This window comes from Clostridium sp. AF12-41 (assembly GCF_003461685.1).
Taxonomy (GTDB): Bacteria; Bacillota; Clostridia; order Lachnospirales; family Lachnospiraceae; genus Otoolea; species Otoolea fessa.
The window spans coordinates 403,701-461,371 of the sequence record NZ_QTXO01000001.1 but is presented as its reverse complement, the minus strand read 5'-3'; the positions used below and the strand labels follow the sequence as shown (position 1 = coordinate 461,371).

Here is a 57,671-nt window from a genome sequence, read left to right as displayed (position 1 = left end):
TTTCTACGGCACCGTCGACGCCTACGACACTGCTGTTGATGCAGAGGTTATAGCTCTTGGAGCTGCCCCAGCGTTTGCTGGAATAATAGTTATAATAACCAGAACGCTGCTTATCGGTCTTGATCATCACATCTTTTGCCTTATCGCGAGTAATATTGTGACGTTTCATCAATTCCTGAATCTTCACTTCCTCATCTGCACAGATGAAAACAGACACTACGTTCGGATAATCTGCCAGCGCATAGTCCGCACACCGTCCTACAATGACACAGGATTCTTCATCTGCCAGTTTCTTGATCGTGTCAAACTGTGCCAGGAAAATCTTGTGGTTGATCGGCATATCCATATAAGCCGATGTATTATAACCCATCGAATAGGTGTCCATTACCAGTGAATATAAGAAGCTGTTGGTTGGTTTCTCATCATGCGTCTTAAAAAGCTCTTCACAGAGACCGCTGTTCTTCGCTGCCAGTGCAAGAAGCTCTTTATCATAGCACTTGATTCCCAATGATTCCGCCAGTTTTCGTCCAATCGCTCTTCCGGAGCTGCCGCATTCGCGACCGATTGTAATTACTAAATTTCTTTTCATGTCTCCCTCAACTCCTTTCAAGTTCTGCCATTATTATAACACAAGCTATCTGAAAAGTCATCATTTTTTCGGAATAAAAGGTATTTCTTAGCGACACAGAAATAAACTATCTGAAAAGAATGTGTATACGAATCAGAACGATCTTACTATTCACGTTACTTTTACTTTCCAGCTTTTTTCCGCAGCTTCTCCAGCAGTTCTTCAAAATACGCTGGCAGCGGCGCAGAAAACTCCACATACTCTCCGGTCCGCGGATGGATAAAGCCTAAGACTCCCGCATGCAGGGTCTGCCCTTCCAGTGAAAATGGCTGCCGCGCCGGACCGTACACCTCATCGCCCAGAAGCGGATGACCGATGCTTGCCATATGGACGCGGATCTGGTGTGTGCGTCCCGTCTCCAGGCGGCATTCGATAAATGTATACGCCCCGAAGCGTTCCAGTACGCGGTAATGCGTGATCGCATCGCGCCCCTGTTTGGAGTGGATGCTCATTTTCTTGCGATCCGTCGGATGACGCCCGATCGGTGCATGGACAGTGCCCTCATCCTCGCGCAGATTGCCAAATACGATGGCATAATACACGCGGGTGATCGAATGCACCTTGAGCTGTTCTGCAAGTGAATTGTGGGCGAAATCATTCTTGCACACCACCAGCACACCGGTCGTGTTCATATCGATCCGGTGGACGATCCCAGGGCGCATGACTCCGTTGATGCCGGAGAGCTGATCCTTGCAATGGTACATCAGCGCATTGACCAGAGTCCCCGTATAATGCCCTGCCGCCGGATGGACAACCATCCCCTTCGGCTTATTGACTAAAATTATATCCGAATCTTCATACAAAATGTCCAACGGGATATTTTCCGCCTCGATCGTCGCCTCCTGCGGTTTTGGAACTTCAAAGGCGATAGTTTCCCCACCATTTACCTTGAAACTGCTTTTAACCGCTTTTCCGTCTGCTGTAACGCTACTCTCTTTCAGAAGTTTCTGCAAAAAGGAACGGGACAGATCCGGGCAGGCGTCCGCCAGAAATTTATCGATGCGGGTTCCAGCCGCCTCTTCTGGAACCAGATATTCCTGCATCATCGCCCCGACTCCTTTTTCGCACCTTTAAAAGAAAGAAATTCCAGTTCCTCATCCGAATAGAAGAAGAAAAACAGAAGGATCAGCGAGAAAGTCGCGATCACCACATAGCAGTCTGCCACATTAAAAATCGGGAAATCAATCAGCTTAAAATACAGGAAATCCACCACATATTTCTGCGTCAGACGGTCGATCATATTGCCAACTGCGCCTGATACGAGCAGAAACAAGCTGCACATCAGCGGCAGATACCGTCTCCCTGCCGGCATCCGGTAAACCGCCCACAACACCGCCAGAATGACTGCCGCTGCAATCAGGAAGAAGAATCCCTGCCGTCCCTGCAGCATTCCAAAAGCAGCGCCACGGTTTTCAGAATAATAAAATTCAAACACACCTTTAATGAGCACAAATGGCTTCTGCCCTTTCAGATGGACAACTGCCAGATGTTTTGTAAACTGATCCAGTCCGATGCTGACTCCCAGCCCGATAAAAAAGATAAAGAACTGTCGTAATTTCGTGTTCATGCACCTGATTCCTTTCCTGCTATTATACCAGCACCTGATCGAGTGCCTGTTTCATCTCGTCCTCGGTTACCGTGCGATCCACGTAGGCATCGCCGATGGAATGAATAAGAATAAATTTGATGATGCCGGAATCCATCTTCTTGTCGTTCTTGGACGCTGCCACAATCGCATCTTTTTCAAGCCCGGATACCTGCGTACCGATATGGAATTCTCCCAGTGCTTCTTTGAAGCGGTTTGTTTCCTCCGGTTTGATCATGCCGCGGTTTTCCGACAGCTTCATCGCTGCCAGCGCGCCGAGTGCCACGCATTCACCGTGCAGAAGTTCAAAGTTTTTCAGCTTCTCGATCGCGTGTCCCAGCGTATGACCAAAGTTTAAGAGCATACGGTCGCCTTTTTCGGTCGGATCCTTCTCTACCACAGCACGCTTGATCTCATTGCTCCAGGTCACTGTCTTGCGGAGTGCCTCCGGTTTTCTCGCCCAGATATCTGCCGCATTTTCAAGCAGCCACTCATAATATGCCGCATCCTTGATCAGACCATGTTTGATAACCTCTCCCATACCAGCGGAAAACTGGTTGTCCGGAAGTGTCTGAAGCGTATTGATATTGGTAAATACCAGCTTCGGCATATGAAACGCGCCAACCATATTTTTGTACGCGTCAAAATCAACGCCCGTCTTGCCGCCAATGCTGCTATCCACCTGGGAAAGAAGCGTCGTCGGAATCTGCATGAAAGCAACGCCGCGCAGATAGGTCGCCGCCGCGAATCCGCAGAGATCGCCCACAACTCCGCCGCCGAGTGCTGCCAGCATATCGTTGCGGTCAAAATGGTTCAAAATCAGGGTTTCATATAAATCCCGGACGGTGTCGAGGTTTTTGTGCTCCTCTCCCGCCGGAAATACAAACGAAATTACCGTCTTGCAGCACGGCGCCAGGAGTTCTTTTACCTCATTCAGATATAATTTTTCTACATTCGAATCCGTCACGATGCAGAGACGGCGGTTTGAAATGGAGAGTTTTTCGATTTCACCCGGAAGTGCCGAAAAATCTTCGGTCATCACAATATCATAGATCGGCTTCTCGTCCAGGTGAACGGTTACGCGATTCATTTTCTCATTCTTTACTTCTGTCATTTGTTTTCAGTCCTTTCTTTTTTACACATATTTATCCGCATAAACATACAGACGTCCCTTTTTCGACAATCCCCCGCTCCCGGCAAAGCGGAATTTTCCCATGCCGCGCACAGATACAATCTCGCCCTCTTTAAGCTGCACCGCCGGGGAAGTCACCTGTTTCCCGTCAATAAACACCTTTTCGCCCTCAATGAGCGACAGTATCTTCGTGCGGGAGGATGAAAATACCATCGCGATCACACTGTCAAGACGTGGTGATGCAACGCTTCCACTCACGCGCTCCATCTTCGGTGTGATCGGCTCCGTCGCGTCCGCCCTGCGGCAGATCACGGAGGTGTGGCGCACCATCGTGAGTTCCTGGCAAAGATAATCCGCCATCTTTTCCTGACAGAAGACGCAGCAGCCATTTTCCTTCATCAGAATATCCCCGATGCAGCTGCGCTCAATCCCCAGGTTCATGAGCGCCCCGAGATAATCCCGGTGCGTCAGCGCCTCACTGTAGCGCAGGTTTGCCGGAATGACCTCCAACACGGTGATCGGAAGTCCAAACTCCTCATCGTCATACGAAGCCAGAAAACAAAGAAGTTTGCGCTCTGCGCCCTCAAAGCCGCCCGTCAGGCAAGTCCGCACCGGCGGCAGCGTCTTCTCGATCGAGTGAAAGATCGTCTGTTCATTTAACGACAAAAAGCCGGTACTTGTCTGTATATCGCGCTGATAACAGAGTCCGGCCAGTTCTATCATTCTCTTTTTTAAAAGCTGTTCTTCTTTTTCCTGCAGCATCGCGTGTTTCTACTCCTGTTCGAAAGTGCTTATATAAAGTGTGCTCCTGCCCAGAAAGCCTGTATACAATCAGAAATCACACAAATTTCCGATTGTATAATAAATACTCCCAGGTTCAGATATATAGCGAACCTGGGAGTATATCAGTATCAGAAGTGGAGATTCATCCCGGAAACATTCATGGAACCGTCTGCTAAGAGTTCGGGAAAGTCGCCGGACAGCTCAACCGATGACGGTGTCGCAATAAAAATGTAATTGGAAATCTTCTGGAGATTTCCATCCATCGAATAGGTCGCGCCACAGGTAAAATCAATGATACGCTGTGCAACCTCCATGTGGATTCCTTCCATATTTAAAACAACAGCTTTTCCAGCCAGCAGGTAATCGCAAATCTCTCTCGTATCCTCCATGGAAGTAGGTTTGATCAGAGATACTTCCATGCTGCGGCGCATCTGCACTACCTTATTGTTAGAGGAACGTGGCAGAAAACGCGGCTTAGATTCCTCCTCGTGGCGGTAATCATCCATCTCTTCGTCTCTCTTGCCGAAAGAACGCTTCTTAATCACCGGTTTTTCTTCTTCGTAATCTTCCTCATCGAAGTAATCGTCATCATTCTCTGTGAGACGCATTGTATCCATTAATTTGTTCAGAATACTCATAACCCTATTTCTCTCCTATCTTTGCCCTGGTTCCAAAAATGCCCGTACCGACTCTTACCATAGTTGCACCTTCTTCAATCGCTGTCTGATAGTCTCCGGTCATTCCCATCGAAAGGACATTCATAGTAACATTATCAATGTTTTTCCGTTTCATGTCAACATATAATTCATATAATTTTTTAAAAACACCACGATTTTCTTCCGAATTCTCTACAAATGGTGCAATCGTCATAAGTCCCTGTATGTGGACATGCGGGTACTTTGCAATTTCGCGTGCCGCTTCCTCGACTTCTTCCGGGGCAAAACCAAATTTGGACTCTTCTCCGGCGACATTGACCTCCAGAAGAATAGAAACGTCCAGATCACGTTTGACCGCTTCTTTTTCGATCTGCTCTGCCAGTCCCACCGTATCGACGGAGTGAATCAGAACTGCCTTGTCAATTACCTGACGGACTTTATTTTTCTGTAAATGTCCAATCATATGCCAACGGATATCAGACGGCAGCTGCGGTTCCTTCTCCAGAATCTCCTGCACCTTGTTTTCGCCGAAATCTCTGGCGCCGGCATCATATGCCTCTTGAAGCATCGGCACCGGCTTTGTCTTACTGACCGCGATCAGCGTGACATCCTCCACCTTCCGTCCGCTCCGCTCGCAGGCGTTCCGTATATTCTGACGTACTTCTTCTAACTGTTCCTGAACCATATGTGATACACCTTCCTTATCTCTATATTTTGGAAATATCATTACTGATATACGATCTGGCCATCCGATACGGTGCTGGCATCCAACACGATATGGTCATAAACCGATAATCCATATTTGGTTCCTTTTTCTACAATGTAATATTCACCGCTATTTGCAAGTTCTTTCACCTGCTTGAACACCGCGTATCCCTTATTAATATTGTAAGCACCTGTCAGCTTTGCCGTCGGTCCTACCTGGAAGCGCTCGTTTGAATCCGGCTTCACCAGATAATCGCCGCTCTTTAACAGCCCATCGTCGCTCTTCTCGACATAATAATACTCATCGGTTGAGCTGTAAATCTCCGGCGTGACAAATTCAATCGACGCCTTTCCGCCTTCGCCGTAAACTTCTTTATTGAAGCCAGCCTCATCTTCAGTAGCGTTGCCGCCCGTTGTCATATAGTCAACTGGAATGGTATAAAATTCCTTCTCCATCACCGATGATACCGGAATTTTAAGTCCCTGCGTTTCCTCGCTGGAGATCTCGAAGGTCATAAAACGCTCGGATTCAAACTGGATCATGTAACGGTCCAGATCCAGGCGTCCATACAGATTGCCATCAGAACCGGTAAACATCGAATAATTTCCCCGGAATTTCATATCACTTCCCAACGGCTCGATCGTCAGTGTATCTTGATCGGCAAACTGCTCTTTATCCTTGTCATTCATCTGAAACACGATACTCCAGTTCTCCGATGTGATGATCTTATACACCGGCGTGCCCGCCTCGATCAGTTCCCCAGCTCGTCCCACCTGCCGCGTATATTGACTCCGGTCAAACGAATCCGCCGTCACCTCCTCCGGCGCGACCCCCTCAAAAGAATCCGTCATATAGGAAATAATACCCGGCTGGGGCGCCGATATCTGTTTGTAATTGATACCCTGTGCCTGAAGCTGTGCATCCATATCGCCCAGCGCATTGAAATTCATATACTCTGCAACCGAAGCTTGCAAAGAATATTTGGCGTCGTAAACGCTTTCAAAGTGCTGATCGTTGTAGGATAAACAGAACGAACTGAGTTGTTTCTTCAAATCAGCCAGATTTTCTGCTGACAGGGACACCCCAGAGGACTGATTTTCTTCCAAAAATTTCCCCAGCTCGCCGGTCTCATCTAGCGAATAGACGCGCGCCCCAGCGCCTGCCCGCTTTCCCTCGCGCACATAATAGTTGACGTACCCGGTCTGCGGTGCATTTTCCACTGTCTCATCCCGAAACAGGATTCCGTTGTATTCTTTATTATTTACAATACTTCCCTCGACGACCTCATAAAACTGGACGTGATCCCGCCTGAGATATGTATAGACACTGAAAGAAAGATAGACGAAAATCATGGCAAAAATGATCATGCCTACATTGATATTCAATGGCTTTCTGTAGCGTACAATTTTCTTGTTTTTGGCCATGCAGCTCTATCCTCCCTTTTCCCGATGTACTTCTCTGGCAGCTGTTTCTGCAGTTTCATAGTTACCAGACAAAAATCCACGCAAATTTGTCTCCGGCCATGGACTTTTGCAATATTCTGTATAGCCCAACGTACAGCCTTTATTATACGAGTGAATTGTCCAAATTTCAAGATCAATTCATCCCGTCAATTATACAGAATCATCCATAATCTGCAGATGCCAGAAGGAGCGGCAGGGAGTATCGCCCGCATTCCGCATCGTGTGATAGAGATTCGGCTTGATATAGATCGAATCGCCCGGTCCTAAGAGATAAACCGTTCCATCCAGATTGACCTCCATCTTGCCTTCCAGAATGACTCCGACCTCCGCGTATGGATGCAGCCCCCAGGACGGCGGTGTATCTTTTGTCTCTGGATCATAGGTTGAAAACTCATAAATACCGCGTTTCTTTCCAAAATCCAGACGACGGATTTGAAGCTTGTACTCATCATATTCATATAACTGCTGCTCCTCCTGGCGGATCAGGGTTCTCTCCTCGCCGGAAGGACTGAGCAGATCCCGGATCGAAATACCAAGCGCCACGCAGATGCGCTGCAGATTGTTCAGCGTCGGGCTTGCCTGGTTCCGCTCCAGATTGCTCAGATATCCCACTGACAGATCGGTAAACTGGGACAGCTTCTGGATCGTGATAGATTTACTCTTGCGAATCTCCTTGATCCGCTGTCCAATATTCTCCACTTCTTCAAATTCCATGCAATCCCTCCGAACGTTTTATTTTTACGGTTCTGCTATTTTTCATTATGCATTCCGTTTTTTCCATGCCGCCTCGATCTGATCGAGCGCCTGTGCAATCACACTGCGCGAACTGCCCAGATTAAAGCGCATAAATCCAGATCCCTGTTCACCCGAATGCGTGCCCGGATCCAGCCATACCTTCGCTTCATTCGAGAAGAATGCCATCAATTCATCATCCGTCATCCCCAGTTCACGGCAATCCAGCCATGCCAGATACGTTCCCTCCGGTTCTACCAGTTGAATCTGCGGCACACGGTTTTTACAGAAATCGCGCACCAGTGCCAGATTGCCAGCCAGATAGCCGATAAGCTGATCCAGCCATTCCCCGCCGCCTTCATACGCTGCACGGCAGGCGAACAATCCCAGACGGTTCATATTTTCCTGACCAACATCCAGCAGCTCCGACCGGAATTTACGCCGCATCTCCGGATCCGGGATAAAGAGGTTTGATGTCGCCATGCCAGCCAGATTGAAGGTCTTGCTCGGCGCTGTACACATCATCGAATGAAGGCATGCTTCCTCTGAAATCGACGCATACGGAGTCTGCTCATGCCCCTGCCATACAAAATCGCCATGGATCTCGTCGCTGATCACGTATACATGGTGGCGCAGGCAGATGTCAGCCAGTGCGGTCAGCTCTTCCCTCGTCCAGACACGGCCAACCGGATTGTGCGGATTGCATAAAATCATCAGTTTGACATGCTCATCCAGCACCTTCTGCTCCAACTCTTCCAGATCCATCTCATAATGTCCATCTTTTAAAACCAGCGGATTCTCCACCAGCGTCCGCTTATTGCGGAGGATCGCCCGGCTGAATGGATGGTAGACCGGCGGCTGGATCAACACCGCATCACCCTCCTGGGTAAAAGCCCGCACTGCGATCGAGAGTGCAAACACGATACCTGGCGTGCAGGTCATCCACTCCGGCTGCAGAGTCAGATGATGGCGTTTCTGATACCACGCTGCCACCGCATCAAAGTACGACTCATCTGCCCGGCTGTAACCGAAAATCCCGTGATCCACTGCCTTTTTCAGCGCTTCAACCACGCTGTCCGGCGATCGAAAATCCATATCCGCCACCCAGAGCGGCAGAATATCATCCGCTTTCCCATTTTCTTTCTTAAAATCATGCTTGATCGACCAAGTATGGGTCCGATCGATCGGTGTATCAAAATCGTACTGCATAGAAAATCCACCTTTCTGTTATATATCGTTAAAATTTTCCAAATTCAGCCATAATTTTAAAAAAATTCTAACTAATATTTTACACCAGTCGGCGATCAATGTCTACAATTACTCCCTCAATTAGCCAAAAAACTAAGAAGCTGACGAGAACAGGGCGGTCTGGCTTTCAGCTTATCAAATTGTACGCATTTTGAGCACAGATGTCCGAATGAGGCAGATGTAAGTCCGCATCAGGCGAGCATCTGTAGCGAAAGCAAGCGAACAATGATAAGTCTGAGAAGCCAGGCTATCCTGTCCCCGTCAGCTTCGACGCCTTCACGAATCTATTTAATTTACTTTACCATATGACAAGCCACAAAATGCCCCGGCGTCACTTCCCGGAGTTCCGGCAGCTTCGCCCTGCACTCCTCCGTCGCATACGGACATCTCTCGGCAAAACGGCAGCAGTCCTTCGGGTTGATCGGGCTTGGAATCTCGCCCTTGACCATGATACGCTTCTTCTCACGCACCAGCTTCGGATCCGCAACCGGAATTGAGGACAGAAGCACCTGCGTGTACGGATGCAGCGGGTGTGCATACAGCTCTTCGGAATCGGCAAATTCAACCATCGTTCCCAGATACATAACGATGACACGGTCAGAAATGTATTTAACGACGCTCAAGTCATGTGCGATGAAGAGATAGGTCAGTCCCATTTCTTCCTGCAGTTCCTTTAACATATTTAAAACCTGCGCCTGGATCGAAACATCCAGTGCGGAGATCGGCTCGTCGCAGATTACAAACTCCGGTTCGACCGCTAATGCCCTGGCAATACCAATTCTCTGTTTCTGACCGCCGGAAAACTCATGTGGGAAACGGGACATATGGTCGCGGTTCAGACCGACGCGCTTCAGGATCTCCTCTACCTTCTGATCCACATCCTTGTCCGTCGCCAGTCCATGCAGTTTCATGCCGGAACCGATGATATCCTTGACCGTCATACGCGGGTTCAGGGAGGAATGTGGATTCTGGAAGATCATCTGCACATTCTTGCGGAATGCCTTTTCCTCTTCACGGGTGTATTTAAAAATATCTTTTCCTTTATAGGTGATCGTGCCTGCTGCCGGCTCATACAGCTTTACCAGGCACCGTCCCGTCGTGGACTTGCCGCATCCGCTCTCTCCTACCAGACCTAACGTTTCTCCTTTATAAATCGTAAAATGCACGTGATCGACTGCTTTCAGCACCTTACCCCTGCCGACATTGAAATACTGGCAGAGATCGGTGACCTGAAACAAGGGTGTGCTCCTATCAATTCGTTTTGCCATGGTGTCCCCTCCGTTTCTCTTCCGGCAGTGCCGCAACATTTTCCTCTTCTTCCTGTTTCTGCGCCTCAGTCAGCCCTTTCATGATATCCACCTTCGGCGCATATTCATGCTGCAGCCAGCACGCACAGGTATGTTCGTCTGAAAGCCTGTGAAATTCCGGCTGTTCTTCATAACAGACCTTCATCGCAAACTCACAGCGCGCTGCAAACGGACATCCCTTCGGCGGTGCGAACAGATCCGGCGGTGTTCCGTCGATGGGCACCAGCTTCTGATTCTTGGAGGTATCCAGCGTAGCGATTGATTTGATGAGACCTGCCGTGTACGGATGTGCCGTCTCATAGAAGATCTCATCAACCGTTCCTTTTTCAGCCACCTTGCCGCCGTACATAACAAGCACGCGATCGCACATCTTGGCGATAACTCCGAGATCGTGGGTAATCAAGATAATCGAGGTGTTCATCTTATCGCGCAGTTCCTTCAGAAGATCCAGGATCTGTGCCTCGATTGTTACATCCAGCGAGGTCGTCGGCTCATCCGCGATGATGATGCTTGGCTTGCCAACCAGCGCGATTGCGATCATGACACGCTGTTTCATACCGCCGGACAGCTCATGCGGATACTGTTTATAACGGCGCTCCGGCTCATTAATGCCGACCAGACGCAGGATCTCCAGCGCCCGTTCCCTGACTTCTGCCCGGGTCATCCCCTTCCGTCCGACAAAGACCTCCTCGATCTGTTTTCCAACTGTCATGGTCGGGTTTAACGAGGTCATCGGATCCTGAAAGATAAATCCAATCTCCACACCGCGGATTTTCCGCATCTCGCGGTCTGTCTTGGTGATGATCTCCTCGCCTTTATATTTGATCGAACCGCCCTCAAAAAATCCCGGCGGCTCCGGATTGAGCTTTAAAATGCACTGGGAGGTAACACTCTTGCCACATCCGCTCTCGCCTACGATTCCAAGAATCTCGCCTTCGCGTACATTAAAACTAACATCCCGGACGGATTTTACCACGCCGCCGTATGTATGGAACGAAAAGGTCAGATTCTTGATTTCCAATATATTTTTAGCCATTGTCTCCTACCTCCTATTCCGTTCCTCTCAGTCTCGGGTCAAATGCATCCCGCAGACCGTTTCCGAGCTGGTTGAGCGCCAGTACGGTTGTACAGATAAAGAATGCCGGCACGTACAGCATATGCGGCGCTGCCGTCATCATACGGGTTCCCTCTTTTGCCAGAACGCCCCAGCTTGCCTGCGGCGGGGAAATGCCGAGACCGATATAACTCAAGAACGCCTCCTGGAAGATGGCGCTCGGGATTGCCATTGTCAGGTTTGTGATCAGAAGACCCATGATATTCGGGATGATCTCACGCACGATGATTGTGAACGCCGACTCGCCCATGACGCGGGCTGCCAGTACGAAATCCTGCTCTTTCAAGCGGTATACTTCGCCTCTGGTAAAACGGCAGGTTCCCGTCCATCCAACAATAACCATTGCAATGATTAAGCTCTTAACGCCGGAACCTAATACTACCATAACCAAAATACAGACGATCAGGGATGGAATACCATAAATAACATCGATGATACGCATGACGATCATATCAAACTTGCCGCCATAATAGCCGCAGAAACCGCCCAGCACTGTACCAATTACAGTATTTAAAAGGGCTGCCAGAAGACCGATCGTCAAAGAAACACGCGCGCCCATCCAAACACGTACCCAGAGGTCACGCCCTAGAGAGTCGGTTCCCAGCCAATGAGCTGCTGAAATCCCCTTGCTCATCGAGTAGGCATCCTGCTGATCAAATCCGTAGTGGCTGAACATCGGTGCAAAGATCGCTAACAGTCCATATGCAATCAACAGAATCAGACTGAAATATGCCGCCTTATTTGTCCGGATTCGTCTCCACGCCTCCTGCCAGAAGGTCAGGCTTGGTCGAGAGATCGATTCCATTTTTTCAATATTTTTACCTACCATCTCAAACTTGTCGCGGGTAATCGTGCGTCCATCTGTCAAATTTTTGGATGTGCCCGCTGCTGCGCCGGAATTCTCAGAAGGCAGCACATTTCCATCTTTCATTTTCATCTCACCCATACTGCCACCTACTTTCCACCGATCCGCACTCTCGGGTCGATCACGCCATACAGAATATCAACTACCATGTTGCAGAATACCAGGAATGTGCCGTAAAACGCCGTCATGCCAAGGATCAGGGAGTAATCGTTGTTCTGCACACTCTCAACATAATATTTACCCATACCGGGGATAGCAAACAGGGACTCGATAACGAATGTACCGGTCAGAACGGCTGCTACCGTCGGACCGAGGATCGTGACAACCGGCATGATCGCGTTCCGGATCTGATGCTTCCAGGTCACACGGAACTTTGAAATGCCCTTCGAGCGCGCTGTCTTGATATAATCCTGCTGGACTACCTCCAGCATACTCGCACGCATGATACGCGAGACGGACGCCATCGTGTAGAATCCCAGTCCGATCGACGGCAGGATCGTGTAGGCGAAGCCCTTGTACTGCGCGATCGGGAACAGACCCCATTTGACTGCAAAGAAATGCTGCAGCAGTGCGCCCATGATAAAGTCCGGGACACTTGTACCAAATACAGCTACAATCACAAAGATTAAATCAATTTTATTGCCACGGTTTAATGCAGAAATAATACCAAATACAAGACCAAAGGAAATCGCAAAACATAATGCGCGGATACCAAGGTCTGCCGAATACGGAAATGCGCCTGCTAACAGGTCATTGACGGTACGGCTCGGATATTTGGTAGAAAAACCGAAATTTCCATGAATCAGATTATTCAGATATGTCAGATACTGCTGGAGTAAGGGTTTATCGAATCCGTAGTAGGCACTTAAATTGGCCTTCGCGGTTGCTGACATTTTCGGATCATTGAAGGGTCCGCCCGGCATCAGCCTTGCCAGGAAAAATACAACGGATACGAGAACAAACACAGTCACAATGGATATTCCCACCCGCTTCAGTATATATTTTTTCATAGGTTCACGCTCCTTTAACTACGGGAACATCCCAAATACGGTTGTTCCGGCCGCCGGTTACGGCTCATTCATCCGCCAGGCAGCCACCGGATATGTACTGCGCTTCAGAAATCCGGCTGCTCTGCCGGATCCTGAAGCGCAGGTGCTTCAATCATCTTCTAAGGTTTTTCAATATGTTTTGGATAGATGATGGATTAGTTTGTGATGTCCACATACATATAGTCATAGTTCAGTCCAACAAAGTATGCGCCCAGATTCTGTACACGGTCAGATACCATATACGGAACCTCTCTTAACTGAAGCGCTACCAGTGCGCCGTCTTCCAGGAGTGTCTTCTCTGCATTGAACAGATTGTCCATACGCTCTTTACCGGAAGTTGTCTTGGAAGCGTCGATGTACTTATCGTATTCATCACTGTGGTAATTTAAGTAGTTGTAACCGGAGGTGCTGTACCAGAGCTCCAGGTAGCTGTACGGGTCAGAGTAATCCGGTGCCCAGCCGCTCATGATGATATCGTACTCATCACTGTCCGGAACCAGGAGTGCGTTTTTCGTTGCGTACGGAACCATGTTGATATCTACGTTGATACCCAGGTTGTTCTTCCACTGGTTTGCAACAACCTCTGCCTCTTTCTTCGCTGTGTCAGAATCGGATACAACCAGTTTCAGGGAAATATCAGAAGCACTGGAAAGACCTAATTCAGATAATGCCGTATCCAGATACTCTTTTGCCTTATCCATATCACCCTGAAGCGGGAATGCCTCTAACGGATACTCGGTGCCGTACTCGCCGTCCACGCCGCGAACCTGCGGAAGCACATATCTCTGGTTAGCCTGATATAAACCATTGTGGGTCAGAAGAATGTATTCTTCACGGTTGACTGCGTAGTTCATCGCCAGACGCAGGTTCTTGTTTGCCAGATATTTATTCCGGTGATTCAGTGCCGCATAATCGTCTGCGCCGTTGTAGTAGGACTGTGTCTTGCCCTCATACTGCGCTGCCAGCTCGGTTGGAACCTCTGCCAGATCCAGCTCGCCTGCATCGAACATCGAAACAGCGGTAGTCTGATCGGCTACGGTCAGAATCTCAACGCCGTCCAGACTGATCTTTTCATTGTCATAGTAATCCGGGTTCTTCGTCAGTTCTACCTTGCCGTTACTGTATTCACTTACAACGAACGGTCCATTGTAAACCTGTTTGTCGGCACTTCCGCCGAACTCATTGCCATATTTCTCAACCAGGTCTTCACGTACCGGCATGAATGCACTCATGCTTGTCATGCTGACAAAGTAATCAGCCGGATTTTCAAGCGTAATCTCCAGGGTAAAGTCATCCAGTGCCTTGACTCCCAGTTCATCCACCGGAAGTTCACCCTCACTGACCTTGGCGCCGTTCTTTAAAACAGCACCCAGATAGCTGGCAGGGCAGGCTGCTGCCGGATCGCAGAGACGCTTCATACCGTACTCATAATCCTTAGCCGTAACAGTCTGTCCATCACTCCACTTTGTATCCTGACGGAGTTTGAAAGTATATACGAGACCATCATCGCTGACTTCATAGCTCTCAGCGGTTGCCGGCTGAAGCTCACCCTGTACATTGCGGTACAGACCATCATAGATATGATAGGAGACGGTCGCGTCTGCTACAGAGTTTGTCTTATCAGGGTCAATCGTCGCGATATCCGCCGTGTTGGAATAACGGAAAATCTTTTCGCCCGCTGCTGCGCTCTGGGAACTGTCACTTCCCGATTCCGCTGCCTTCGTATCATCCACCGAAGCGCTCGGAGTGGAACAGCCCGCTACACTCGCTGCCATCAGTGCAGCTAATCCCAGTGCAAGTAGTTTGTTTTTTCTCATAATATTCCTCCTTGTCCTTTTTTATTAAAGCTCAATCAGTTCCTTTGTGGCGCTGATCAGGTTTTCATTGCCTGTCTCCGTGATGAGAAGCTGATCCTCAATGCGGATACCGCCCCATCCTGGAATATAGATACCCGGTTCCACGGTCATGACATTATTGGCATGCACGATATTTTTAGAAACAGGGCTCATAAATGGAATCTCATGGACAAACATGCCGACGCCGTGTCCGATTCCTGTGTAGTGATATGGAAAATACTCGCTCCCCTCGATGATCTTCGTAGATTCATAATATGCATCCGATGCCGAAACACCGTCTTTTAAGAATCCTTCCACCGCGGCAACCATCTGCTGCTCAATCCTGTATACTTCCTTCTGCTTCGGCGTTGCGCGTCCGACTACCAGGGTACGCGTCATATCAGATAAATAACCGTGATACTGGCATCCATAATCCATCAGGACCAGATCGCCGTACTCAATCGCTTTCTGAGACGGGATTCCATGAAGCAGGGATGTTCTCGCACCGGAGATGAGGATATTGCCATATGGCTGTGTATCCGCGCCCTCCAGAACCATATAGAGGCTTAAACGCGCCGCCAGCTCTTTCTCGGTAATGCCGACCCGGATATCCTTCTGAATCTTCTCATATGCCCTTGAAGCAATGTCACAGGAGATACGCAGGCACTCAATCTCTTCCGGCTTCTTGATGGAGCGGAACTCCTCGATGATACCGTCCGCCGGTACCAGCTCTGCTTTTACCTCCGACTGGAGGTTCTGGTACTGTTCAACGGTCAGGTGGGCTGCTTCAAAGCCGATCGTCTTTGCCCCAACCTTTTCCGCTGCGTAGGCAAGTGCCTTTCCGATGGAACCGTAGGTGTCTCTCCAGTTCAAAATCGTGTAATCCGGGCATTCATAGGAAACCTGCTCGGTGTAGCGCGGATCTGTCAGAAAGAATTTTTCCTGCTCCGTGATAAAAAGCCAGGAATCTTCGCCGGTATAATGGCTGACATACTTTACATTGACCGGGCGGCTGATGAACATGCCATCCAGGTGCTCTTTCTGCATATACGCAAGTAACTGTTCCATGCTTACTCTCCTCCCATCACTGATTCTATTTCTTCTATCGTTCTGGGGATGGATGCTGTCAGATTCTCACAGCTATCCTCCGTTACCAGGCAGTTATCCTCGAGGCGGAAGCCGATGCCCCATTCCTCGCAGTAGATGCCGATATCCACGCAGAAAACCATACCCGGCTCTACGATATCGACATCGACCAGATCATGTGTGTCCCAGCCAACATGGTGGGCGCCGCCGTGCCAGATATATCTGCCGACATCCTCATACCGGTCACATAAGCCGATCGCTTTGAGCTGTTCGAAATTGTATTCCCTCGCCAGCCGATCCACGTCTGCCATCTTCATTCCCGGCCGGATGATGGAGAACATGTGCTGCGAAGTCCGGTATGCACATGTGTAAAGAAGTCGCTGCCGTTCGGAAAACTTTCCGTTGCACGGCCAGCCGCGCGATACATCATTGAAGAGGTGGTCGTACTGGGCGCCTACGTCGTTGAGAATCATATCGCCGTCCTTCGCCTGCCCTGTGTACTCATAATAGTGAATACAGAAATTATTGGCTCCCGCGGAAATGATACTCGGAAATGCCGGTGCAAGGCATCCGTGCTGCGCCAGTGCGTAGTCGAATTCGGCTTTATACTGGTATTCGTACATTCCCGGCTTTGATGCCTTCATCATCGCCAGAATGCCGTCCCTCGTAATCTTGACTGCCTCCCGCATCGCCTCGATCTCACACGGCTGCTTGATGGTGCGCTGGCGGCGTATCTGACGGGAAATATCCGTGAGTGTGGCTGCCGGGTACCACTTTCTAAGTCTCCGTGCCATCCGGATACTCTCGGTATCTGCATCCTCCGGATCGTGCCGGTACAGATCCATCGCAATCCGCTCAAACCGTCCGCTCCGCATCAGAAGTTTCAGACGGTTTTCCCACTCGCCGCTCGATGCGATCTGCGCGGCCCCGGATCGCGCCCTGGCCTCCTCCGGTGTGAACCGTTTCCCGGTCCACCGCTCTGCCAGCATATCCGGCGGAAGTATGTAAAGTGTTTCCTGTACCTCTTCTCCGTCTTTCTCTGCCATCAGGACTGTGTGTTCCTGCCCAATGCCGGTCAGATAGAGAAAACTCCGATCGGCATAAAACGGATAATTTTCATCGGCTGTCTTTCGGATGGAAGAACCGGAAAACAGGAGAAGCAGGGTGTGATCCGGAAGGCTGTCATACAGCCGCTGTCGGTTCCCTTGGTAAAATTCTGCATTCATAGTATTTTCCTTCCTGTCTTTTAAATGATTTCCGTATACTTTTGTATCTATCTCACAAATAGATGTATCGTAATCTTTTGTCTCCCGACACGTGTCATTATACCGTATAAATCAAAATTTTACAATTATTTTTCAGTATATTTTGTAATTTTTTCATTTAATGCAAAATTTCATATATATGATAGAAAATCCTTTCAATTTTGAAAAGAATGTAAAAGCATATCTATTTTTTCCCAAAGGTGGTACCTGCAAAAGAAGCATTTCAATGAAAATGTGGAAAGATGGTTTTGAGCCCAAACTAGAAAATTAGGAAAAAAAAGAGACCATCCAATTCTCCTTTTTCAGATGAATCGGACAGTCTCCTGTCTCCGCCCTGCGCTGACAGCTGCGGTTTCGTTCATTTTGAATCTCTTATAAAGATACTACAACACTTTCTTTCGCGCACTCTGGAAGATCGGCTGCATTCATGGATATGCTTAAAACGAATTTTACATGATATTTCTCACTGATGGTCTCCAGCGTCTTGTAGGTCTCTTCAATATCCGCTCCCTCGAGGCAGGCAAGTTTCAGGAAGCTGTCAAGATACATCTGCTCCAGATCGTGATCCTGGCAGATAATACCACAAATAAATCCGATAAATCCATCGCTGGTATCAATCGGATATTCCTGTACATTGATAAGGCGAATCTGGTTATTCAACTCATACATATGTTTGGAACTCTTATCCAGATAGACAACGGATCCCTTGGCTTCTTTGACAGCCGTGTTCGCCATATCGAGTAAATATTTAGTTTTTCCTTTTCCCTTTGCTCCTGCGATGATCTGAACCATAACAATCTCCTCCTTGAGTTTATTTAAGTTGTATGTAAAATCTTTTATTGTATAAATAATTATAGTATAAATTTATAAATATTGCAATCACTTATTTGAAATTTTAGTCAAAATTTCCGTCATATTGTCATAAAGTGACGGACGATTTGCAGATTTTAGCACAACCGATATATATTCCTTGCCATCGTCCCCATCGCTCGCCATGATCAGGCAGTAGCCAGCCGCCTGTGTGGTGCCGGTTTTGCCGCCTAAGACAGTCACTCCCTCCGGTGCCTCGCGGTCTCCCTTCAGATACCAGTTGCCAACCTTCCAGACCTGCTGTTTTGCGGCTCCATTTGCATCGGTATAATCAGCTGTATAAGACTGCGCGTTGATGATCTCACAAAACAGCGGCAGTTTAAGCGCCTCGTTGAAAATCAGATAGAGATCATATGCCGTTGTATAGTGGTCGGTGCTGTGCAGACCATTTGCATTGACAAAATGCGTGTGGGTCGCACCGAGTTCCTTCGCTTTCGCATTCATCTTCTCCACAAACGCATCCGTGCTTCCGGCGATATGATCCGCAATCGCATTGGCTGCATCGTTGCCGGACGGAATCATCAGTCCGTATAAAAGCTGCTCCAGCGTAAAGGTATCGCCCGGCTTGATGCCTGCCATCGAAGCGCCTGCCTCGTGGATCACGACATCGTCATTTGCCGTCACCGCATCGGAAAGATTGCCTTCCTCGATCGCGATGATCGCCGTCATTACCTTCGTGATGCTCGCCGGGTACATCTGGTCATAGATGTTCTTACCATATATAACGCTGGAGTCGGTCACATCAAACAATGCGCCCGCCTGCGCCGTCACCGCATCATCTGGAGCAATATCGCCGTCTGCAGATTCCGGTACGCAGAGAGAAGACGCAAAAAAGGGCGCCAGCCCGGCACCTGCCGCTGGCGTCATCTGCGCTTCCCGTTCTTGAAATGAATATGCCTGTTCCAGACCGCGGGCACCACAGCCGGTCAGCATGCTGATACCGCAAAGCATCAGTGCGCCCGCAAGTCCGATTGTCTGTTTTCTCATTTGTACATCTCCCGCCATTCCATATCGCCGCGGTCAAGCGCCTTAACGAGAAGCTCTGCCGTCGCCAGGTTTGTCGCCATCGGGATATTGTGAATATCACAGAGACGGACAACATCATTAACATCTGGCTCATGCGGCTTCGGCGCCAACGGATCGCGCAGGAAAATCAGCAGATCGATCTGATTGTGTTCGATCTGTGCGCCGAGCTGCTGGGAACCTCCCAGATGACCCGGCAGATATTTATGGAGGGTCAGATTCGTAACCTCCTCAATCAGGCGGCCTGTCGTTCCTGTCGCATAGAGTTCATGCTTGCTCAGGATGCCGCGATATGCGATACAGAAGTTCTGCATCAGTTTTTTCTTCGCATCATGTGCGATTAACCCGATATACATCTATACCTGCCTCCTTAATGATTCCTATTTTTCATAACCATAAAATTCAATTTCCATGCAGCTTCACAGTCCATGCATGTACTTACTGAACGGTTACGTTATTTCGTTGCAATCCAACATTGAGAACAACTCCCATTCCGATAAACATACTGAGCAACGAACTAAGTCCGGAGCTTATGAAAGGAAGCGGAAGACCCGTGTTCGGGAAGATTCCCGTGGCTACCGCAATGTTGGCAAAACTCTGGAACGCCAGAAGCGCCGCCATGCCCGATGCAATCAGACGTCCAGCTGTGTCCTTTGCACGCGCCGCAATCCAGAGGCACTCATACACCAGCAGCGCATAGAGGGCAATGACCGCCACGCCGCCGACAAACCCAAGTTCCTCTCCGATAACAGCGAAGATAAAGTCTGTCTGTTCCTCCGAGAGGAAATTTCCATTCTTGACGGAGCTTAATGTGTTGTTAAAAAGCCCCTTGCCGCGCAGCTGCCCAGAGCCGATCGCCATCATGGAGTTATCCTGCTGACGATTCAGATCCGTAAATTCACTGCTGCTGTGAAAAATCTTTCCCATGATACGCTGTGCCTGGTATTTCTGGAGAAACGGGATGAATCCCTGCAGCGACAGATAGATAAGCGCCGCAAATCCAGGTACCCCGACCGCCACCGCACCGGCAATCCATTTGTAACTGATACCGGCTACATAAATCATGCACAGAATCATGAAGCAGATGACGATGGTGGTGGAAAGGTTCGGCTGTAAATATACCATGCCGACCGGAAGGGCACAGATAAGCGCCGTCATCCCCAATGTCTTTGGCTCATTGATTTTCTCCCGGTTTCTGGAAAGAAAATTCGCCAGGATGAGGATCAGACCGATCTTTACAAACTCGGACGGCTGGATCTGAATCCCGCCGATCCGCAGCCAGCGGGTCGCGCCCTTGGTGGTACGTCCAAACAAAAGAACTGCCGCCAGCATTCCGGCACAGACCACATAGATAAGCGTGGTAAATCGGAAATACTGATGGTAATCAATCAAAGACAGAACCAGACAGATAATCAGGGATACAACCACTCCGATAATCTGTTTTATCACAGAGGAACGGTCCTGATTGCTGGCGCTCCCGACAACCAAAATGCCGAGAACACTCAGCAGAATCATATAAATGAGGGCTCGAAAGTTGTAATTTCTAAATTGGTAATCGAATATCATGCTGTAAATGGCTCCTTAAAGTAAGAACCGGCACCGACGCACAGACCGCCGGGAATACCTCCGCCGGCTGTTCTGAGGATGTCCTCAGAATCCGGAGTGTCACATCCCCCGGATCAATCTCCAGATAACGTGACACGCTCCTCAGGAAATCTGCGCGAATCAGATCCAGAAGTTCCGGCGAACAGCCCGCCCGATCGGCAGTCAGAAGGTGTTTTAAACGCTTTCTGGCTATCTCGCCGGAATTCTTTTTCGTAAACAGTTCTGCAATCAGAATCATAGCGTCCCCTCCTATGCACGTTTGAGGAAGCCGGATATCCGGGACCAGAAGCCCGGAGACGCATCAAGCTGTATAAATGGTACCGATTCTCCAAGTATTCGTTTGCATATGTTTAAATATGCCTGCCCGGCATATCCATTCATGCCGACCAGCGGTTCGCCCTGATTCGTGGATATAACGATATCCTCATCGTCCGGGACTGTGCCAATCACAGGGACAGACAGAATATCCATCACATCATCCACCGACATCATATCGCCCCGGCGCACCATATCGCTCCGGATCCGGTTGATGATCAGGTCCATACGCCCGACCCCGGATGCTTCTAAAAGTCCGATGATCCGGTCAGCATCCCGTATCGCGGATACCTCCGGTGTCGTGACAATCAGCGCCCGGTCCGCCCCGGCGATCGCATTACGAAAGCCCTGCTCAATCCCGGCGGGACAGTCAAGCAGTATGTAATCAAACTCTTCTCTTAAGTCTTCTACTAATTTTATCATCTGCCCCGGACTCACGGACGACTTGTCCCGCGTCTGGGCGGAAGGTAATAAGAACAGGTCAGGATATCTTTTGTCTCGAATCAGCGCCTGCTTCATCCGGCAGTTTCCCTCGATCACATCGACCAGATTGTAAATAATCCGGTTTTCCAGTCCCATGACGACATCCAGGTTTCTCAGACCGATATCGGTGTCGATGAGAACCACCCGTTTGCCAAGCATGGCAAGCCCGGTGCCGACGTTCGCTGAGGTTGTCGTTTTGCCGACGCCTCCTTTTCCGGAAGTAATAACGATAACTTCGCTCATAGGAACATCCTCCTGTATTCTGTTTTACCATTTTATTCTACTCTAAAAAGTAGAATAATTCCAGTCTTAAATCCATTAAATACGCTAAATAAAATGAAAATAATCTAAAAAACTTTTTTTGACCGATTCTACGTCAATGTTTCCACCGGATACCGATGCAATCATCGGTCCGCGCCCCATCTTTTTACCCTGGCTGCGCGTTTTGGCTGTCAGATCAGCAATCCGAAGGTGCATCGGCGACATCTCCAGCGCGGTGATCACCGCGTCCTCACTTCCCGCCGCCCCAGCATGGGCGGAACCCGCCAGCGTGCCAAGAACGACGATATTGCCCCGTGCGCTGACACGCGCGCCGCGCTCCACATCCCCGATGATCACGATGCTCGCATCGGATTCCAGCAGATCGCCCCGGGATAAATTACCCTTATAGAATTGTCCCGTCCGGGCAGTCAGCTCCATCAGCCGCTCGGTCAGCGCCTTTTCACAGCGGGCGATGCGGTTAGCGTCAGTATCCAGCAGACAGAGAATCTCTATCTGGGAATTGGCGGTAATCGCATCCGTCACCTGCAGTTCCTCGATTGGGGTCAGTTCTCTCCCCTCCAGGGTCAGCGTCATCTGGGCGGATCCCCAGAATTTTTCACTTTCTTTAAACTTTTTCCCTACATCCTCCAGTAACTGTTCAAAGGGGGTGTCCGGATTCAGAATTACCGTCATACCGGACTTACATCCCTTTATTACTACGGAACTTTTCATAGTTCCATCACCTCTTAATCTCCATTGATTCGTTCATTGGACGCATCCAATGCTCCTGAATTCAGGATATCATCCAGACTCGCATAGCCATAGAAATAACGATATACGTGTTTTGCCACCATCGCTGCATTCGAAGAAGAATATCCATTCGGGATACTGACCGTCACCGAAATTTCCGGATTCTCATACGGTGCAAACGAAATAAAGAACGCGTGGTTGCCCCGTTTTTGGGACTCCTGCGCCGTACCGGTCTTACCGGCCACGTGTACGTCCAGACCATCAAACACGCGCTTGGTCGAACTGTTGGTAACTACCTGGCGCATACCTTGTTGGACTGCATCCCAGGTGCTTGTCTGGAAATCAAGGGTTGACGCCACAGCCGGCGAATAATCCTTGACCAGATTACCCTGGGAATCCGTCTCCTTATCAATCAAGCTCAGATCATAGACCGTGCCGCGGTTGGCAAGCGCCGTCACATAGCGGGCAAGCTGCACGCTCGCAAACTGGTGCGTACCCTGTCCCATACTGGAACGCTCCGGATCGGTATCACTGATAGACGGCGTCGCCTCCGAGATTTCAATGCCCGAAGTCCGGTCCAAACCGAACATGGTCGCGTATTTTTTCAGCGTCTCCAGACCTTTCTCCGGTTTGTAGCTTCCATCTGCCTCTGTGGACAGGCGGTGCGCCACCTCCGAGAAGAAATAGTTACAGGAATTTTCGATGCCTCCCACGACATTTAACGGTCCGTGGAAGCCCGGATATTTCCAGCATCGGATCGGATTGCTGACTTCCTCATAAATACCGGTACAGTTAATCATATCAGAAAGCGTGATTGCCCCCTCTTCCAGACCTGCAATCGCCGTGATCGGCTTGAAGGTGGAGCCTGGTGCTTTCAGTGTCTGCGTCGCATTGTTTCGCAGCGGCAGCGACTGATCGGCATTTAGCTGGGCAAAATAGGTGCTGTCCGAAATCCGGTTGTTGTCATAGCTTGGATAAGATACCAGTGCCAGCACCTCGCCAGTCTTCGCGCTCGTCACGACACAGCTCGCCGTACACGGGTCAAGTGCCAGCTGCGCCGGTGTGATCTCAATATTGCGGATCTTATTCATCAGGAACTGGTACGCATATTCTTCCCCGCTGACACGCAGCAGGTTGACCTCATTCTCATCGTATGCAAGCACATTCTGGGAATAGAGCGCCATGCAGAGCTCGCGCCCGGTCACAACATTGTTATTGATTAAATACTGATAAATCAGTTTCTCGAATGCCGGATCCTGTTCCAGATCACTGAAACAGTCGTCCAACAGTGCCGTGAAGACATCGTCCGCATTCGAATACCGGCTCTGGATGTCCAGCTTCGTCGTATCGATCCAGTTGTTGGCAATTCCATAATATAAGTATTCCCGCAGACTGATCGTACCGTTCTTCCACGCCTGATACATGTCACTGGACGTATCAATCGCATCACGCTGGACAATCGCCTTGTTGCTGGAAGAAAGATACGAATAGATATACTGCATATATGCCTGCATTTCCTCTGACAGCGCGTTCATCGGCGTTGCATTTTCAGACTGCAGTTCGCCCCGCAGTTCCTGTTCAATCCGCACGCGTGAGCTCTCGTACTTCTGATAAATCTGCTGTTCCACATCGGATGCCTCTTCGGAAGCAAAATTGTCAATCGAGAGGACGTTGTTGTTGATCAGCTGGAAGTATGCCTTCTTGATCGGTATCTTAATACTGGAAGAATCGATATAAGCGATATCTTTCTCATCCTGGTTGACAATCGTCTTTAACAAGACGCCCGCCAGCTGCTTCTCCAGAATGTGGTAAATACCCTTCTGAAGGTTCAGATCGAGGGTCAGCCAGATATCGTTGCCTGCCACTGGTGCGACTTCCCCAGTCACGCTTAGGATTCTTCCGACGTTATCTACATATGCCGTCTGGGAACCTTTCTTACCCTTTAATTCCAGTTCCATCGAGGATTCGATGCCGGTACGGCCTACTACATCATTTAACTCATAGTCATCGTTGACCGCCTTTAACTCCTCCAGACGTTCGCTCGTTACTTTTCCCGTATATCCAATGATCGGCGCAAAGTAGAGGCTTTCATTGTACACACGGATCGTCGATTCCTGTATATTGACGCCCACCAGATCGGCTGCGTGCTCTAAAATGTCTGCAACGGTCTCATCGCTGATATCCGTCGCGATCGTTGTCGATTCGTACTTCTGGAACGCGGTAAAACGCATCGTGTAGCGGATACCGACGATCTGCAGCGCCACCTCATCCGAAACATCGATCGGATTGCCGTCTTTGTCAAGCGGGCGCCCGTCCCGGTTCTTATCGTCACCGAGTGTCAGGTGGTACTCCTTTTTCATCCGCTCCAGCAGATCTGGCGCTGAAATGTCGGACGGGTATTTTCCATCTGAATCGTCCATCTCATCCACATTTTTAAGACCATAATAATCACGCAGGAATCGCTTGCGTCCGGACTGTGTCTCGGAGGTATACACGACATTTCCATCGTGATCGAGCGTAAGCTCTAAACTGGTCTGTGCGCTCTCACCGTGTTTATTCAAGATCGATACCAGATCGTAGAGCATCGTGTTCCACTGTGCATCCGTCTTGTACGCACCGGTATCCTGTATGGTAACGTCGTATGCCAGTTCGTTGTACGCCAGCACATTGCCGTTCCGATCGTAGATATTACCCCGCGTGCTGGCAGTCTTTATGACTTTTTCCGTCATCGCTGTATATGCATCCTGATACTCTTCGCCCTTGATGATCTGCAGGTTGAACAACCGCATCACCAATGCGGACGACATCAGGCAGAACACAACCGCCAGGACAAAAAGCCGGGAGGTAATCACTTTTTTGAACCATTCTCGCAGATATTCTTTCAGGTCATCAAACAATGTTCGAATCTCTCCTTTGTTCCCATTCTTTCAGTTTCCGGTTGATAAAAAGGAAAAACCGGTATACGACAAGCGTCGTAACCGTGGTAAATATGATCTCCGGGATAATGATGGAGACCAGATAATGCCCAAAATTCAGACGATTCCGTATCAGGAACCGGAATACATAGATGTACAGGTTATAGATTAAATCACTTGCCAGGCTCAAAAGCAGCGGCAGCGTGATGTAGTCTTCATAATAATACTTGTTGCAGATTCCACTGACATACCCCAGATTGATGAAAAACAGTGTATAAAAGCCAAATGGTCCACTGTAAAACAGATCCATAAAAAGACCTGCCACCAGCCCGTAGAACATCCCCCGCTCGCGCCCCTCAATGAAGCTGCACACAAACACCACAATCAGCAGCAGGTTCGGAGCCGAAGATAAGAAGGCGATCTGTGGGAACACGCAGATCTGGATCGTGAATGCCAGAATCAGCATGACAAGGTTAATCAGCAGCTTCCGCATTATTGTCGCCTCCATCCCCATTTTTCAGCTGGGTGATTACCAGTACCTCCTGCAGGTTATCAAAATCTGCAACTGGAATGATTGTACCGGATTTTGTTACGTTGTTGGCATCGGTCGTCAGCCCGGAGGCATAACCGATGAGAATGCCCGGCAGGAAAATATCACTGATGTTGGAGGTCACGATCTTGTCGCCCTCCTGGATATCTGCCTCTTTCTTGATATGGTCAAGTCCCAGCCGTCCATCCTGGTAAAGCGTCAGGTTGCCGGATACATTACAGGTATCGCCAGTCCGCAGGGACATGCCGCTGACGTTGCTGTCGTCATCGATGATCGCGCGGACAGTTGCATAGTTTGCCCCGACATCGGTTACAATACCGACCAGTCCGCCGCCTGCCATGACGTTCATATCTTCCTGGATGCCATCGTCCGCTCCCTTGTCGATCCGGAATACCTGAAACCAGTTTCCAGAGTCCTTTGCAATGACACGGGCGGCTATTTTTTTATACTGCATATATTCCTGATCAAGCTGATACAGCTCTCTGAGACGGTCTAACTCGTAAAGCTCCGACTGCAAGCGGTTGTTCTCTTCCACCATCTGATCCAGACGCATCTGGAGATTTTTGTTCTCCTCCTGCGCCTCCCGCAGGGAGGAAAAATTTTCAAGCGCATTGTAGAGACCTGTGCCAATCGCGTTGACGCCTGACTGCAGCGGTACCAGAACAAAACCGACACCCGTCCGAAGCGGCATCAGAAAGCTTGATTTGATAGACGTTGCTGTAATCAGCACAAGACAGAAGGCTGACATACCTGCCAGAATATACTTGCTGTTTTTCATAATGATAGTATTCCCCGTTCTTTGAAACTAAAATAGGCTTGTTCGCCGATAATCACATGATCCAAAAGCCGGATTCCCAGCATAGCGCCCGCCTCTTGAATCCGGACGGTCGTCCGCCGATCCTCCGCACTGGGGGTAGGATCCCCGCTCGGATGATTATGTACTAAAACGATGCTGGCTGCATGATAGCGCAGCGCCTCGATAAATATCTCCCTCGGAGACGCCGGAGAGTGATTGAAGGTTCCCCGAAACAGCAGGATATCCCGAATCAGCCTCTGCTTCGTATTGAGGATCATCAGGTGCATCTCTTCCTGCTCTTTGTGACGCATTTCCTCCATATAAAAGGCGGCGATCGCCTCCGGCGCCGTAAACGCAGGTGCTTCTGAAAGCGTCAAGGTGCGCCAGATCCGCTGTGACAGTTCTCCCACACACAAAAGTTCGATTCCCTTGACCCTGCCGATTCCTTTCTGCTCCATCAGTTCTGGAAGAGTCAGATGCAAAAGCCCTAAAATTCCCGGCGGCTGCGCCTGCGCCAGAATCCGGGTTGCCAGGGAAAGTGCCGACTCCTGCCGGTTTCCGGTCCGGATAAGGATCGCTAAAAGCTCGGCGTCCGTCAGTGCCCCAACTCCCTCCCTCTCACATTTTTCGTAGGGGCGGTCTTTTTCAGGGATATCTTTCATGGTAAGACGCCATCCACCGGCCGGTTCAGAACTTTTTACTGGTTTCTCTGTTTCTTTTTTCATTGATTGTCCTCCTGCGTGCCTCTCCTCTGCATACAGAAAGCCATTCCCACCAGGCGGGATTCTTTGATTAAATCAGACGATATGCGATCAGTGCAATGACAACGCCGATGATGCTCGCCATCGTCACCCGGATTGACAGACCAAACGTGATAACCAGGATTCCTAAATCAAGAACAACCGGGTCCATCAGACCGAAGGATTGTCCGTAATTCAGCCACGACAGTCCCCTGACGCCGGATGCCATATTTCCGATAAATCCACCTAACACAATCCCTGTCATCAGGAGCAGCAGAAGAATCCAGAAATTTTTTGCTCGATTCATGATACCGAATACCGTCCCTTTCTATAATCTTTATTATCTTAGCACAAACTGCCGGAATGTGTATAGACAGTCCGGCAGATTTTTTTTTAAAGTTTTCTTAAAATTAATTACAAAATCATTCAAAAAACGTCATTTCTAGTCGATTTTGAGCTGCTCAGGTTTTACTATGCCTGCATCCAGAAGCTTCTGCAGGGACATTAAAATGCCTAACTTCGCATGGTACCAGGTCAGTCCGCCCTGGAAGAAGACGCTGTACGGCGGTTTGATCGGACCATCCGCGGAAAGCTCTATCGAGGATCCCTGGATAAAGGCACCTGCTGCCATAATAACCTGGGAATCATACCCCGGCATATCCCACGGTTCCGGCGATACATAGCTGTCAACCGGCGCCGCCGCCTGAATGCCCTGGCAGAACGCAATAACACCCTCCGGTTTTCCAAACGTGATCGCCTGAATGATATCATAGCGCGGCTCCGTGCTGTTCGGAACCACATCAAAGCCCAGGCGCTCATAGACGTTTGCCGCAAAGATAGCTCCCTTTAATGCGCCGGATACAACGGTCGGTGCCAGGAAAAGTCCCTGGAAGAAGGACTGGTTGACGCCAAGACTCGCGCCGACCTCCCGTCCGAGTCCCGGAGAACCAAGGCGGTACGCTGCATTTTCGATGCACTGTCTGGTTCCGGCGATATAGCCGCCGATCGGCGCCAGTCCGCCGCCCGGGTTTTTGATCAGGGAACCGACTACCATGTCCGCACCGAGATCGCTCGGTTCGATCCGCTCAACGAATTCGCCATAGCAGTTGTCTACCATACAGATCACTTCCGGTTTGATGGATTTAACAAATGCAATCAGTTCACCGATCTGCTCTGCCGAGAGGGTTGGACGGGATGCGTATCCCTTGGAACGCTGGATGGTTACCAGTTTTGTCTTCTCGTTGATCGCCGCGCGGATGCCGTCGTAATCGAAGGTTCCGTCCGGCAGCAGGTCAACCTGACGGTATGAAATGCCGTACTCCCGCAGGGAACCGTTGGACTCGCGGATGCCGATCACTTCCTCCAGAGTATCATACGGTTTTCCCACCGGCGAAAGCAGCTCGTCGCCCGGGCGCAGGTTTCCGGCTAATGCCGTGTAGAGCGCGTGCGTTCCGCACACGATCTGCGGGCGCACCAGCGCGTCCTCAGTGTGGAATACATCCGCATATACCTGTTCCAGCGTCTCACGTCCAAGGTCGTTGTAACCATATCCGGTTGTACCGGAAAAATGAATATCGCTGACGCGGTTTTTCTGCATCGCAGCGATTACCTTTAACTGATTGTACTCTGCATTGCCATCGATCTCTGTGAAACGGTCTTCCAGAGCCGCTTCGATTCTGGCTCCATATTCAAGCACTTCTTTCGAAATACCGAGGTCGCCATACATTTTCTCTAACTCCATGGTGCTTCCTTTCCTGTTGTCGGTTATTCGTAACTGTTCAGTACCTTCACAGTCACGCGCAAAAATCCATTAAAAATTGCCTACGGCAATGGGATTTTTGCCTGCTGACCCATGTTTTCGTACGGTCAGCGCAGTAAATGCGCAGACCTACTGAACAGTTACGGTTATTCTATAATTCTTTTTTTGTTTCTTTATCTTTTCTTGATTTTTACGACTTATAATTTGGAGTGTTCCATCCATCTTATGAATCATACTCCATAATCCCCGCTTCCGCCGCTAATTCCTGCAGAATATGTTCCAGCACGCGTTCCCGGTCATTATCAAATTCCGGCAAATATAAGAAACGCACGTCGCGTTCCCGCCGGAACCAGGTAAGCTGACGTTTCGCAAAATGGCGCGTATCGCGTTTCAGGATATTGACCGCTGTCTCCAACGACATTTCGCCATTTAAATATGCCAGAATTTCTTTATATCCAAGTCCCTGCATCGCCACTGAATCACGGCGACAGCCCATCGCCTGCAGCTGCCTCACTTCCTCGACCAGTCCCTCTTCCATCATCTCATCGATCCGCTTCTCGATCCGCTCATAGAGAACCGTCCGATCGGTATTTAATACATAATAGAAGAAATGGTACGGTGAAGTCTTTGCCCGCTCCGCCTCATTGTGGGCAGAAATCTTCTCGCCCGTCTGCTCATAATATTCCAGCGCGCGGATCACACGTTTTACATTGTTTGCGTGGATCGCCTCCGCCGATTCTGGATCGACCGCCCGCAGGCGCTCATGCAGGACTTCCGCCCCCTGTTCGGCTGCCAGGCGTTCCATCTCCTCCCGAAACTGCGTATTTTCATCGATCTGGGTGAAATCAATATCATTGAGCAGTGCCTGAATATAAAAGCCGGTTCCACCTGCCACGATCGGAATTTTTCCGCGGCTGTAAATATCTTCCGCCGCCGCGCGGGCAAGCGCCTGAAACCGCACGACATTGAAATCCTCAGTCGGCTCTAAAATATCGATCAGATGGTGCGGCACACCGTCCATCTCCTCCAGGCGTATCTTTGCCGTACCGATATCCATGTGGCGGTACACCTGCATCGAATCCGCGCTGATGATCTCGCCGCCGATCCGCCTGGCAAGCTGAATGGACAGCGCCGTTTTTCCGACTGCCGTCGGTCCGGTCAGGACAATCAGGGGCTTTTTTTCAGCCGCTTGTTCCAGATTTCCCATAAGACTTTCTCTCCTTTTAATGGGTTATACAATCCGTTTGAATTTCTTCTCCAGCTCATATTTGCTCATCGATATGATCGTTGGGCGTCCATGTGGGCACGCATACGGATTTTTGAGTTCCAGAAGCTCATCGATCAGCTTGTCCGCTTCGGCAAATGATAATGTGTGATTGCCCTTGACCGCCGCCTTACACGACATCGTCGCCACACGCTCATTGATGAGATCCGGGGTTCCGCTTCCATTGCCCTCCGCCAGATCGTCGATCATCTCCATCAGAAGCTCGCGTTTTGCGACGGAAAAGAGGTTCGCCGGAACGGCACGCACCGCGTACTCCTTGCCGCCAAACGGCTCAATCTCAAATCCGATCGAGGTAAAATGTTCCATATACTGCTCTAATTTGAGCTGCTCACTGCTGTTGAGACTCAAAATGATCGGCGGATCGATCATCTGGGAGGTGTACTCCCTCTTTTGAAGGGATGCCATCGTCCGCTCATAGAGGATTTTCTCATGCGCCGCATGCTGATCAATGATGTACAGATTATCATGATACTCCACCAGCCAGTATGTGTCAAACAGCTGTCCAATCAGGCGGTGGTTCGCACGCGCCGGTTTGGTCAGGAGTTTATCTTCAAACAGATCCATCTGACGGGGCTTTTCAGATGGGGCGGACTGGGTCGTTCCCGTTGAAACAGATGCAGGAGATGCAGCTTGCCCCGCTGAAGCTGAGATGGATTCGCTGGAAGGTGCTGACGTGGCCGGCTCTGGCAGATCTGACTCTGTATTAATTGAAACATTTTCAACTCTGCCGGTTGTGTCGGTTCTTCCAAACACTTCATCGAACCGCCCCGTTCCTGACACAGCCGCATTTGATCCGCTGCCGTTTTCAGCCCCATATCCCGGCATATCTTCCGAGACCGACATCATTTCTGCCTGCGACGCTCCCAGACGTTTCGTCTCAAACGGTTCCGGATGTTCCTCACGGATACGGACCGGTTTTAAGGACGGACGGCTGCCCTGGCTGCTTTCCATCTTTCTGGTTGGAAGCTCCGGCAGCACTCCCTTTTCCAGCCCCGGAATCTTCAGCTCTTTCTCTGCATTCTTCTCATTCTCCAGCGAAACCGCCGGAATCAGTTCCCGGTTAGCGAGTGCCATCGCGATCGTATGGTAGACCGTCCGGTAGATCTGTTCGCCGTCTCTGAAACGGATCTCCATCTTCGCCGGATGGACGTTGACGTCAATATACGACGGATCGATCGTAAATTGCAGCATCGTAAATGGATACTTGTGCTGCATCATGAACGGTTTATATGCGTCCTCGATCGCCTTTCCGATGATACTGCTCTTGATATAGCGTCCGTTGATGAAATAATTTTCATACGTGCGGTTGCCGCGCGCGATCAGCGGCTTACCGATGAAGCCGCCTACCCGGATCGGATCAGCTCCGGCATCCACCTCAATCAGGTTTGCCGTGATCTCGCGTCCAAAGACCGCATAAATTATATCTTTTAAGTTATGATTTCCAGAGGTATGGAGACGGCTCTGGTTGTTATTGATGAAACGGATGGAGATTTCCGGATGCGACAGGGCAATCTTTTCGACTAAATCTGCCACATGGGACCCTTCTGTCGCCGGCGTCTTTAAAAACTTCCGGCGTACCGGTGTATTGTAGAACAGATCTCTGGCGATAAAGGTCGTACCTTCCGGCGCACCGACCTCCTCCAGTCCCAGTTCCTCGCCGCCCTCGATGCGGTAACGGGAACCGCTGATCGAATCGTTTGTTTTCGTGATCAGTTCCACCTTCGCCACCGACGCGATCGACGCCAGCGCCTCGCCGCGGAACCCTAACGATGCCACCTGAAACAAATCCGACGCCGTCCGGATCTTGCTGGTCGCATGGCGCTTAAATGCCAGTGGGATCTCCTCGCGCACAATGCCGCTTCCGTTATCCGTCACCCGGATCGTCTGCAGACCGCCGCCCTGAATCTCCACCGTGATCGCCGTCGCCTTCGAATCGATCGCATTCTCCAAAAGCTCCTTGACAACCGACGCCGGCCGTTCAATGACCTCGCCGGCTGCAATCTGATTGATTGTATTGGAATCCAAGACCTGAATCGCAGCCATCTATCTCCTCCACATCCTTCCTAAACTCTTTTTTACTGGTGCATCCACCGATTTTTCAGCTTCGCTTGCAGCTTATCTAATGTATTGAGCGCATCCAGCGGAGACATCCGGTTTACTTCCAGTTCCATGATCTCCTTGATGATATCGTCCTCATTGACCGTGTCAAAGATCGACATCTGCTGCAGATCTACCTCGTCCGGTTTTGCCACCTTTTTGCGCGTCTGGGTTCCCGGACCATTTTCTGCAATCTCCTTCGCACGCGCTGTAATGTCGGCATCGCTCAATTCTTCCACCAGTTCTTTTGCCCGATCGATGACCGGAGCCGGAACGCCTGCAAGCTTCGCCACCTGGATGCCGTAGCTCTTATCGGCGCCACCCTTCACGATTTTACGCAGGAAGACGATATCGTCGCCCTGTTCCTTGACCGCAATACAGTAGTTGTTGACGCCGCTTAAGGTTCCTTCCAGATCTGTCAGTTCATGGTAATGTGTTGCAAACAGCGTCTTAGCACCCAGAATCTTCGTATTACTAATATACTCCACAACCGCCCAGGCGATCGAAAGGCCATCGAAGGTACTCGTACCGCGCCCGATCTCATCGAGAATCAGAAGGCTGTTTTTCGTCGCATTCCGCAGGATATTCGCAACCTCGGTCATCTCCACCATGAAGGTACTCTGACCGGATGCCAGATCGTCCGAAGCGCCCACACGGGTAAAAATACGGTCGCAGAGACCAATATCCGCCTCATCCGCCGGGACGAAGCTTCCGATCTGCGCCATCAGCGTGATCAGCGCCGTCTGACGCATATAAGTTGACTTACCAGCCATGTTCGGACCGGTAATGATCGAAATCCGGTTCTTTCCGTTGTCTAAATATGTGTCATTGGCGACAAACATCTCGCCGCCCATCATGCGCTCTACGACCGGATGACGTCCGTTTTTGATGCGGATGATGCCCTTTTCGTTGATATGAGGTTTCACGTAATTGTAACGCGTCGCCACCACCGACAGAGACGCCAGCACATCCGTCATCGCGATCGCACGGGCGGTACTCTGAATCCGGTTTACCTCGCCCGCGATCTGGTCGCGCACCTGGCAGAACAGATCATATTCCAGAGAAACCAGCTTGTCCTCGGCGCCGAGAATGATATCTTCCAGCTCTTTCAGCCGGTCGGTCGTATAGCGCTCTGCGTTTGTCAGGGTCTGTTTACGGATGAAATAATCCGGCACCAGATCCTTAAAGGAATTAGTCACCTCAAAATAGTAGCCAAATACCTTATTGAACTTGACTTTCAGGTTTTTGATGCCTGTCTTTTCACGCTCGCTCTGCTCTAACTGTGCCAGCCAGTCTTTTCCTTCTGTCTTTGCATGACGCAGACGGTCTGCCTCCTCATGGTAGCCTTCCTTGATGATGCCGCCCTCGCGCACCGTGATCGGCGGCTCTTCCACGATCGCCTTATCAATCAATTCCTTCAAATCTGCCAGCGGATCCAGAGCGGCTTCCAGGTTTTTAAGCAGCTCGCCTGAAAACTCCTTCAAAATCTGTTTGATATACGGAAGCATCGCCAGTGAATTGCCAAACGCGATGAGATCGCGCGGATTTGCCGTCCGGTAACTGATGCGTCCGATCAGACGTTCGAGATCATAGATCGGATTCAGATATTCGCACAGCTCCTCACGGCTGATATAGTTCATGTTCAGCTCTTCGATCGCATTCTGGCGGCGCAGGATCTCCTCCCGGCTGATGAGCGGCTGCTCCACAAGTGTCCGCAGCATACGGGCGCCCATCGCCGTTTTCGTCTTATCAAGCACCCAGAGAAGTGTGCCTCGCTTCTGCTTTTCCCGGAGCGTCTCAGTAAGCTCCAGGTTCCGGCGCGTGGACGTATCCAGCATCATAAACTGTCCGGTCGTATAGACAGTCAGGCGCGTCAGGTGTTCCAGTGTATTTTTTTGCGTCTCATACAGATACTGCAGGACAGCGCCCGCCGCGATCGCGCCCGTCTCATAGTCTGCCAGTCCCAATGCTTCCAGGTGCTCTACATGAAAATGTTCCCGCAGGATTCTCCGGCAGGAATCATCAGAAAAGAACCGATTTTCAAGTGCTGAGATCACGGCATTTAACCGTACTTTCAAGTCCTCTAAATCGATTCCTGACATGTAAAAAGCCTCGTTGCAGATAAGCTCCGACGGCGAAAATTTATAAATTTCATCTAACAGACTGCGCTCGTTGCGAACCTCCGTCACAAGATAGTCGCCCGTGCTGACATCAACCGTCGAAACGCCGAATACACCGTCTATGTATACAATTCCCATCAGGTAATTGTTTTTTGATTCCTCCAGAACCTGTGAATTTGTCAGGGTTCCCGGCGTCACCACCCGGATTACCTCCCGCTTCACAAGTCCCTTTGCCTGTTTCGGATCCTCCATCTGCTCCGCGATGGCGACCTTATAGCCCTTCTGGACGAGACGGCTCAAATAACCCTCTACGGCATGATAAGGAACGCCGCACATAGGCGCGCGCTCCTCCAGTCCGCAGTCTTTTCCAGTCAGGGTAAGTTCCAGTTCTTTCGAAACAGTCTGGGCATCCTCAAAAAACATCTCATAGAAATCGCCAAGACGATAAAACAGAATACAGTCCGGATACTGTTTTTTCGTCTCCAGATAATGAGTCATCATTGGTGAAAGTGCCACAATTTACCTCTCTTCATCGCGATCTGCCCGTTTTCCGGCACTTCACTCATCTGAATGCCAGACCAGACAGACCGCTGTCGTTTTATTTTAGTTGAATTTCGGATCCGTCGGATCCCAGGTCTGCTGATCGGAGATCGGTACCAGCTCCGGCTTATCAAATGGAGATGCTACATTGGCATCCTCGTATACCTGTACAGTCGTTCCCAGATGGCAGTTATCATATACCCACTTGGAGTTTCTACAGTTCAGGCGTACACAGCCTAAAGAACGGGAAACACCCAGACCATTATAGCCGACGGTCAGAAGGTTATTCTCATTCGGGGTTGCGTATGTAATCGAATGGAACAAAAATCCCTGTGTGATACGGGTTGCATACTGGGTGTAAGTATCATTTACCATCAGTCTCCAGCGATATTTCTCCGGTGTCTTGAAAGTTCCAATCGGCGTATCATCACCGACGGAGGTCAGCATCGCTTTCACCGGAATAATATATCCGTTATTGCCGTCTTTTGCATAAACCGTCAGGCAGTTCAGTGTCTTATTTACCTTCAGGAGATAATCGGACTGCTTGCCAATCAGGCTGTCTACATCCTGAACCAGACGACCGCAGGAGTCAAAGTAGAACTTGTAACCATCGATATACTGCCAACCGGTCTTTGCGTAGCCATTTTCAAAATAATAACGTACAAAGTCATCGGAAAGCCAGCCGTTATATACGCTTCCGTCCTCATTGAACATAACCGTTGCATTTTCTGCTACGCTCAGTCTGCTGGAAGCAGCTGATTTGTAGCGCGGTGCTGCACTCTGCGGACCTGCGCTTCCCTTCGGAACTAATACGACTTCAATAGAAAGGATCTTCTCGCCGATATCCACGGTACCAGCCACTTCGCCGTTCTTCGCATATCCCATCTTGCCCTGACCACTGGATGTAACGCTATAGTAAACATCGTACATCTTCTCAGCCTGACCGGAAAGCTGAATCTGGATCGCCTCTACCCAGCTTCCGGAACCAACCACACCGGTCTGGATGCCGTCATGGTACCACCACAGATAACCGCCTGTGTTGGTATATGCACGGTAGGACACGCCGCCGATCCCCTCAAAGTTTTTCAAATCCATCGCAAATGCAGAAATATCGCCTTCCGCATTATACAGATAATTGACGCCGACATGAAGTGCCGTGTTCTCATCCTGCTGCCCGGTTCCCTGGTTGAACTGCTCTGCCGATGTTGACGAACCGGTGTTTGGCATACCGACTGTACCGTTTGCAATGTCATCTGCCGGTCCTGCATATGCGACGGAAGCACTTCCTGCCAGCATGAAGGCTGACAGCAGAACCGTCAATCCTTTATAATGCTTTTTCATAAATTTATCCTCCTTAATCTACCAGGGATCCCATATAGTAAAATCCCTTGGATTCCTTCAGATATACTTTAACAATTTTACCAATCAGCTCTTTTCCACCTGGGAAATGAACGATTGTGTTATTGGACATACGTCCGGTTACCAGTCCCTCCACGTGACTGTCCGGTTCCTCCACCAGAACCTCCTGCACCGTATGGACATCTCGTCCACAGACCTGTGCGGAAATCGCCTGTACCTCTGCGAGCAGACGGTCGAAACGTTCTTTGACAACTTCTTCTGGAACCTGATTTTCCATCGCTGCCGCCGGAGTTCCGGTGCGCTTCGAATAAATAAAGGTAAATGCACTGTCGTAGCGGACTTTCCGCACAACCTCCAGTGTCTCCTCGAAATCTTCCTCCGTCTCTCCCGGAAATCCAACGATGATATCCGTCGTCAGGGAAATATCCGGTACCGCCTTGCGGATGCGCTCTGTCAGTTCCAGATACTGCTCCTTCGTGTAATGGCGGTTCATCTTCTTTAGGATCTCGCTGCTGCCCGACTGAAGCGGCAGATGCAGATGGCGGCAGATCTTCTTGGAAGATGCCATCACTTCGATCAGCTCATCCGACAGATCCTTCGGATGGGAGGTCATGAAACGGATCCGTTTAAGCCCCTCAATCCGCTCTACCCGGCGCAGAAGTTCTGCAAAGGTAATTGGAGATTCCAGGTTCTTTCCGTAGGAATTGACATTCTGCCCTAACAGCATGATCTCCACGACGCCGTTCTTAACCAGCTCTTCAATCTCACGGATGATGTCCTCCGGCGCACGGCTGCGCTCGCGTCCGCGCACATACGGGACGATGCAATAGCTGCAGAAATTGTTGCAGCCAAACATGATATTAACGCCAGACTTAAATGTATATTTGCGCTCCGACGGCAGATCCTCAACGATCTTATCAGTTCCTTTCCAGATATCGATGACCATCTTCCCCGTCTCAAAGCGCTGTTCCAGCAGCTCTGCCAGTTTATATACATTGTGTGTGCCGAAAATCAAGTCCACAAAGCGGTAGCTCTTCTTTAATTTCTCTACAACCTCCGGCTCCTGCATCATGCAGCCGCAGAGTGCGATCATCATGTGCGGATTCTTTTTCTTGAGACTGTGAAGATACCCTAAACGTCCATACACGCGCAGGTTCGCATTTTCACGGACTGTACATGTATTGTAGAGGACAAAATCCGATTCCTCACTGGTTCCTTCCACAAATCCTGCTTCCAGCAGAATGCCGAGAAGCTTTTCTGAATCGTGTGCATTCATCTGACATCCAAACGTCGAGATAAAGCAGGTCAGCGGACGCCCCAGTTTCTCCGAAATCTCCTGTACCTTCTGGCGGCAGAGTGCCATATAATACTGCTGGCGATCCGGTTCCTGCTGCGGTATACCGCCCACCGGAATCTGACATTTGTCAGACACAAACACGCCTGCTGCGGATTCGGACGAATCGTTTGTATGTAAATCCATAAATTGTATTGCTCCTTACTATTCTTTCATTATCCTAATAATCCTAATATTTCATACATTAGATAATATTACTATATGGCGCTCATTTTCGCAAGTCCCATTCCTGCCAGAATCCTTTCCAGTTTCTTACAAAATATTCCGGTTCATGTATCTGGAAGCAAAAACAGAGTTTACCACACGGCTGCTCTGTTCCTGTATGCCTTTTCGGCTTTGAAAAAGAATGTGCCTTGGCAAATTCTCGCGCCGAGCGTGGTCGCTTGCGATATGTTTCTGCTTCGCGCGAGTGCGCCAGACATTACAAAACTTTAATTGTCTGCTCCGGTGTCACAATATATGCCATTTTTTTATCGTGCTTTTCGGTTTCAAATGCCGGAAACAACTGGAATCCATAGCAGAGTCCCACCGCCATATGGTCCGGTTCTGCCGCAAAAAAGCGGTCATAATACCCCGCCCCATAACCGATGCGGTTTCCGTCCTTGGAAAACCCCACGCCAGGCGTGATCACCAGCGCTTTCGGCGCATCTGCCTCCTGACATCCGTCCGCCGGTTCCGGGATGCCATATGCCCCCGCCACAAGCTGGCTCCGATCTGTGACATAGAAAAAACGCATCTCACGCCCAAACACCCGCGGCAGCGCTACCCGGCAGCCGCGCTTTAACAGCTCGTCAATCAAATATTCTGTACTTGCCTCACCGCGCACACTCGTATAGGCATACACTGCCGTCCCGGCTGATGGAAAGAGGGGGTGGAGACGTTCTAACAACGCCTCATCCCATCGTTGTTTTTCTTCTGGCAGCAGAGTCCGGCGTTTTTGAAGGACATATGCGCGAATCTCCTGTTTTGATATCTGCGATCCAGATGAATGAATAACCATCTCTTCTACCCTTCAATTAATTCTTCGTATCCGTAACGCCGCCGTATTTCTTACCCAGATCCGTAATAGAACCGTCTTTCTCTTTAATCAGTATCGAATTTAACTGTCCTCGCATATTTCCACGGATTGACTCAATGTACTCCTTCCGAAGCGCTGCCTGCTCTTTTTTCTCTTCTTCGGTCAATCCAACTGCCTGGCTCTTATGATATAACGTATTAATACGGTCAATTCTTTCCTGTTTCATCTATCATTTCTCCTCTTATAATGCTTGTTTCTTCGCAGCTACAGGCAGACATCCTTACTATAAAGCCTAAAGCCACTGAACCATTCTCTCTCACAATTTAATTTTTGGGATAGCATACTTCGCGATAATTGCCTCTGCCGTCTTCATCCCATCCATCGCCGCCGAGGTAATGCCGCCCGCATATCCAGCGCCTTCGCCGCATGGGTAGATGCCCGCGATCGTGCTGCTCTCCATCGTCGCGTGGTCACGCGGAATCCGCAGCGGCGAGGAGGTCCGGCTCTCTACTCCGGCAAAAACCGCATCCTCACGGTCAAAGCCATGAATCACATGTCCAAAATGTTCCATTCCCTCTAACATCGCTGCCGAAAGCGCTTCCGGCAGCACCTCCCGCAGATTTCCAAATGCAAACTGCCCTTCAAACTGTGGTGTCACTGCTCCAAATCCCGTTGAAATCCGGTTTTCCCGGAAATCTCCATAAAGCTGTACCGGGATTTTTCCGCCGCCGCAGCGATATGCCGTTTCCTCCAGCTGACGCTGGAACGTCACGCCGCCAAGTGTGCCCGGCTGTGGAAAATCCTCCGGTGTAACGGTCACAATCAGGGCGCTGTTTGCGTTTGCACCGGCACGATCATGGTTGCTCATGCCGTTGATTGCCAGCCGTCCCGGCTCTGAGGATGCATCCACAACAAAGCCGCCCGGACACATACAGAAAGAATACACGCCCCTGCCTCCGGAGGTCTGTGCCGTCAGCTTATAGCTGGCAGCCCCCAGATTCCCGGCTTCTTCCCGTCCGTACTGGCTTAAGTTGATCTGCGTCTGTGGGTGCTGGATCCGCAGTCCCACCGCAAATGCCTTTGCCTGCATGTCGAGCGGTTTCTCTGCCAGCATCGCAAACGTATCGCGGGCGCTATGCCCGATCGCCAGCACCAGTGCCGATGCCGGAATCTCCTCCACCGTCCGTACTGCCTCCGACGTGCCTTTACGGGCACTGACGCGGATGGAACACAAATGACCATTCTGTGTCTCAAAGTCCTCCAGACGGCAGCCAAACCGTACCTCACCGCCCAGACTCTCTATCTCACTTCGAATATTCTTTACCACCGTCCGCAGAACATCCGTTCCAACGTGCGGCTTGTTCACATAGGTAATCGTCGGATCCGCGCCCGCCTGCGCCAAGATTTTCAGCACTTCCTTATTCCGCCCAGACGGATCCTTGACCAGCGTATTCAGCTTTCCATCTGAAAACGTACCGGCACCGCCCTCGCCGAACTGCACATTGCACTCCGGATCCAGCGTTCCATCTGTCCAATAACGTGCAACTGCCTTTGCACGGCTGTCCGCATCCAGCCCCCGTTCCAGAATAAGCGGACGATATCCGGCACGCGCCAACATCAGACCACAAAACATACCTGCCGGACCAAAGCCCACGATTACCGGTCGTTCCCGAAGCGGCTCTATTCCCGGATCGGGCAGGCGGTACGCCTCTTCCTTTCGGATCTGCACATTTACACTGCGCGCACGTTTGACAATCGCCGCCTCTTTCCCTGCCACTGCAACATCTAATGCATATAAATAGTACAGATCTGGCTTTTTGCGCGCATCCAGAGACTGGCGCACCAGCTCCACCGACTGTATCTGATCTGCCGATACTCCCATCATTTTGGCAGTTTTCTTGCGAAGATCTGCCTCACTGTGGCTGACCGGCAGTTTTACCTGATTTACTCGTATCATTTATCTGACTCCCTTCCAGCACATTTTCCAGCTGCTGCGCCGCTGCTCCACGCCCACTGGAGATTATAACCGCCGCAGATGCCATCGACATCCAGAATCTCCCCGGCAAAATATAACCCTTTTACCTTCTTCGATTCCATCGTCTGTGCGTCAACCTCCCGCACATCGACGCCGCCGCAGCAAATCTGTGCCTGTTCAAAGGAATTTGTACCGTTCACGCTGACCTCAAACCGGCAGAGCAGATCCCCCAGCGTCTGAATCTGTGCCTCTGTCAGGCTGCCAACCGTCCGATCTGGCCGGATTCCTGCCTGTTTTAAAAACAGAGCTGCCAGTTTTTTATGTATCCAGCCGGAAAAAAAGTCCTCCACCTGCCGTTCTTTCAGGCGCTCACTCCGCTCTTTTAATATCCGGTGTGTCTCCGTTTCCGGGCATTCCGGATAAAAATTGAGTACCGCCCGTACATCCCGTCCCTCATCGAGCGCGCGCGCCGCAAAGCGGCTGACCTGGAAAACCGGAATCCCCGAAATACCATAATCCGTAAGCTGCACCTCGCCCTTGTCCTCCGCCAGCTTTCTGCCATCACTGTAGAGTATCACAGAGGCATCCGCGCGTACTCCAGCGAGCTGTTTAAAGAACTTTTCCGGGCAACGAAGCTGAACCAGTGCCGGAAGCGGCTTGATGATATGGTGTCCCAGCCGTTTCGCCAGTTTGTATCCGCTTCCATCCGAACCTGTACCCGGTGCCGCCTTGCTGCCGCACGCCAGAATCAGCGTCTCGCCCGAAAAGTTCCCCTGGGACGTCTTCACTTCAAACCGGTGTTTCGCATCTTCGCGCGGCGTGATCGAGAAAACTTCACATTCCGTCACCACCTGAACCGACTCCCGCGCAAGTCCCAGACGGAGTGCATCTAAAACAGCGCTTGCCTGCCCGGAATATGGATACAGATATCCGTCCCGTTCCCGCGTCAAAACGCCGAGATCCTCAAAATATTCCAGTGTCATCGGAAGCGTAAACGTCCCAAGCGCCTTCCATGGAAAATCCGGCTGACCACTGCGGTAGCAGAACGGCTCCTGCAAACGGTTTGAAAGGTTACAGCGTCCATTGCCGGTAGACAGGATCTTCTTGCCGACCCGGTCTTTATGTTCCAGCAGAACCACCTGAGCGCCCTCCCTGGCAGCAAAAATGGCAGCCGTCATTCCGGCTGCTCCCGCTCCCACTATGATTACTTTATTCTGACTCATCCCTATTTCCCTTCCTGACCGTTTGCTTCGTACCGTCCATACGCGGACTTTATTCTTTGTTTTTTGACTGTATTATAATCACATCTAACTGCTGAAAGACTCCAGATAGTGAAACACATCCGTCATTGTGTCGAACCAGACTCCTTCCAGCAGTTTTTCCTGTTCTTCCACGGAAAATTCTGAGAGCGGCATATGGGTCTGGAAACAGACTTCGCCGCTTGCTCCGTCAAAGATAAGCAGCATCCCATCCTCCGCCGTCAGACAATAGCCGGATTGTTTCTCCGCCACTTCCGGTTCCGGGTTCAGAACCGCATTATTCTCCGGCATCCGCTCTGACTCATACACGCGCCCCGGTACCGGTTCCGCCCGCCTTGGACGATACCACCAGAGCCCTGCCGCCAGAAGCAGAAGCATTGCAAAACAAAAAAGCGCCGCAAACAGTATTCCCTGATATTTTCTCATAATAAGGATACCTCCTGTTGTGTATCCTTATTATTCACTTTTTTCTAAATTTTAATCATAACTAAATTTCTAACCCTACATCAGATGCAGCTTCCGGCAGATGCGTGTGAGTTTCCGTCCCATCGGCATCGAATACATCTCATCTTCCTCGATACAGTGCAGCTTGATAAGAAGCACGCCATATACCGCGACCGCCACAAGCACCGCCAGCAGCGTTCCCAGCACATTGCTGTGGATCACCAGCGTAACCCCACGGTACACGCCATATGCCGCCGCGCCCATAAATGCTGCGCTGATCGCCGGCAGCAGGAAGGTCTTGACCATCTCCTGGCGGTAACCGAGTGTATTGCGGATCGCGATCGCATTTAAAATGCACATAAAGAGCGCAAATAAAATACTTGCAAATACCATACTGTAGATACCCATATTGAAGATCATCAGCATAATATACAGCGCAATCACGTGTAATGCCAACGAAATCAGGGCGTTCCGCACCGGAACATTCATCCGGTTAAGTCCCTGTAAGATTGCATTGGTAACCGTTGAAAGCGACAGGAAGATAACGGCTGAAGCGCCAATCATCATCATACGGATCGCTTCCGCATTGTTTCCGCCCCGGAATAACAGGTTATTGACCGGTGCTGAAAGTACCGTCAGCCCCACCGCCGACGGAATCGCAATCAGCATAGCAAACCGGATCGCAAGGGCTGTCTTCTCAATCGCCGCCTTTCGATCCTTACGCGCTATTGCACCGGACAGCGAAGGAATCAGCGACGAGGACAGTGAGTTCGCCATCGCAAGCGGGACGTGTACCAGCAGCATATATTTGTTGTTGTAGATACCCCAGAGGGCTAAAAACTCTTTGCCGCGTCCCAGCGACTCCATGCCGTGCGCCATGATACCGTTGTCAATAACCGAGTTAATATTGTAAACACCCGAGCTTACGATAACCGGAATAACGGTAAAGAAGAAGATTCTCGAAATCTGACGGTAGGAATCCACACTACCGCTCCGATCCTTGGCAATCCGCCGTTTTGCCGTCGGACGGTAGAGTAAAAACAATACCAGCACAAATAACAGGGCTGCAAACGCACCGCTTCCTGTACCGATCGTACCGCCAGCCGCACCAAATGCCTGTGCATATCCATCTTTCCCATATACTTTCGCCGTATCCAGTCCCACCTTGAAAAGGACGCTGGCTGCCACCACACTGATAATCGCGTTGACCACCTGCTCCAGGATCTGGGAGATCGCCGTCGGAATCATCGTTCCATGTCCCTGGAAATAACCGCGCAAGACGCCCAGATACGCCATGATCCAGATTGTTGGCGCAAGTGTGCGGAGTGCATACACGCAGAACGGCGTGTTAAACAAGGTCGTCGCAAAAAAGCCTGCAAAATTCCAGGTAATAAAGCATGCCAGACCACCTACGACCGTCGCATAGACAAGCGCCGCCCGCAGAACACGGTTCATATTGCGGTACTGCCCTTTCGCAAGGCGGGCCGCTACCATCTTCGACACCGCCAGAGGCAGACTGTACGATGAAAGGATCAGCATGATATTATATACGTTGAATGCCGTCGAATAATATCCCATGCCCTCATCGCCGATGATATTCGTCATCGGGACGCGGTACAGAATACCGATCAGACGCACAATGATACCGGCAACTGCCAGGATCGTACCCTGAATGACAAAATTTTCTTTCCTCACCGGAACCGCTTCCGGCTTCCGGCTGCTTCCTGACCGGTTACGGCTTCTGCCCGCACTTTCCCGGCTGCCTCCAGCTGCTTCTTCTCTACGTCCTGCCGTGCGCTGCCGGCTGATTATCTCTCTTTCTGTCTCTTCCCGCATTCCGGGTTTTCTTCTACTCCGTCTGTTCTCCATAGAATTCCGCCTTATCCATACGGTCATTCGGAAGGATGCAGACCCAGGTCTTGCCCGGATTCAGCTTGATTTCCTGACCGTCCATATCGTAATACTTTGTGACGCCGTAAGCGCCGTCTTTTTCCCAACGAATCAGAATGCCGTGTCCATTTGTAAAATAATACCCCATCGCCGGTGTATAGACATCAATATTCAGATATTCCGTCGGTTTATAATATTTCCACAAACAGTATTGGAAAATAATATTTTTAACCGCTATCTGTCCGGCATCTCCCATATGCGGACCGCCATACTGATACCGGTAGTACAGCCCGTCCTCCGGGTGATACTCAAACCAGGGATTGCTTAACTGATAACCTGGCACTACTTTGGCCGCTGCGATACCATCCTCAAAGCACACCGGCGCACTCTCCGGCGCAAAAGTATAATGCCCCTCATAGCTCTCCGGGTACGCATCCGCATAACCGCTCGCCTCGATCGCCTGGCGCAGCTTTGGTCCCGATGCATAGGCATTGTGCGGGGTCTTCCGATCCTTGGTCCGGAAATACGCAGATGCCCCATTGCCTTTGATTCCATCTAAATGTTCCATCTGCTCCAGATACGGAAGTGCAAACGTATTCTGCCCATAATGTGCATAGACCGCCTCAAATTCCCTTGCAAAAAAAGTATAGTATGGGCGGCAGCTCCGGACGGAACCGATCCGGTCCAGATCGTCATAGTCCTCTATCAGTGCCATATAGCGGTTCATGCTGCCTTCCACCGGTGCCTCATAGACCACTCCGGCATGGTTGATGCCATACTGCGGAAGCGCCGCCTTGTCATTGCTCATCATGATTGCGAGCGGACGGCGGTTCGCCTTTGCGACATCCGTCCATTCCCCGGTCAGATAACTCTGTATCTTCCCGTCTTTTTCGTAACGTCCCTCCGGCTCTGCTTCCGGCTGCGTTTCGGCCTCCGTCTCTGTATTTAAGGACAGCTCACGTGTCTCCTCCTGTGTCTCTGCTGCCGTTACCGATATTTCTTTGTGAGCCGAACAGCCTGACAGCCAGCAGACTGCCATCAGAGTCAGTGCCAGTGCCCTTATTTTCCAACTGCTTTTTTTCATTCCGTACTTCCCCCATCACATCCCCATATGCCTCATTTCCCAGATGGGCTCTCCCCTTTCCCTCCGGTTCTTTTCCCTGCTTTTAGCGCGTATACCCTTTGCCAGCCAGGATTTCCTCCTGTTTTTTCTCCATCACAAGGCGTTCGTCATCTTCCATATGATCGTAACCGCACAGGTGCAGCATACTGTGTGCCACCAGGAACGCCAGCTCGCGCTCCTTAGAATGACCGTATTTCTCCGCCTGCTCGTCTACCTTATCGATCGAGATCACGATATCGCCCAGAAGAAGTTCGCCCGTCTCCGGGTTAAAATAGTCCTCTGACTGCTCTTCCAACCGTTCAAAATCGGACGGCACATCGTAATCCCCCATCGGAAAAGAGAGGACGTCGGTTGCTCGGTCGATTCCTCGGAATTCCTTATTAATACGATGAATCTCCTCATCATTTGTCAGGACTACATTGACCTCCGCCTCATACGGGCATTTTTCATAATCGAGCGCCGCAACCACGATCTCCTCGATGATCGGACGGTAATCTATCTCCCACTCCCGCTCTGCTTCATATTCGATCTGGATTGTCATCTGTTCTTTCTTCCTCCATCTTTCCGGTCACGCGTCCCGGAACTATTTCTCCGGAAACCGCGGGACGCATCCGCATCTTTTTTCTCATACGCATCGTATGCCTCTACGATCTTCTGTACCAGCGGATGGCGGACTACGTCGCTGCTGGTCAGATAGCAGAAACCAATATCGTCAATTTTCTTGAGTACATGAATCGCCGTATCCAGTCCGGACGTAGCTCCGGCAGGCAGATCCTTTTGCGACTGGTCGCCCGTCACGATTACCTTGGAACCAAAGCCGATACGTGTCAGGAACATCTTCATCTGTGCCGGGGTCGTATTCTGCGCCTCATCGAGAATGATGAACGCATTATCCAGGGTACGACCACGCATGTACGCAAGCGGCGCCACCTCAATCAAGCCCTTCTCAGAATTGTGCAGGTAACTTTCTGCCCCCATAATCTGATACAGCGCATCGTAAAGCGGACGCAGGTACGGATCGATCTTGCTCTGCAGATCGCCCGGCAGAAAACCCAGTTTTTCCCCCGCCTCGATCGCCGGACGCGTCAGGATGATCCGGCTTACCTCGCCACTCTTAAATGCCTGTATCGCCATCGACATCGCCAGATACGTTTTTCCGGTACCCGCCGGACCGATGCCAAATACAATCATCTTCTTGCGGATCAGGTCCACGTACTGTTTCTGTCCCATCGTCTTCGGTTTGACCGGCTTACCCGTGATCGTCCGGCAGATGATATCCTTATCGATCTCGAGAATCTGATCGTCCTTCTCCGTGAAGGACAGCGACAGGGCGTAATCAACATTCTGCTCGGTAACGGTATTGCCGCGCTTGGAAAGCTCTAACAGATTGTTGAACACACTCTTCGCCTGCCGGATCGTCTGCTCCGGACCGATGATTTTCAGCGCGCCGTCGCGTGTGATCATCGTCACGTGCAGCGTCCGCTCAATCTTTTTCAGATACGCGTCAAACTGTCCGCATACATTCCGCTCATGTTCCATCGGAATATCAATCATTGTCTCTATTATGCTCATTCCTTTGCTGTTCTCCTTGTGTCACAACTTGAATCGGCTCCTCCGTCTGAAGCCGTACCTCAAAATGGCAGACTCCGCCATTTATTAGTATTCTACCATCACTTGCCATAATATGTACACCTTTTTCGATCAATTTTTCTTCCGTCTCCTTTTGAAATGCCGCTGACAGCGCCGCAAGCTCTGGTTCTGTATACCTTTTTTCGCAGACAGACGTCTCCCGGTACTCACTCCACCCGACAGAAAGCGGCAGATAAAAATCAAGCGGGAGCCGCAATTTCCGGTACTCCGTCCGGATCGTCCAGGCAGGTTTCATCCGCCTGCTTCGTCTGAAAAATCCCCACCGCTCCGCCATATCGAATGTATGTTCTATCATATCATAAAATTCTGGAATTTTCCAGTAAAATGTGTGTGTTCCTGCTTCCAAAGCAATTCCGTATCGTTTCTTTCCCGTTTCCGTCCGCATTTCCCTCCAGAGCGGAAGCTCCTTTCTCCCGACCCGCTCCCGGATCCCATATATATCCGCATCCGCCCGCACCCGGTAAGAGGAAATTTCTTCGCCTCCATCATCTGTGATCGGCACCGTTCCCGACACCAGAAGCTGCCCCTTTTCCACCGTATCTCCCGCCTGCACAAGCGGGATTCCGCTCCGGACGACTACCGACGTGATCCGCGCGTCTGATGCCGCCGCCAGATCGCACGCCTCGCCGGACTCCACTTCCTGACGGACCGGAACCTCGCTCTCCCGCAGGCGGATGAAAAGGCGCGTCCCATGCAGGCGCACCGACACCCAGGTGATATCTTCAAATGACTCCCGCAGTTCTTCCTCCAGCCTCGCACAGGAAATCCGCTTCTTGGGAATTCCCTCTTCAATCTGCAGCGTCTGGAGGTAATGATTCAGCTCACTTTCGGTATAACGCCGGTTTCCACTCCAGTCGATCTCCCAGACAAATTGTGCCAGAAACAATAATAACAGAAAAAAAAGGACGAAGCTGACCGCCCACCCTTTCCGTTTCCGGTTCCGCCAGAGAAACACCGGCAGTCCACGCTTTTCAACGATATGCAGACGGACTCCCGCTTTTCTTGCCAGTGGCGCACACCGCTTAAAATCGCGGATTTCCATATAAAACAGCAGATTTTCCTGCTCTTTTTTTACCTGCCAGACATTTAAACCTGCCAGTGTACAAAGATTCAGGAATCTCTCCGGGGAGGTGCCGCGCATGTTAAGCCGCACTATCCCATGTAGAAGGTGCCTTACCTTCGCCATACTCATTCCTCACAGCACCCCAAATTCGACAGACACAATCTGCCCCGTGACCCGCAGATTGTCGCGGTCATAATACTCAATCGAAAGCCCTTTCCCCTTGATAGTAAGCCGGATGTTCTTTCCCGTCAGCCGCAGCATTTCGTCGGAAAAAAAGAGAATGCTCCTGTAATTTTCTACCACAGCCGCCCGACTGCCGGTAAAATACAGAAGCATCTCTCCGAGAACGACGTCCTCCGGCAGATGAAGTGCCGAAACGATCGCTTTTTTCTGTCTGCCAAACAAGCGCCTACCGCCTATTTCATTGTTATTATCTAATATATGTAGGAAAGCAGAAACTATGCCGTTTACTATTTTCCCGTCAACCCCACTATCATTTCCAGCATCCGCGGCACACAGTAAATCAACGGCAATGCATACCGCAGGGAAACCACCGGTCCCAGCAGAAGTGTTCCCCAGCAGCCGAGCAGAAGCATCAGCGGAATGATCTCATACGCCCGGTGCTTCCAGACTGCAAATCCTGCCGCAAACAGCATCAGCCAGAACGGAAATGCCTGATTGAGAAGCACCGACAGCACCGGAACCGACTGGAATGCGGGTGTCAGTGTCGCCTCCCTCAACCAGTCCGAAAGCGCCTGAAAATGGCTGTTACGCGTGATATGCAGGATATTTAAATTACCTTCCAGGTATGCCCCATCGTATAAAATATAGCTGATCCAGTACTGGCTGTCTCCCATATACCAGTACCCCCAGTTCCCCATCAGAAATGAATCCAGATAAATACCCGGATGGCGCTTCCCGATTTCCGCCCAGGTACGAACGAAGCGTCCTATATCTGCCTGCATCACTTCTGTATGGAATCCATTTTTCACTGGATCCGCATTGACACGGACATACTCACTGAGCGCCTGCGGGTCAATCAGCGTCTCGATATATTCCTTTTCCTCCGGCGTCAATTTCTCCGGAACTTCATGATACATGCGCGCCAGCTGCTGCATCGGCACGCACAGCATCTCCCTCGCATCGCCCTTTCCCACGCCGAACGCCGTTGGAATCGGACCGGATAAAACATACCATAAAGCTGCCACCAGCAGAGATGCCATAATAAACCTGTTTTTGCAATACACTTTTTTTCGTAGAAACAGGCAGGCTGCCAAGACAAAAAACAGGAAGACATAGATTCCCTGATTCCGGAACAGGCACATAAAAAGCACACTCACAAAAAAGAGTAGCCAATCCCCCGTCTTTCCCACTTTTTTCTGAGAACCTGTTTCGTTCAGATTTTTCTCTTTATCCAGCTCTCTTTCTTTATCCAAATCTTCTTTCTTCTGGCACATTCCCCGCCAAAAATGCTCCGGATCCTCAACTAGACAACACGCTGTATCAAATGACAGCAAGAAAAATGCGCCAAAGAGCACATCTTTCGTCGTGACAAAGGAAAAGACCGTCAGATACGGATTCAGAATCCAGAACATCCACGAAGCAACGCAGAGCCATCGCGGTGCCCGCCGCGCTTTCATCCGGCACAGACACAGGGAAAAGACCGCACTCATAAAAAACGACTGCGACAGCGCATACAGCGCCATCCCCGCCTGATAGGTATGGAACAGACGCCCCGCAATCTTCATGCAGAGTCCCAGATATAGCGTGTGAATTAATGGATGGTGGGTTGTCAGCGGCAGTTTTCCATAAAACTGAAGAAGCTGCGCGGACGCATCGTAAGAATAAATGCCCGGATAAACTGCCAGAAAAACTGGAAGATAGACGCACCAGGAGAGAAACATCCATTTCAGCCATGTCCCCAAATCCAAATTTTTCGCTGCGCGCTGTTTCGATTCCCTTCCCTGGCTTTCCACATCGCGGCTGCTTCCCTGGTCTTCGCAGTCTTTCCCCCTCCGTGCTTGCGTCCGTTTCTGGTAACTGTTCACAGGCAGGAATTTTCCGAACTGAAAATCCCGTATCTTAGGCCAGCCACGCCCCAAAGCATCCAGTCCCACACAAATCGCCCAGACCATCACCGTCATACACACCACCCAGCCCGCCAACTGTCCCAAAAACTGACCCGCCGTCCGGTAAATCAGCTCATTGCGGCTGTAACGGATTCCCAGAAGAATCATCAGCCCCATCAAAACACCCAGCACAAGGCTGACTGCTGCCAGGCGCCGATCCGCAATATATTGTTTCAATCCCTTTCCCCGTCTCTCATTTTCCTGCTTCTCTCTCATGCCCCTCACTCCATCATCCGCCACATCGCATTTCTTCTCTTTCTCCTATTGCACAAAAAAGTCCTGGTTCATATGAAAACCAGGACTTTTGCGTTACTTAATTGTATTTGCGTTTTCTAGCAGCTTCGGATTTCTTTTTACGACGAACGCTCGGTTTCTCGTAATGCTCTCTTTTCCGAATCTCCTGCTGGATACCAGCCTTAGCACAGTTTCTTTTGAATCTGCGTAAAGCGCTGTCCAGACTCTCGTTATCTTTAACGATTACATTTGACATAGCTCACACCTAACCTCCCTCCAGTTGTGTAATAAGTGCATATTAATACAACTGTATGGGTATTTTTTTAGCACTAAAAAGATTATATCATAAAAAAATGATACGTCAACAACATTTTACATTTTTTTATGATTTTTTTATTTTACTTGCTCTGCTACTACTTCTGCCGCTTTTTCAAGGGCTGCTGCAATACCAGACGGATTCTTTCCGCCAGCCTGTGCCATGTTCGGACGGCCACCGCCGCCGCCGCCGACAAGACCTGCGATTGCTTTGATTAAGTTTCCAGCATGTGCACCCTTCTTCATCGCACCGTCAGTTACAGAAGCCATCAGGCTTACCTTGCCATCCAGAGTAGATGCAATCAGGACAACGCCGTCGCCCAGCTTCTCTTTCAGCTGATCGCCCAGATTACGCAGACCGTTCATGTCTACATCCTTAACCTCAACTGCCAGCAGCTTCACGCCGTTTACATCCTGTACCTGGTTCATAACATCGCCCAGAGAGTCGTTCGCCAGCTTACTTTTTAACTTCTCGTTCTCTGCGTGCAGAGTCTTGATCTCCTCTAACATGGACTCAATCTTGCTGCTCAGTGCAGCCGGAGTGGTCTTTGCCAGTTTCGCCGCCTCATGCAGCTCATTCTCTACCTCTTTGTAGTGGTTCATCAAACCGGTGGAGGTCAGCGCCTCGATACGGCGGACGCCTGCTGCAATACCAGCCTCAGAGAGAATCTTGAAGGATGCAATTGTGCCTGTGTTGGATACGTGCGTACCGCCGCAAAGCTCGGTGGAGAAATCCCCCATCTTGACAACACGGACTTTCTCGCCGTACTTCTCGCCAAACAGTGCCATCGCGCCCGTCTTCTTTGCCTCATCCAAGGACATAACATCGGTTACAACCGGCAGGGATGCTACAATCTCATCATTTACAATCTTTTCAACCTTCTCTATCTCCTCTGGAGTCATCGCAGAGAAATGAGTAAAGTCGAAACGCAGACGGTCACGGGTTACCAGGGAACCAGCCTGCTCTACATGGCTACCAAGTACGGTACGCAGCGCTTTATGAAGCAGATGGGTTGCGGAATGGTTGCGGGAAGTCAGTTCACGGTTTTCCTTGTCAACCGACATGGTTACTTTTTCTCCCACCTCGAACATACCCTTTACTACAACACCGACATGACCGATCTTGCCACCCTGTAAATGAATGGTATCTTTTACTTCAAACACAGAGCCGTCCGGAGCGGTAATCTGACCGAAGTCACCCTCCTGGCCACCCATGGTTCCGTAGAACGGGGTTTCCTTGGTAATAATTGTACCAGTCTGACCGTCAGTCAGTGCCTCTACAATCTCATCCTCGGTCGTCAGAACGGAAATCTCGGATTCCGCTGTCAGACAATCATAACCGATAAACTCAGTTGTAATAGCCGGATCGATGGACTGGTATACCGTAACATCCGCGCCCATATAGTTAGTCGTCTTTCTTGCCGCTCTCGCCTGTTCTTTCTGGCGTTTCATCGCTGCGTTGAAGCCGTCCTCATCGATACCGAGGCTCTTCTCCTCGAGAATCTCACGGGTTAAATCGATCGGGAATCCATACGTATCGTAGAGCTTGAATGCGTTGTCGCCGGACAGCACTTTCTCGCCCTTCTTGTTCATATCTTCTTCCATATCAGCAAGGATCGCAAGGCCCTGATCAATGGTCCTGTTGAACTTATCCTCTTCCTCCGAAAGAACCTTGAAAATCATCGCGCTCTTCTCTTCCAGTTCCGGATAACCATCCTTGGAAAGGTCGATAACGGTGCGGGACAGAGCTGCTAAGAACTCACCCTCGATGCCAAGTTTTTTGCCATGGCGTGCTGCACGGCGCAGAAGGCGGCGCAGAACATATCCGCGTCCCTCGTTGGATGGCATAATGCCATCGGAAATCATGAAGGTGCAGGACTTGATATGATCCGCTACAATACGCAGAGAAATATCGGTCTCATGATCTTTCTGATATTCGGTATGTGCCAGCTCGCAGACACGGTCTAACAGAGCTTTGTTGGTATCAACCGTAAACAAGGAATCTACATCCTGTACGATCACTGCCAGACGCTCCAGACCCATTCCGGTATCAATGTTCTTGTGCTCCAGCTCGGTGTAGTTGCCGTGACCGTCGTTGTTAAACTGGGAGAATACATTGTTCCATACCTCCATGTAACGGTCACACTCGCAGCCTACAGTACATCCCGGTTTGCCGCAGCCGTATTTCTCACCGCGGTCATAGTAAATCTCAGAACACGGACCGCACGGACCAGCGCCATGCTCCCAGAAGTTATCCTCTCTGCCAAAGCGGAAAATACGCTCTGCCGGAATACCCATCTCTTTGTTCCAGATATTAAATGCCTCGTCATCGCTCTCGAACACAGACGGATAGAGGCGATCCGGATCAAGTCCGACAACCTCGGTTAAAAATTCCCAGGACCAGTGAATCGCTTCCTCTTTGAAATAATCACCGAAGGAGAAGTTGCCAAGCATCTCAAAAAAGGTACCATGACGGGCAGTCTTACCGATATTCTCGATATCGCCGGTACGAATACATTTCTGACAGGTACATACTCTTGTTCTCGGCGGAATCTCCTGACCCGTAAAATATGGCTTTAACGGAGCCATACCAGAGTTGATAAGCAGAAGGCTGTTATCATTATGCGGAACCAGAGAGAAACTCTTCATTGCCAGATGTCCCTTGCTCTCAAAAAAGTCTAAGAACATCTTTCTAAGTTCGTTCACACCGTATTTTTTCACGTTGCTTCCTCCTATAGTTACTTCTATTTAAGTAAAATTTTCCTCATTCTTTATATCCTATCATAGGAATTTACATTTCGCAAGAGGTTTATCGGTACAAAAAGTGTACAAAAAGTGTGTAAAAATGGGACCCTTACCGCAATTCTATATGCCGCAAAAGTCCCATTTTCTAATTTTTTCACTATTCTGCCGGAAGATACGATTCATACAAATCCAAAAGCTCATACGCCCGATCCCGCGTCGAATTTGCCAGCGACGCCGTGTACTCGACATTTTCCATCGTGCCGCCCTTGTAGCGCTCCGCCGCCTGTTTCGCCGCCGTATCACGTTCCCGGATCCATCTGCGTTCCCGACCACGCAGCGTGTCTGTCTCCTCGTCTGGAAGCACCGCCATGATTGCCTGATAAATCTGATTTAATTCGGCATCCCAGAGCCGGTACTCATACGCGACCGCCTCCCGCATCGCGTCGGTCGTATTCGCACTTCCCGAATTTTCCAGGTTTTGAATCGTATTCTCGATCTCGCCCAGCCGGTTCCGGTAATCTTCCGCTGTCCGGTCCGAGCCTGCACCTGTCCCGGAGGACGCGCCTCGCGCAGGAGATACAATTCCATTTTCAACCGGGGACACAACCGCCCCTGTATTCACAGAATGATCCGACTCATCGCCCGCGCTCTGCTTCTCTGCCGCCTTAGCAGCCGCCCGATTATCTGCACGTTTTTCCTTTTGTTCACCTAAAGACTGGACAGAAACATCTCCTTCCGCCTGCATACAGGCTCTATCTTCTGTCCCCACGCTTTCCACATGCGCCATTTTTTTAGAAGATGGCTCCGGCGCATCCTCCGCCAGACCATTTTCCGCTGCTTCCGCCGCAAATGGTTCCGCCTCATACATCACCTCCGGTCCGACCGTCAGGCTTCTCTCACTTCCCGCCTGCTCCCGGATATAACGCCGCGTTGCCGCCGTCGTCACAATCCCCAGCACCAGAATCAGACCGAGGGCAGCGATCATTCCTTTATTTTTCAAATTACTCTCAACCGCCTTTGCTATTCCTGTTCACTTGATAATTTTAAAATAGCACATTTAAGACGGTTTGAAAATAGATGATCGAAAGATGTAAACATATCGTAAGGGTTGTTATAGTAACTGCTCACAGGTAGGAATTTTCTGAACTGAAAATTCCGTACAATACAGTTCCGAATGCAGATTTTGCCGATTTAGAATGCGAAGCATCGGCAAAATCCTGTTACTGGGCACACATGTGTGAGCTGTAACGAGCTATACCCCCGGATCCACCATCAGCTCGTCCCCATCCGCCGCCGAAGTAGCCAAAAAGTCACATCTCTCATTCTCCGGATGCCCATTATGCCCCTTCACCCAGAAAAACGAAATCTGATGGGGTTCCTTGGCAGCGAGCAGGCGCTTCCATAGATCTACATTCTTAACCTCCTCATTTTTGCCGCGTTTCCAGCCCTTTTTGATCCAACCCTCGATCCAGTGCTGGTTAAAAGCGTTGACGAGATACTGGGAATCTGAATAGAGTTCGATCTCGCAGGGGCGGTTGAGCGCCTCGAGACCGGCGATAGCTGCCATCAGCTCCATACGGTTGTTCGTAGTTCGTTTGTAGCCGCCGGAAATCTCTTTCGTGTGCAGTTTTCCTGCCGGATCTACATAGTGAATGACGGTTCCAAATCCGCCCGGACCATCTGGATTGCCGCGGGCGGCGCCGTCTGTGTATATAGTTACTTTCAAGTCAGAAATCTCCTTTATGTCTATTATTGAAGCTTAGCGGTCCCACTTATCGCAGAGCGAGTTGATCTGGTCGGCAAAACGTGCTAAATCTTTGTTCGCCCCGCCCTCGTTATGCATAACAACACGGCGCAGGCGGTCGCAGGCTGCCAGCAGGCGGGCAAATACACCAGCCGCTTTCTTCGTTGCTTCGTTCACTGCCGGTTTCTGAATCGGAATACCCTTCGTAACAGTCACGAAGCATCCCTCTTTCAGGTCGTAGGAACTGCCGGAGAACGGAGCCATCGCATTGATGCCGTAAGTTTCCTTGACCGTCTCTGCAAATGCATCGCACACTGTGTCATCGCCGTGTACCACGAAGACCTGGGACGGTTTTTCCATAAAACTGCCAACCCACTCCAAAAGCCCGGTCTCGTCCGCATGGCCGCTGATGCCCTCGATCTTCTCGATCCGTGCTTTGACCTCGATCGACTCACCGAACAGCTTCACTTCCTCGCGTCCCTCAATAATGCTGCGTCCCAGTGTGCCGACTGCCTGATAGCCAGCAAACAAAATCGTACACTCCGGTCTCCAGAGGTTGTGTTTCAGATGATGGCGGATACGGCCCGCATCACACATGCCGGCTGCCGAGATGATAACCTTCGGTTCCTCGTTGAAGTTGATTGCAACGGAATCGCTGCTGGTGATCGAGAGATGCAGACCCGGGAAAGAAATCGGATTGATGCCCTTTTTTACCAGCTCCTTCGTCTCTTCATTGTAGCAATCCATCATATTGTCCTTGAACACGCCGGTCGCTTCCACCGCCATCGGGCTGTCTAAGTAAACCGGAAATACGCCGTGCCCGGTTACAAGATTTTTCTCCTTGATAATACGGATGTAATTTAACACTTCCTGCGTTCTGCCGACCGCAAATGCCGGGATCACGACATTGCCGCCCTTATCCAGCGTCTCCTGAATCACGCGGGCAAATTCTTCCACGTGATCGCCTGTATTCTTGTGGAACCGACCGCCGTAAGTACTCTCCATGACAACATAATCCGCCTGACGGATGTACTGCGGGCTGCGGATGAGCGGCTTGTTTTTGTTACCGATATCACCTGAAAATACAATCTTCTTGGAACAATCGTCTTCCTTCATCCAGATCTCGATCGAAGCCGAACCAAGCAGATGTCCCACATCGACAAACCGAATCTCCAGATTGTCATTCAGACGGATAATCTCATTGTAATTGCAGGGGACAAAGTGATGCAGTACCCCTTCTGCATCGTTCATCGTGTAAATCGGTGTCACCTCCGGTTTTCCGGCACGCATGGCTTTCCGGTTTTTCCACTCCGCTTCTGACTCCTGGATATGGGCGCAATCTTTCAGCATGATATCACACAGATCGCAGGTCGCGCGCGTCGCCATAATCTGTCCGCGGAATCCCCTCGCATAGATAAGTGGAAGCAATCCCACATGATCGATATGGGCGTGCGTCACCAACACATAGTCCACATCCGAATACGGAATCGGAAGTTCTGCATTTTCATACTTGTTGATCCCCTGTTCCATACCGCAGTCAATCAGAATATTCAGCCCGCATGCCTCCAGAAAATGACAGCTGCCTGTAACCTCATGATCCGCACCGATAAATGTAAGCCTCATAAAATCAGCCCCCTGTTCTGTCGTTTATGTTTCCGCATACCCCTTGCGGAAAGTGTTTTTGCTATTAGCTTCATTATAACTGATTTCTGACAATTTTGCAATTTCCCCGATAAAGTTTCGATAAAATTTTCATAAAATCACCTTATCTGTCCCACATTCCCATTCCAGACAACGCACCATTTT

At 50.3% G+C, this 57,671-nt stretch carries 52 protein-coding genes (1 of these 52 only partly in view); all 52 read right to left on the bottom strand.

Going from position 1 to position 57,671, the window contains the following annotated elements; all coding sequences use genetic code 11:
• Nucleotides 1–589 carry the 5' portion of a cytidylate kinase-like family protein gene (locus DWV73_RS01970; protein WP_117795377.1) on the bottom strand. Its footprint begins 59 nt before the window's first position, so the window shows 589 of its 648 coding nt (coding positions 1–589); it begins with the start codon at nucleotides 587–589; its stop codon lies off the left edge, out of view.
• Between the two features lie 161 nt (nucleotides 590–750).
• Nucleotides 751–1,674: an RluA family pseudouridine synthase gene (locus DWV73_RS01965; protein ID WP_117795374.1), complete on the bottom strand. Its 924-nt coding sequence runs from the start codon at nucleotides 1,672–1,674 to the stop codon at nucleotides 751–753.
• Nucleotides 1,671–2,195, bottom strand: coding sequence for a signal peptidase II (gene lspA / locus DWV73_RS01960; protein ID WP_117795372.1), 525 nt, complete (start codon nucleotides 2,193–2,195; stop codon nucleotides 1,671–1,673). Before lspA ends, DWV73_RS01965 begins: the two co-directional genes overlap by 4 nt.
• Before the next feature lie 22 nt (nucleotides 2,196–2,217).
• Nucleotides 2,218–3,327 carry a 3-dehydroquinate synthase gene (aroB, locus tag DWV73_RS01955; RefSeq protein ID WP_117795370.1) on the bottom strand — a complete coding sequence of 370 codons (1,110 nt, stop codon included), beginning with the start codon at nucleotides 3,325–3,327 and terminating at the stop codon, nucleotides 2,218–2,220.
• Nucleotides 3,328–3,348: 21 nt separating this feature from the next.
• Nucleotides 3,349–4,107: a YlmH/Sll1252 family protein gene (locus DWV73_RS01950; protein ID WP_242995697.1), complete on the bottom strand. Its 759-nt coding sequence runs from the start codon at nucleotides 4,105–4,107 to the stop codon at nucleotides 3,349–3,351.
• A gap of 149 nt (nucleotides 4,108–4,256) precedes the next feature.
• Nucleotides 4,257–4,766: a cell division protein SepF gene (locus DWV73_RS01945; RefSeq protein WP_022358650.1), complete on the bottom strand. Its 510-nt coding sequence runs from the start codon at nucleotides 4,764–4,766 to the stop codon at nucleotides 4,257–4,259.
• A gap of 4 nt (nucleotides 4,767–4,770) precedes the next feature.
• Nucleotides 4,771–5,469: a YggS family pyridoxal phosphate-dependent enzyme gene (locus DWV73_RS01940; protein WP_106999861.1), complete on the bottom strand. Its 699-nt coding sequence runs from the start codon at nucleotides 5,467–5,469 to the stop codon at nucleotides 4,771–4,773.
• A 41-nt stretch (nucleotides 5,470–5,510) separates the two neighbouring features.
• Nucleotides 5,511–6,914 (bottom strand): HlyD family efflux transporter periplasmic adaptor subunit, encoded by a 1,404-nt coding sequence (locus DWV73_RS01935; protein ID WP_117795368.1) that lies wholly within the window; start codon nucleotides 6,912–6,914, stop codon nucleotides 5,511–5,513.
• 189 nt (nucleotides 6,915–7,103) lie between these two features.
• The gene (locus DWV73_RS01930) at nucleotides 7,104–7,667 is read right to left on the bottom strand and encodes a cupin domain-containing protein (protein WP_117795366.1); all 564 of its coding nucleotides are present in this window, start codon (nucleotides 7,665–7,667) and stop codon (nucleotides 7,104–7,106) included.
• Between the two features lie 45 nt (nucleotides 7,668–7,712).
• Nucleotides 7,713–8,894 (bottom strand): MalY/PatB family protein, encoded by a 1,182-nt coding sequence (locus DWV73_RS01925; protein WP_117795364.1) that lies wholly within the window; start codon nucleotides 8,892–8,894, stop codon nucleotides 7,713–7,715.
• 332 nt (nucleotides 8,895–9,226) lie between these two features.
• On the bottom strand, nucleotides 9,227–10,201 hold the full coding sequence (locus DWV73_RS01920) for an oligopeptide/dipeptide ABC transporter ATP-binding protein (protein ID WP_117795362.1): 975 nt from the start codon (nucleotides 10,199–10,201) through the stop codon (nucleotides 9,227–9,229).
• The gene (locus tag DWV73_RS01915) at nucleotides 10,185–11,276 is read right to left on the bottom strand and encodes an ABC transporter ATP-binding protein (protein WP_022358656.1); all 1,092 of its coding nucleotides are present in this window, start codon (nucleotides 11,274–11,276) and stop codon (nucleotides 10,185–10,187) included. Before DWV73_RS01915 ends, DWV73_RS01920 begins: the two co-directional genes overlap by 17 nt.
• Nucleotides 11,277–11,289: 13 nt before the next feature.
• Nucleotides 11,290–12,300 (bottom strand): ABC transporter permease, encoded by a 1,011-nt coding sequence (locus DWV73_RS01910; protein ID WP_242995696.1) that lies wholly within the window; start codon nucleotides 12,298–12,300, stop codon nucleotides 11,290–11,292.
• 8 nt (nucleotides 12,301–12,308) lie between these two features.
• Nucleotides 12,309–13,229 carry an ABC transporter permease gene (locus DWV73_RS01905; RefSeq protein WP_117795360.1) on the bottom strand — a complete coding sequence of 307 codons (921 nt, stop codon included), beginning with the start codon at nucleotides 13,227–13,229 and terminating at the stop codon, nucleotides 12,309–12,311.
• 194 nt (nucleotides 13,230–13,423) lie between these two features.
• The gene (locus tag DWV73_RS01900; RefSeq protein ID WP_106999856.1) at nucleotides 13,424–15,085 is read right to left on the bottom strand and encodes a peptide ABC transporter substrate-binding protein; all 1,662 of its coding nucleotides are present in this window, start codon (nucleotides 15,083–15,085) and stop codon (nucleotides 13,424–13,426) included.
• 24 nt (nucleotides 15,086–15,109) lie between these two features.
• Nucleotides 15,110–16,171, bottom strand: coding sequence for a Xaa-Pro peptidase family protein (locus DWV73_RS01895; protein WP_117795358.1), 1,062 nt, complete (start codon nucleotides 16,169–16,171; stop codon nucleotides 15,110–15,112).
• A gap of 2 nt (nucleotides 16,172–16,173) precedes the next feature.
• Nucleotides 16,174–17,415, bottom strand: coding sequence for an aminopeptidase P N-terminal domain-containing protein (locus DWV73_RS01890; protein ID WP_022359522.1), 1,242 nt, complete (start codon nucleotides 17,413–17,415; stop codon nucleotides 16,174–16,176).
• Nucleotides 17,416–17,826: 411 nt separating this feature from the next.
• Entirely contained in the window at nucleotides 17,827–18,246 is a 420-nt protein-coding gene (locus tag DWV73_RS01885) for a hypothetical protein (RefSeq protein ID WP_022359521.1), read from the bottom strand.
• 87 nt (nucleotides 18,247–18,333) lie between these two features.
• Complete coding sequence (locus DWV73_RS01880; protein WP_181986192.1) at nucleotides 18,334–19,311, bottom strand: serine hydrolase; 978 nt, start codon at nucleotides 19,309–19,311, stop codon at nucleotides 18,334–18,336.
• Entirely contained in the window at nucleotides 19,308–19,703 is a 396-nt protein-coding gene (locus DWV73_RS01875; protein WP_022359519.1) for a methylglyoxal synthase, read from the bottom strand. The genes DWV73_RS01880 and DWV73_RS01875 overlap by 4 nt, the downstream gene beginning before the upstream one ends.
• 82 nt (nucleotides 19,704–19,785) lie before the next feature.
• Nucleotides 19,786–20,862, bottom strand: coding sequence for an FtsW/RodA/SpoVE family cell cycle protein (locus DWV73_RS01870; RefSeq protein ID WP_338126552.1), 1,077 nt, complete (start codon nucleotides 20,860–20,862; stop codon nucleotides 19,786–19,788).
• A 28-nt stretch (nucleotides 20,863–20,890) separates the two neighbouring features.
• Nucleotides 20,891–21,190 carry a cell division topological specificity factor MinE gene (locus tag DWV73_RS01865; RefSeq protein ID WP_022359516.1) on the bottom strand — a complete coding sequence of 100 codons (300 nt, stop codon included), beginning with the start codon at nucleotides 21,188–21,190 and terminating at the stop codon, nucleotides 20,891–20,893.
• 11 nt (nucleotides 21,191–21,201) lie between these two features.
• The gene (minD, locus tag DWV73_RS01860; RefSeq protein WP_022359515.1) at nucleotides 21,202–21,993 is read right to left on the bottom strand and encodes a septum site-determining protein MinD; all 792 of its coding nucleotides are present in this window, start codon (nucleotides 21,991–21,993) and stop codon (nucleotides 21,202–21,204) included.
• A gap of 84 nt (nucleotides 21,994–22,077) precedes the next feature.
• Nucleotides 22,078–22,743 carry a septum site-determining protein MinC gene (locus DWV73_RS01855; RefSeq protein ID WP_117795354.1) on the bottom strand — a complete coding sequence of 222 codons (666 nt, stop codon included), beginning with the start codon at nucleotides 22,741–22,743 and terminating at the stop codon, nucleotides 22,078–22,080.
• A 14-nt stretch (nucleotides 22,744–22,757) separates the two neighbouring features.
• A complete protein-coding gene (locus DWV73_RS01850) occupies nucleotides 22,758–25,658 on the bottom strand; it encodes a penicillin-binding transpeptidase domain-containing protein (protein WP_117795352.1) in 2,901 nt (966 codons plus the stop codon).
• Complete coding sequence (gene mreD, locus DWV73_RS01845; RefSeq protein WP_022359512.1) at nucleotides 25,651–26,169, bottom strand: rod shape-determining protein MreD; 519 nt, start codon at nucleotides 26,167–26,169, stop codon at nucleotides 25,651–25,653. Before mreD ends, DWV73_RS01850 begins: the two co-directional genes overlap by 8 nt.
• A complete protein-coding gene (gene mreC, locus DWV73_RS01840; RefSeq protein WP_106999850.1) occupies nucleotides 26,150–27,004 on the bottom strand; it encodes a rod shape-determining protein MreC in 855 nt (284 codons plus the stop codon). The genes mreD and mreC overlap by 20 nt, the downstream gene beginning before the upstream one ends.
• Nucleotides 27,001–27,747, bottom strand: coding sequence for a DNA repair protein RadC (gene radC, locus DWV73_RS01835; RefSeq protein WP_117795350.1), 747 nt, complete (start codon nucleotides 27,745–27,747; stop codon nucleotides 27,001–27,003). Before radC ends, mreC begins: the two co-directional genes overlap by 4 nt.
• Before the next feature lie 67 nt (nucleotides 27,748–27,814).
• Nucleotides 27,815–28,069 (bottom strand): DUF4321 domain-containing protein, encoded by a 255-nt coding sequence (locus DWV73_RS01830; RefSeq protein WP_106999848.1) that lies wholly within the window; start codon nucleotides 28,067–28,069, stop codon nucleotides 27,815–27,817.
• 135 nt (nucleotides 28,070–28,204) lie between these two features.
• Nucleotides 28,205–29,503 carry a methionine gamma-lyase family protein gene (locus DWV73_RS01825; protein WP_117795348.1) on the bottom strand — a complete coding sequence of 433 codons (1,299 nt, stop codon included), beginning with the start codon at nucleotides 29,501–29,503 and terminating at the stop codon, nucleotides 28,205–28,207.
• 241 nt (nucleotides 29,504–29,744) lie between these two features.
• On the bottom strand, nucleotides 29,745–30,728 hold the full coding sequence (gene miaA / locus DWV73_RS01820; RefSeq protein WP_117795346.1) for a tRNA (adenosine(37)-N6)-dimethylallyltransferase MiaA: 984 nt from the start codon (nucleotides 30,726–30,728) through the stop codon (nucleotides 29,745–29,747).
• A 24-nt stretch (nucleotides 30,729–30,752) separates the two neighbouring features.
• Nucleotides 30,753–32,849 (bottom strand): DNA mismatch repair endonuclease MutL, encoded by a 2,097-nt coding sequence (gene mutL, locus DWV73_RS01815; protein ID WP_117795344.1) that lies wholly within the window; start codon nucleotides 32,847–32,849, stop codon nucleotides 30,753–30,755.
• Nucleotides 32,850–32,881: 32 nt separating this feature from the next.
• Nucleotides 32,882–35,524 (bottom strand): DNA mismatch repair protein MutS, encoded by a 2,643-nt coding sequence (mutS, locus tag DWV73_RS01810; RefSeq protein WP_117795342.1) that lies wholly within the window; start codon nucleotides 35,522–35,524, stop codon nucleotides 32,882–32,884.
• Nucleotides 35,525–35,626: 102 nt separating this feature from the next.
• Nucleotides 35,627–36,904, bottom strand: coding sequence for a L,D-transpeptidase family protein (locus DWV73_RS01805; RefSeq protein WP_106999843.1), 1,278 nt, complete (start codon nucleotides 36,902–36,904; stop codon nucleotides 35,627–35,629).
• Nucleotides 36,905–36,917: 13 nt separating this feature from the next.
• Entirely contained in the window at nucleotides 36,918–38,285 is a 1,368-nt protein-coding gene (gene miaB / locus DWV73_RS01800) for a tRNA (N6-isopentenyl adenosine(37)-C2)-methylthiotransferase MiaB (RefSeq protein WP_333549854.1), read from the bottom strand.
• A gap of 412 nt (nucleotides 38,286–38,697) precedes the next feature.
• Nucleotides 38,698–39,276: a 5-formyltetrahydrofolate cyclo-ligase gene (locus tag DWV73_RS01795; protein WP_117795338.1), complete on the bottom strand. Its 579-nt coding sequence runs from the start codon at nucleotides 39,274–39,276 to the stop codon at nucleotides 38,698–38,700.
• A 16-nt stretch (nucleotides 39,277–39,292) separates the two neighbouring features.
• A complete protein-coding gene (locus DWV73_RS01790) occupies nucleotides 39,293–39,520 on the bottom strand; it encodes a DUF896 domain-containing protein (RefSeq protein WP_022359502.1) in 228 nt (75 codons plus the stop codon).
• A gap of 90 nt (nucleotides 39,521–39,610) precedes the next feature.
• Entirely contained in the window at nucleotides 39,611–41,251 is a 1,641-nt protein-coding gene (locus DWV73_RS01785) for an FAD-dependent protein (protein ID WP_117795336.1), read from the bottom strand.
• Nucleotides 41,248–42,492 carry an NAD(P)/FAD-dependent oxidoreductase gene (locus tag DWV73_RS01780; RefSeq protein ID WP_117795334.1) on the bottom strand — a complete coding sequence of 415 codons (1,245 nt, stop codon included), beginning with the start codon at nucleotides 42,490–42,492 and terminating at the stop codon, nucleotides 41,248–41,250. The genes DWV73_RS01785 and DWV73_RS01780 overlap by 4 nt, the downstream gene beginning before the upstream one ends.
• 84 nt (nucleotides 42,493–42,576) lie before the next feature.
• Nucleotides 42,577–42,954, bottom strand: coding sequence for a hypothetical protein (locus tag DWV73_RS01775; RefSeq protein WP_117795332.1), 378 nt, complete (start codon nucleotides 42,952–42,954; stop codon nucleotides 42,577–42,579).
• A gap of 75 nt (nucleotides 42,955–43,029) precedes the next feature.
• Nucleotides 43,030–44,808, bottom strand: coding sequence for a polysaccharide biosynthesis protein (locus DWV73_RS01770; protein ID WP_117795330.1), 1,779 nt, complete (start codon nucleotides 44,806–44,808; stop codon nucleotides 43,030–43,032).
• Nucleotides 44,809–44,821: 13 nt separating this feature from the next.
• The gene (locus DWV73_RS01765; RefSeq protein WP_117795328.1) at nucleotides 44,822–45,946 is read right to left on the bottom strand and encodes a DUF3048 domain-containing protein; all 1,125 of its coding nucleotides are present in this window, start codon (nucleotides 45,944–45,946) and stop codon (nucleotides 44,822–44,824) included.
• An 82-nt stretch (nucleotides 45,947–46,028) separates the two neighbouring features.
• The gene (gene ybeY, locus DWV73_RS01760; protein ID WP_022359625.1) at nucleotides 46,029–46,526 is read right to left on the bottom strand and encodes an rRNA maturation RNase YbeY; all 498 of its coding nucleotides are present in this window, start codon (nucleotides 46,524–46,526) and stop codon (nucleotides 46,029–46,031) included.
• The gene (locus tag DWV73_RS01755) at nucleotides 46,523–47,557 is read right to left on the bottom strand and encodes a PhoH family protein (RefSeq protein ID WP_242995695.1); all 1,035 of its coding nucleotides are present in this window, start codon (nucleotides 47,555–47,557) and stop codon (nucleotides 46,523–46,525) included. The genes ybeY and DWV73_RS01755 overlap by 4 nt, the downstream gene beginning before the upstream one ends.
• Entirely contained in the window at nucleotides 47,532–48,821 is a 1,290-nt protein-coding gene (locus tag DWV73_RS01750) for a sporulation protein YqfD (protein ID WP_181986191.1), read from the bottom strand. Before DWV73_RS01750 ends, DWV73_RS01755 begins: the two co-directional genes overlap by 26 nt.
• 9 nt (nucleotides 48,822–48,830) lie before the next feature.
• Entirely contained in the window at nucleotides 48,831–49,103 is a 273-nt protein-coding gene (locus DWV73_RS01745; RefSeq protein WP_106999834.1) for a YabP/YqfC family sporulation protein, read from the bottom strand.
• 65 nt (nucleotides 49,104–49,168) lie between these two features.
• A complete protein-coding gene (locus tag DWV73_RS01740; RefSeq protein WP_117795324.1) occupies nucleotides 49,169–51,043 on the bottom strand; it encodes a DUF6020 family protein in 1,875 nt (624 codons plus the stop codon).
• 97 nt (nucleotides 51,044–51,140) lie between these two features.
• Nucleotides 51,141–51,317, bottom strand: a complete 177-nt coding sequence (rpsU, locus tag DWV73_RS01735) for a 30S ribosomal protein S21 (protein WP_003504099.1) — start codon at nucleotides 51,315–51,317, stop codon at nucleotides 51,141–51,143.
• 137 nt (nucleotides 51,318–51,454) lie between these two features.
• Complete coding sequence (gene alaS / locus DWV73_RS01730) at nucleotides 51,455–54,064, bottom strand: alanine--tRNA ligase (RefSeq protein ID WP_242995723.1); 2,610 nt, start codon at nucleotides 54,062–54,064, stop codon at nucleotides 51,455–51,457.
• A gap of 214 nt (nucleotides 54,065–54,278) precedes the next feature.
• Nucleotides 54,279–55,121: a lysozyme inhibitor LprI family protein gene (locus tag DWV73_RS01725; RefSeq protein WP_117795320.1), complete on the bottom strand. Its 843-nt coding sequence runs from the start codon at nucleotides 55,119–55,121 to the stop codon at nucleotides 54,279–54,281.
• Between the two features lie 252 nt (nucleotides 55,122–55,373).
• Nucleotides 55,374–55,847 (bottom strand): ribonuclease HI, encoded by a 474-nt coding sequence (gene rnhA, locus DWV73_RS01720; protein WP_022359619.1) that lies wholly within the window; start codon nucleotides 55,845–55,847, stop codon nucleotides 55,374–55,376.
• Nucleotides 55,848–55,880: 33 nt separating this feature from the next.
• The gene (locus tag DWV73_RS01715; RefSeq protein ID WP_117795317.1) at nucleotides 55,881–57,488 is read right to left on the bottom strand and encodes an MBL fold metallo-hydrolase; all 1,608 of its coding nucleotides are present in this window, start codon (nucleotides 57,486–57,488) and stop codon (nucleotides 55,881–55,883) included.
• Nucleotides 57,489–57,671 lie beyond the last annotated feature (183 nt).

Bases quoted from the DNA above. Each gene is read 5' to 3' on its own strand.
- DWV73_RS01965 (WP_117795374.1), bottom strand. From the start codon at position 1,674: ATGATGCAGGAATATCTGGTTCCAGAAGAGGCGGCTGGAACCCGCATC.
- lspA (WP_117795372.1), bottom strand. From the start codon at position 2,195: ATGAACACGAAATTACGACAGTTCTTTATCTTTTTTATCGGGCTGGGA.
- aroB (WP_117795370.1), bottom strand. From the start codon at position 3,327: ATGACAGAAGTAAAGAATGAGAAAATGAATCGCGTAACCGTTCACCTG.
- DWV73_RS01950 (WP_242995697.1), bottom strand. From the start codon at position 4,107: ATGCTGCAGGAAAAAGAAGAACAGCTTTTAAAAAAGAGAATGATAGAA.
- DWV73_RS01945 (WP_022358650.1), bottom strand. From the start codon at position 4,766: ATGAGTATTCTGAACAAATTAATGGATACAATGCGTCTCACAGAGAAT.
- DWV73_RS01940 (WP_106999861.1), bottom strand. From the start codon at position 5,469: ATGGTTCAGGAACAGTTAGAAGAAGTACGTCAGAATATACGGAACGCC.
- DWV73_RS01935 (WP_117795368.1), bottom strand. From the start codon at position 6,914: ATGGCCAAAAACAAGAAAATTGTACGCTACAGAAAGCCATTGAATATC.
- DWV73_RS01930 (WP_117795366.1), bottom strand. From the start codon at position 7,667: ATGGAATTTGAAGAAGTGGAGAATATTGGACAGCGGATCAAGGAGATT.
- DWV73_RS01925 (WP_117795364.1), bottom strand. From the start codon at position 8,894: ATGCAGTACGATTTTGATACACCGATCGATCGGACCCATACTTGGTCG.
- DWV73_RS01920 (WP_117795362.1), bottom strand. From the start codon at position 10,201: ATGGCAAAACGAATTGATAGGAGCACACCCTTGTTTCAGGTCACCGAT.
- DWV73_RS01915 (WP_022358656.1), bottom strand. From the start codon at position 11,276: ATGGCTAAAAATATATTGGAAATCAAGAATCTGACCTTTTCGTTCCAT.
- DWV73_RS01910 (WP_242995696.1), bottom strand. From the start codon at position 12,300: ATGGGTGAGATGAAAATGAAAGATGGAAATGTGCTGCCTTCTGAGAAT.
- DWV73_RS01905 (WP_117795360.1), bottom strand. From the start codon at position 13,229: ATGAAAAAATATATACTGAAGCGGGTGGGAATATCCATTGTGACTGTG.
- DWV73_RS01900 (WP_106999856.1), bottom strand. From the start codon at position 15,085: ATGAGAAAAAACAAACTACTTGCACTGGGATTAGCTGCACTGATGGCA.
- DWV73_RS01895 (WP_117795358.1), bottom strand. From the start codon at position 16,171: ATGGAACAGTTACTTGCGTATATGCAGAAAGAGCACCTGGATGGCATG.
- DWV73_RS01890 (WP_022359522.1), bottom strand. From the start codon at position 17,415: ATGAATGCAGAATTTTACCAAGGGAACCGACAGCGGCTGTATGACAGC.
- DWV73_RS01885 (WP_022359521.1), bottom strand. From the start codon at position 18,246: ATGGTTCAGATCATCGCAGGAGCAAAGGGAAAAGGAAAAACTAAATAT.
- DWV73_RS01880 (WP_181986192.1), bottom strand. From the start codon at position 19,311: ATGAGAAAACAGACAATCGGACTTGCGGGCGCACTGATGCTTTGCGGT.
- DWV73_RS01875 (WP_022359519.1), bottom strand. From the start codon at position 19,703: ATGTATATCGGGTTAATCGCACATGATGCGAAGAAAAAACTGATGCAG.
- DWV73_RS01870 (WP_338126552.1), bottom strand. From the start codon at position 20,862: ATGATTCTGCTGAGTGTTCTCGGCATTTTGGTTGTCGGGAGCGCCAGC.
- DWV73_RS01865 (WP_022359516.1), bottom strand. From the start codon at position 21,190: ATGATTCTGATTGCAGAACTGTTTACGAAAAAGAATTCCGGCGAGATA.
- minD (WP_022359515.1), bottom strand. From the start codon at position 21,993: ATGAGCGAAGTTATCGTTATTACTTCCGGAAAAGGAGGCGTCGGCAAA.
- DWV73_RS01855 (WP_117795354.1), bottom strand. From the start codon at position 22,743: ATGAAAAGTTCCGTAGTAATAAAGGGATGTAAGTCCGGTATGACGGTA.
- mreD (WP_022359512.1), bottom strand. From the start codon at position 26,169: ATGCGGAAGCTGCTGATTAACCTTGTCATGCTGATTCTGGCATTCACG.
- mreC (WP_106999850.1), bottom strand. From the start codon at position 27,004: ATGAAAAACAGCAAGTATATTCTGGCAGGTATGTCAGCCTTCTGTCTT.
- radC (WP_117795350.1), bottom strand. From the start codon at position 27,747: ATGAAAAAAGAAACAGAGAAACCAGTAAAAAGTTCTGAACCGGCCGGT.
- DWV73_RS01830 (WP_106999848.1), bottom strand. From the start codon at position 28,069: ATGAATCGAGCAAAAAATTTCTGGATTCTTCTGCTGCTCCTGATGACA.
- DWV73_RS01825 (WP_117795348.1), bottom strand. From the start codon at position 29,503: ATGGAGTTAGAGAAAATGTATGGCGACCTCGGTATTTCGAAAGAAGTG.
- miaA (WP_117795346.1), bottom strand. From the start codon at position 30,728: ATGGGAAATCTGGAACAAGCGGCTGAAAAAAAGCCCCTGATTGTCCTG.
- mutL (WP_117795344.1), bottom strand. From the start codon at position 32,849: ATGGCTGCGATTCAGGTCTTGGATTCCAATACAATCAATCAGATTGCA.
- mutS (WP_117795342.1), bottom strand. From the start codon at position 35,524: ATGATGACTCATTATCTGGAGACGAAAAAACAGTATCCGGACTGTATT.
- DWV73_RS01805 (WP_106999843.1), bottom strand. From the start codon at position 36,904: ATGAAAAAGCATTATAAAGGATTGACGGTTCTGCTGTCAGCCTTCATG.
- miaB (WP_333549854.1), bottom strand. From the start codon at position 38,285: ATGGCACTCTGCCGCCAGAAGGTACAGGAGATTTCGGAGAAACTGGGG.
- DWV73_RS01795 (WP_117795338.1), bottom strand. From the start codon at position 39,276: ATGGTTATTCATTCATCTGGATCGCAGATATCAAAACAGGAGATTCGC.
- DWV73_RS01790 (WP_022359502.1), bottom strand. From the start codon at position 39,520: ATGAAACAGGAAAGAATTGACCGTATTAATACGTTATATCATAAGAGC.
- DWV73_RS01785 (WP_117795336.1), bottom strand. From the start codon at position 41,251: ATGATACGAGTAAATCAGGTAAAACTGCCGGTCAGCCACAGTGAGGCA.
- DWV73_RS01780 (WP_117795334.1), bottom strand. From the start codon at position 42,492: ATGAGTCAGAATAAAGTAATCATAGTGGGAGCGGGAGCAGCCGGAATG.
- DWV73_RS01775 (WP_117795332.1), bottom strand. From the start codon at position 42,954: ATGAGAAAATATCAGGGAATACTGTTTGCGGCGCTTTTTTGTTTTGCA.
- DWV73_RS01770 (WP_117795330.1), bottom strand. From the start codon at position 44,808: ATGCGGGAAGAGACAGAAAGAGAGATAATCAGCCGGCAGCGCACGGCA.
- DWV73_RS01765 (WP_117795328.1), bottom strand. From the start codon at position 45,946: ATGAAAAAAAGCAGTTGGAAAATAAGGGCACTGGCACTGACTCTGATG.
- ybeY (WP_022359625.1), bottom strand. From the start codon at position 46,526: ATGACAATCCAGATCGAATATGAAGCAGAGCGGGAGTGGGAGATAGAT.
- DWV73_RS01755 (WP_242995695.1), bottom strand. From the start codon at position 47,557: ATGAGCATAATAGAGACAATGATTGATATTCCGATGGAACATGAGCGG.
- DWV73_RS01750 (WP_181986191.1), bottom strand. From the start codon at position 48,821: ATGGCGAAGGTAAGGCACCTTCTACATGGGATAGTGCGGCTTAACATG.
- DWV73_RS01740 (WP_117795324.1), bottom strand. From the start codon at position 51,043: ATGAGAGAGAAGCAGGAAAATGAGAGACGGGGAAAGGGATTGAAACAA.
- rpsU (WP_003504099.1), bottom strand. From the start codon at position 51,317: ATGTCAAATGTAATCGTTAAAGATAACGAGAGTCTGGACAGCGCTTTA.
- alaS (WP_242995723.1), bottom strand. From the start codon at position 54,064: ATGTTCTTAGACTTTTTTGAGAGCAAGGGACATCTGGCAATGAAGAGT.
- DWV73_RS01715 (WP_117795317.1), bottom strand. From the start codon at position 57,488: ATGAGGCTTACATTTATCGGTGCGGATCATGAGGTTACAGGCAGCTGT.